Annotated in this window: 57 protein-coding genes (1 of these 57 running past the window's edge); 25 read left to right on the forward strand and 32 right to left on the reverse strand. The window is 72.0% G+C overall.

The genetic code is table 11. From position 1 onward, the window contains the following. Positions 1–278 (forward strand): transposase family protein (locus FFT21_RS03855; protein WP_137812356.1); only part of this gene is annotated, 278 nt, incomplete at its 5' end. Here FFT21_RS03855 and FFT21_RS30640 read toward each other — a convergent pair. Then, positions 260–457, reverse strand: coding sequence for a helix-turn-helix domain-containing protein (locus tag FFT21_RS30640; protein WP_137812357.1), 198 nt, complete (start codon positions 455–457; stop codon positions 260–262). The genes FFT21_RS03855 and FFT21_RS30640 overlap by 19 nt on opposite strands. A 171-nt stretch (positions 458–628) precedes the next feature. Here FFT21_RS30640 and FFT21_RS03865 point away from each other — a divergent pair, with 171 nt between their 5' ends. The 5 genes from FFT21_RS03865 to FFT21_RS03885 all read left to right on the forward strand — a co-directional run bounded on the left by FFT21_RS03865 (position 629) and on the right by FFT21_RS03885 (position 4087). Beyond that, positions 629–1150 (forward strand): hypothetical protein, encoded by a 522-nt coding sequence (locus FFT21_RS03865; protein WP_137812358.1) that lies wholly within the window; start codon positions 629–631, stop codon positions 1148–1150. 19 nt (positions 1151–1169) lie between these two features. Then, positions 1170–1772 (forward strand): DUF3558 domain-containing protein, encoded by a 603-nt coding sequence (locus FFT21_RS03870; RefSeq protein WP_225978076.1) that lies wholly within the window; start codon positions 1170–1172, stop codon positions 1770–1772. A 214-nt stretch (positions 1773–1986) separates the two neighbouring features. Beyond that, positions 1987–2301 carry a transcriptional regulator gene (locus tag FFT21_RS03875; protein WP_137812359.1) on the forward strand — a complete coding sequence of 105 codons (315 nt, stop codon included), beginning with the start codon at positions 1987–1989 and terminating at the stop codon, positions 2299–2301. Positions 2302–2324: 23 nt separating this feature from the next. Next, on the forward strand, positions 2325–3281 hold the full coding sequence (locus FFT21_RS03880) for a PPE domain-containing protein (protein WP_137812360.1): 957 nt from the start codon (positions 2325–2327) through the stop codon (positions 3279–3281). 2 nt (positions 3282–3283) lie between these two features. Continuing rightward, positions 3284–4087, forward strand: coding sequence for an ESX secretion-associated protein EspG (locus FFT21_RS03885; RefSeq protein WP_137812361.1), 804 nt, complete (start codon positions 3284–3286; stop codon positions 4085–4087). Positions 4088–4104: 17 nt separating this feature from the next. On the opposite strand, the gene FFT21_RS03890 is transcribed toward FFT21_RS03885, so the two are convergent. Then, on the reverse strand, positions 4105–5802 hold the full coding sequence (locus FFT21_RS03890; RefSeq protein WP_225978114.1) for a glycerol-3-phosphate dehydrogenase/oxidase: 1698 nt from the start codon (positions 5800–5802) through the stop codon (positions 4105–4107). Positions 5803–6345: 543 nt separating this feature from the next. On the opposite strand from FFT21_RS03890, the gene FFT21_RS03895 reads away from it, so the two are divergent. Together FFT21_RS03895 and glpK are read left to right on the forward strand one after the other, a co-directional pair. Next, positions 6346–7329 (forward strand): MIP/aquaporin family protein, encoded by a 984-nt coding sequence (locus FFT21_RS03895; RefSeq protein ID WP_137812363.1) that lies wholly within the window; start codon positions 6346–6348, stop codon positions 7327–7329. 72 nt (positions 7330–7401) lie between these two features. Further along, positions 7402–8907 (forward strand): glycerol kinase GlpK, encoded by a 1506-nt coding sequence (gene glpK / locus FFT21_RS03900; protein ID WP_137812364.1) that lies wholly within the window; start codon positions 7402–7404, stop codon positions 8905–8907. A gap of 203 nt (positions 8908–9110) precedes the next feature. On the opposite strand, the gene FFT21_RS03905 is transcribed toward glpK, so the two are convergent. From FFT21_RS03905 to FFT21_RS03915, 3 genes are all read right to left on the reverse strand, one after another. Then, entirely contained in the window at positions 9111–9749 is a 639-nt protein-coding gene (locus tag FFT21_RS03905) for a class F sortase (RefSeq protein ID WP_137812365.1), read from the reverse strand. A gap of 14 nt (positions 9750–9763) precedes the next feature. Further along, the gene (locus FFT21_RS29070) at positions 9764–9925 is read right to left on the reverse strand and encodes a GVDTG sorting domain-containing protein (protein WP_192909379.1); all 162 of its coding nucleotides are present in this window, start codon (positions 9923–9925) and stop codon (positions 9764–9766) included. An 867-nt stretch (positions 9926–10792) separates the two neighbouring features. Continuing rightward, on the reverse strand, positions 10793–12196 hold the full coding sequence (locus FFT21_RS03915; protein ID WP_137812366.1) for an NAD(P)H-quinone dehydrogenase: 1404 nt from the start codon (positions 12194–12196) through the stop codon (positions 10793–10795). A 153-nt stretch (positions 12197–12349) separates the two neighbouring features. Here FFT21_RS03915 and FFT21_RS03920 point away from each other — a divergent pair, with 153 nt between their 5' ends. Then, the gene (locus tag FFT21_RS03920) at positions 12350–12802 is read left to right on the forward strand and encodes a gamma-glutamylcyclotransferase family protein (RefSeq protein ID WP_137812367.1); all 453 of its coding nucleotides are present in this window, start codon (positions 12350–12352) and stop codon (positions 12800–12802) included. Between the two features lie 171 nt (positions 12803–12973). On the opposite strand, the gene FFT21_RS03925 is transcribed toward FFT21_RS03920, so the two are convergent. The 4 genes from FFT21_RS03925 to xylB all read right to left on the reverse strand — a co-directional run bounded on the left by FFT21_RS03925 (position 12974) and on the right by xylB (position 17743). After that, positions 12974–14266: an amidohydrolase gene (locus tag FFT21_RS03925; RefSeq protein WP_137812368.1), complete on the reverse strand. Its 1293-nt coding sequence runs from the start codon at positions 14264–14266 to the stop codon at positions 12974–12976. Beyond that, positions 14263–15459 (reverse strand): M20 family metallopeptidase, encoded by a 1197-nt coding sequence (locus FFT21_RS03930; RefSeq protein WP_137812369.1) that lies wholly within the window; start codon positions 15457–15459, stop codon positions 14263–14265. Before FFT21_RS03930 ends, FFT21_RS03925 begins: the two co-directional genes overlap by 4 nt. A gap of 290 nt (positions 15460–15749) precedes the next feature. Beyond that, complete coding sequence (locus FFT21_RS03935; protein WP_137812370.1) at positions 15750–16109, reverse strand: LuxR family transcriptional regulator; 360 nt, start codon at positions 16107–16109, stop codon at positions 15750–15752. Positions 16110–16336: 227 nt separating this feature from the next. Then, on the reverse strand, positions 16337–17743 hold the full coding sequence (gene xylB, locus FFT21_RS03940) for a xylulokinase (protein WP_137812371.1): 1407 nt from the start codon (positions 17741–17743) through the stop codon (positions 16337–16339). Between the two features lie 299 nt (positions 17744–18042). On the opposite strand from xylB, the gene FFT21_RS03945 reads away from it, so the two are divergent. Then, complete coding sequence (locus tag FFT21_RS03945; protein WP_137812372.1) at positions 18043–18798, forward strand: AfsR/SARP family transcriptional regulator; 756 nt, start codon at positions 18043–18045, stop codon at positions 18796–18798. Positions 18799–19366: 568 nt separating this feature from the next. On the opposite strand, the gene FFT21_RS03950 is transcribed toward FFT21_RS03945, so the two are convergent. After that, positions 19367–20959: an acyl-CoA mutase large subunit family protein gene (locus FFT21_RS03950; protein WP_137812373.1), complete on the reverse strand. Its 1593-nt coding sequence runs from the start codon at positions 20957–20959 to the stop codon at positions 19367–19369. 117 nt (positions 20960–21076) lie between these two features. Between FFT21_RS03950 and FFT21_RS03955 the strand changes: the two genes are divergently transcribed. From FFT21_RS03955 to FFT21_RS03970, 4 genes are all read left to right on the forward strand, one after another. After that, positions 21077–22846 (forward strand): serine/threonine-protein kinase, encoded by a 1770-nt coding sequence (locus FFT21_RS03955; protein WP_264081623.1) that lies wholly within the window; start codon positions 21077–21079, stop codon positions 22844–22846. Between the two features lie 133 nt (positions 22847–22979). After that, positions 22980–23783 (forward strand): purine-nucleoside phosphorylase, encoded by an 804-nt coding sequence (locus FFT21_RS03960; protein WP_371856722.1) that lies wholly within the window; start codon positions 22980–22982, stop codon positions 23781–23783. A 169-nt stretch (positions 23784–23952) separates the two neighbouring features. After that, a complete protein-coding gene (locus tag FFT21_RS03965; protein WP_137812374.1) occupies positions 23953–25617 on the forward strand; it encodes a phospho-sugar mutase in 1665 nt (554 codons plus the stop codon). Between the two features lie 48 nt (positions 25618–25665). Continuing rightward, complete coding sequence (locus FFT21_RS03970; protein WP_137812375.1) at positions 25666–26118, forward strand: flavodoxin family protein; 453 nt, start codon at positions 25666–25668, stop codon at positions 26116–26118. A 17-nt stretch (positions 26119–26135) separates the two neighbouring features. On the opposite strand, the gene FFT21_RS03975 is transcribed toward FFT21_RS03970, so the two are convergent. The 7 genes from FFT21_RS03975 to FFT21_RS04005 all read right to left on the reverse strand — a co-directional run bounded on the left by FFT21_RS03975 (position 26136) and on the right by FFT21_RS04005 (position 29503). Next, the gene (locus tag FFT21_RS03975) at positions 26136–26669 is read right to left on the reverse strand and encodes a GNAT family N-acetyltransferase (protein ID WP_137812376.1); all 534 of its coding nucleotides are present in this window, start codon (positions 26667–26669) and stop codon (positions 26136–26138) included. A gap of 6 nt (positions 26670–26675) precedes the next feature. Continuing rightward, a complete protein-coding gene (locus FFT21_RS03980; protein WP_137812377.1) occupies positions 26676–26996 on the reverse strand; it encodes a type II toxin-antitoxin system PemK/MazF family toxin in 321 nt (106 codons plus the stop codon). Then, positions 26993–27313 carry a hypothetical protein gene (locus tag FFT21_RS03985; RefSeq protein ID WP_137812378.1) on the reverse strand — a complete coding sequence of 107 codons (321 nt, stop codon included), beginning with the start codon at positions 27311–27313 and terminating at the stop codon, positions 26993–26995. The genes FFT21_RS03980 and FFT21_RS03985 overlap by 4 nt, the downstream gene beginning before the upstream one ends. A gap of 129 nt (positions 27314–27442) precedes the next feature. Then, positions 27443–28444 carry an aldo/keto reductase gene (locus FFT21_RS03990; RefSeq protein ID WP_137812379.1) on the reverse strand — a complete coding sequence of 334 codons (1002 nt, stop codon included), beginning with the start codon at positions 28442–28444 and terminating at the stop codon, positions 27443–27445. Beyond that, the gene (locus FFT21_RS03995) at positions 28441–28845 is read right to left on the reverse strand and encodes a MerR family transcriptional regulator (RefSeq protein WP_137812380.1); all 405 of its coding nucleotides are present in this window, start codon (positions 28843–28845) and stop codon (positions 28441–28443) included. Before FFT21_RS03995 ends, FFT21_RS03990 begins: the two co-directional genes overlap by 4 nt. Positions 28846–28903: 58 nt before the next feature. After that, entirely contained in the window at positions 28904–29287 is a 384-nt protein-coding gene (locus tag FFT21_RS04000; protein WP_137812381.1) for a type II toxin-antitoxin system death-on-curing family toxin, read from the reverse strand. 9 nt (positions 29288–29296) lie between these two features. Beyond that, positions 29297–29503 carry a ribbon-helix-helix protein, CopG family gene (locus FFT21_RS04005; protein ID WP_137812382.1) on the reverse strand — a complete coding sequence of 69 codons (207 nt, stop codon included), beginning with the start codon at positions 29501–29503 and terminating at the stop codon, positions 29297–29299. A gap of 126 nt (positions 29504–29629) precedes the next feature. Between FFT21_RS04005 and FFT21_RS04010 the strand changes: the two genes are divergently transcribed. Continuing rightward, a complete protein-coding gene (locus tag FFT21_RS04010) occupies positions 29630–30229 on the forward strand; it encodes a TetR/AcrR family transcriptional regulator (RefSeq protein WP_137812383.1) in 600 nt (199 codons plus the stop codon). A gap of 467 nt (positions 30230–30696) precedes the next feature. Here the strand turns inward: FFT21_RS04010 and upp are convergent, their stop codons facing one another. Next, positions 30697–31320 carry a uracil phosphoribosyltransferase gene (gene upp / locus FFT21_RS04015; protein WP_137812384.1) on the reverse strand — a complete coding sequence of 208 codons (624 nt, stop codon included), beginning with the start codon at positions 31318–31320 and terminating at the stop codon, positions 30697–30699. A 49-nt stretch (positions 31321–31369) separates the two neighbouring features. Beyond that, positions 31370–31870 carry a DUF2231 domain-containing protein gene (locus FFT21_RS04020; RefSeq protein WP_137812385.1) on the reverse strand — a complete coding sequence of 167 codons (501 nt, stop codon included), beginning with the start codon at positions 31868–31870 and terminating at the stop codon, positions 31370–31372. Positions 31871–32097: 227 nt separating this feature from the next. Between FFT21_RS04020 and FFT21_RS04025 the strand changes: the two genes are divergently transcribed. Genes FFT21_RS04025 through FFT21_RS04040 form a run of 4 tightly spaced genes read left to right on the forward strand, consistent with a single transcriptional unit; the run spans position 32098 to position 36109 of the window. Then, complete coding sequence (locus FFT21_RS04025; RefSeq protein WP_137812386.1) at positions 32098–32742, forward strand: DUF1707 SHOCT-like domain-containing protein; 645 nt, start codon at positions 32098–32100, stop codon at positions 32740–32742. A 53-nt stretch (positions 32743–32795) separates the two neighbouring features. Then, a complete protein-coding gene (deoC, locus tag FFT21_RS04030) occupies positions 32796–33800 on the forward strand; it encodes a deoxyribose-phosphate aldolase (RefSeq protein WP_137812387.1) in 1005 nt (334 codons plus the stop codon). A 4-nt stretch (positions 33801–33804) separates the two neighbouring features. After that, positions 33805–35247: an aldehyde dehydrogenase family protein gene (locus tag FFT21_RS04035; protein WP_137812388.1), complete on the forward strand. Its 1443-nt coding sequence runs from the start codon at positions 33805–33807 to the stop codon at positions 35245–35247. Continuing rightward, complete coding sequence (locus FFT21_RS04040; RefSeq protein ID WP_137812389.1) at positions 35240–36109, forward strand: aldehyde dehydrogenase family protein; 870 nt, start codon at positions 35240–35242, stop codon at positions 36107–36109. The genes FFT21_RS04035 and FFT21_RS04040 overlap by 8 nt, the downstream gene beginning before the upstream one ends. Positions 36110–36111: 2 nt before the next feature. Here FFT21_RS04040 and FFT21_RS04045 read toward each other — a convergent pair whose 3' ends face one another. Next, complete coding sequence (locus FFT21_RS04045) at positions 36112–36663, reverse strand: SMI1/KNR4 family protein (RefSeq protein ID WP_225978077.1); 552 nt, start codon at positions 36661–36663, stop codon at positions 36112–36114. Between the two features lie 390 nt (positions 36664–37053). Between FFT21_RS04045 and FFT21_RS04050 the strand changes: the two genes are divergently transcribed. Continuing rightward, complete coding sequence (locus FFT21_RS04050; RefSeq protein WP_137812391.1) at positions 37054–38304, forward strand: SatS C-terminal domain-containing protein; 1251 nt, start codon at positions 37054–37056, stop codon at positions 38302–38304. A 97-nt stretch (positions 38305–38401) separates the two neighbouring features. On the opposite strand, the gene FFT21_RS04055 is transcribed toward FFT21_RS04050, so the two are convergent. Beyond that, positions 38402–39490 (reverse strand): adenosine deaminase, encoded by a 1089-nt coding sequence (locus tag FFT21_RS04055; RefSeq protein WP_137812392.1) that lies wholly within the window; start codon positions 39488–39490, stop codon positions 38402–38404. Between the two features lie 428 nt (positions 39491–39918). On the opposite strand from FFT21_RS04055, the gene FFT21_RS04060 reads away from it, so the two are divergent. The 3 genes from FFT21_RS04060 (at position 39919) to FFT21_RS04070 (ending at position 44179) form a co-directional block, all read left to right on the forward strand. After that, on the forward strand, positions 39919–41067 hold the full coding sequence (locus tag FFT21_RS04060; RefSeq protein ID WP_443093354.1) for a hypothetical protein: 1149 nt from the start codon (positions 39919–39921) through the stop codon (positions 41065–41067). 108 nt (positions 41068–41175) lie between these two features. After that, the gene (locus FFT21_RS04065; RefSeq protein WP_192909380.1) at positions 41176–42501 is read left to right on the forward strand and encodes an APC family permease; all 1326 of its coding nucleotides are present in this window, start codon (positions 41176–41178) and stop codon (positions 42499–42501) included. Positions 42502–42598: 97 nt separating this feature from the next. Next, positions 42599–44179, forward strand: coding sequence for a plasmid pRiA4b ORF-3 family protein (locus FFT21_RS04070; protein ID WP_137812394.1), 1581 nt, complete (start codon positions 42599–42601; stop codon positions 44177–44179). A 386-nt stretch (positions 44180–44565) separates the two neighbouring features. On the opposite strand, the gene FFT21_RS04075 is transcribed toward FFT21_RS04070, so the two are convergent. The 6 genes from FFT21_RS04075 to FFT21_RS04100 all read right to left on the reverse strand — a co-directional run bounded on the left by FFT21_RS04075 (position 44566) and on the right by FFT21_RS04100 (position 48793). After that, positions 44566–45354, reverse strand: a complete 789-nt coding sequence (locus tag FFT21_RS04075) for an ESX secretion-associated protein EspG (protein WP_192909381.1) — start codon at positions 45352–45354, stop codon at positions 44566–44568. A gap of 56 nt (positions 45355–45410) precedes the next feature. Beyond that, positions 45411–46592, reverse strand: coding sequence for a hypothetical protein (locus FFT21_RS30225; protein ID WP_137812396.1), 1182 nt, complete (start codon positions 46590–46592; stop codon positions 45411–45413). Positions 46593–46648: 56 nt separating this feature from the next. Continuing rightward, positions 46649–47254, reverse strand: coding sequence for a DUF3558 domain-containing protein (locus FFT21_RS04085; RefSeq protein ID WP_137812397.1), 606 nt, complete (start codon positions 47252–47254; stop codon positions 46649–46651). Between the two features lie 3 nt (positions 47255–47257). After that, positions 47258–47569: a PE domain-containing protein gene (locus tag FFT21_RS04090; RefSeq protein WP_137812398.1), complete on the reverse strand. Its 312-nt coding sequence runs from the start codon at positions 47567–47569 to the stop codon at positions 47258–47260. 135 nt (positions 47570–47704) lie between these two features. Further along, the gene (locus tag FFT21_RS04095; RefSeq protein ID WP_137812399.1) at positions 47705–48010 is read right to left on the reverse strand and encodes a hypothetical protein; all 306 of its coding nucleotides are present in this window, start codon (positions 48008–48010) and stop codon (positions 47705–47707) included. A gap of 480 nt (positions 48011–48490) precedes the next feature. Continuing rightward, on the reverse strand, positions 48491–48793 hold the full coding sequence (locus FFT21_RS04100) for a hypothetical protein (protein ID WP_137812400.1): 303 nt from the start codon (positions 48791–48793) through the stop codon (positions 48491–48493). Between the two features lie 214 nt (positions 48794–49007). On the opposite strand from FFT21_RS04100, the gene FFT21_RS04105 reads away from it, so the two are divergent. After that, complete coding sequence (locus tag FFT21_RS04105) at positions 49008–49844, forward strand: helix-turn-helix domain-containing protein (protein ID WP_192909382.1); 837 nt, start codon at positions 49008–49010, stop codon at positions 49842–49844. A gap of 2 nt (positions 49845–49846) precedes the next feature. Further along, positions 49847–50029: a DUF397 domain-containing protein gene (locus FFT21_RS04110; RefSeq protein ID WP_137812402.1), complete on the forward strand. Its 183-nt coding sequence runs from the start codon at positions 49847–49849 to the stop codon at positions 50027–50029. A gap of 125 nt (positions 50030–50154) precedes the next feature. Here the strand turns inward: FFT21_RS04110 and FFT21_RS04115 are convergent, their stop codons facing one another. The 5 genes in view from FFT21_RS04115 to FFT21_RS04135 are tightly spaced (at most 6 nt apart) and all read right to left on the reverse strand, a layout consistent with a single transcriptional unit that may run on beyond the window. Further along, on the reverse strand, positions 50155–51444 hold the full coding sequence (locus FFT21_RS04115) for a thymidine phosphorylase (RefSeq protein ID WP_137812403.1): 1290 nt from the start codon (positions 51442–51444) through the stop codon (positions 50155–50157). Then, the gene (locus FFT21_RS04120) at positions 51441–51842 is read right to left on the reverse strand and encodes a cytidine deaminase (protein WP_137812684.1); all 402 of its coding nucleotides are present in this window, start codon (positions 51840–51842) and stop codon (positions 51441–51443) included. Before FFT21_RS04120 ends, FFT21_RS04115 begins: the two co-directional genes overlap by 4 nt. 6 nt (positions 51843–51848) lie before the next feature. Next, positions 51849–53126, reverse strand: a complete 1278-nt coding sequence (locus tag FFT21_RS04125; protein ID WP_137812404.1) for an ABC transporter permease — start codon at positions 53124–53126, stop codon at positions 51849–51851. Beyond that, positions 53123–54220 (reverse strand): ABC transporter permease, encoded by a 1098-nt coding sequence (locus tag FFT21_RS04130; RefSeq protein WP_137812405.1) that lies wholly within the window; start codon positions 54218–54220, stop codon positions 53123–53125. The genes FFT21_RS04125 and FFT21_RS04130 overlap by 4 nt, the downstream gene beginning before the upstream one ends. Continuing rightward, on the reverse strand, positions 54217–55445 hold the 3' portion of the coding sequence (locus FFT21_RS04135) for an ABC transporter ATP-binding protein (protein ID WP_137812406.1). 355 nt of this gene lie beyond the right edge of the window; 1229 of the gene's 1584 nt are visible here — the last part of the coding sequence; its start codon lies off the right edge, out of view; it ends in the stop codon at positions 54217–54219. The genes FFT21_RS04130 and FFT21_RS04135 overlap by 4 nt, the downstream gene beginning before the upstream one ends.

Consider the following 55445-nt stretch of genomic DNA (forward strand, 5'->3'; position numbering starts at 1 on the left):
GGGAAGATCTTCTGGCCGATGTCCCAGTCATCGCCGACCCTGCCTACCAGGGAACTCACGCAATCACGCCTCGCAAGAAACCCAAGGGTGGCGAGCTCTCTATCGGCGACAAGGCAAACAACAAGATGATCTCCTCACTGCGCTCTGCCGTCGAACGATGCATCGCCCATGTCAAGAACTGGAAGATACTTGCCACCGGCTTTCGAGGGCGCCTCGCCGAGCTTCCGAATGTCATCCGAATCGTCACCGCACTGGAGTTCTACCGACTTGGCTGGTAAGGGCTCTGAATAACGCTCTTGGCTCGCGAGAAGCCGACGCCCAGCCGATCGGCGACCTCCTGGTGCGTCAGGCCGGCCGCTTCTCTCAGCCTGTGCAGCTCAGCCGCCAACCGACGACGGCGCACAGTGGGGCTGATCGCCACGGGAGTACCTCCTGCTGAGAAGACGAGCGCGATCATCCTCTCCCCGCACCAAGGGCGCACCAAGGGGTGTTGACGCCCGGTCACCACGACGATCACTCTCTTGCGTGATGCTCATTCTGAGCACTCAGAATTAGAGTTCACTAGGCGGGCGGCGTGACCTTCCTCGCGGGTCGTCCCGGTACCCAGGCGAACCAGAGGGGGCATCGGGTGACCCACGCCGAAGAACAGCCGGACATGATCGAAATGCCCGGCGAGTGCGCCGCCGCCGCAGTGCGGTACCTCGAAGACGAGGGCTGGCCGGCCGTCGCGCACGGGTGGGCTGTGTGGACCCTGGCCGGGCGGGCCGTCGACGCCCTCGGCGTGCCGTTACCGCTGGCCGAACGCGTCCGTGCCCGGCTACGAGCCAAATGCCGGCCGACGCCGGTGATCTGCGTGCCGGGTCAGGAACGGTGGGTCTTTCTCACCGCGCCGATGGACGGGGTGGACCACGGCGTGCTCACCGAACTCGCCGCCTGCGGCATCGACCACGCGCCACCCGCCAGCAGGATCGAACTGCCGCCCACCCGCGTGCCCGGCGGCCCGCTCGCCTGGGTGGAACCGCCGTCCGGCGAACCCGCTCCGTTCATCGCGGTCGCCGGGGCAATCCTGATCGTGAGCATCGAAGCCGTCGGAGTACGGCCAGGCGCCTGCGCGGCAGACCGGAACGTCGAGGATCACGGCGAGCGATAGCTTCGCTACCGTACGGGCCATGCGGAGCTACCGGCGGCGCCCCACCGCGGTGCTGGCGCTGCTTGCCCTGCCGATCATGGCGGTCGCCGGCTGCCTGCCCGGCCCGCTGGCCCGCTCGCACCAGCGGACCTCCGTGGTGTCGCCACCGCCCACCACGACGATCTCGCTGCCCCCGCGCCCGCACGACCTGCGGCTGGACGGCATCGACCCGTGCCGAATCCTGGACCCGGACCAGCGCGCCCAGCTCAGCCTGGACAACCCGCCCAGCAGGTACCTGGACGCCGGCATGGGCGGCGCGCAGGCGTGCACCATGCGCGGCTTGGGCAGCGGGACGGTGGCCCGACTCGCCCTGGTGACCACCGAGGACGTGCGGGTGTGGCTGTCCGACAACGCCCAGGTGGACGCCCGGCCGCTGGCCGTGGCCGGGTTTCCCGCCCTGGAGGTGCGCACCCCGGGTGTGGAGACCGCGTGCAACGTCGACATCGGGGTGGCCGACGGCCAGTTCCTGGACGTGCTGTTCCGCGACGGCGGCAACGCCACTCCGCTACCGCAGGACACGCTGTGTGCCGGGGCGCGGCGGGTGGCGGAGGCGGCGATGACCGGGCTCGGCCGACAGCACTGATCATCGTGGCCGGTGAACGGCGGGTGCACGCGGCCGGGCGGGCCCGTACCACATGGCGAAATGTCCGGCGAAACCCCTCCCGGTGGTCACGCACGGTGGCTAAAGTGTCGCTGCACGTCCACCCCAGGGAGGTCATGTGCCCGCACACCCGCGTCCCAACGGTGCCGGAGACGCAGCGGTACCCGACCCGTCGCGCCTCCCCGATCCACGCACGATGCGCGTGGACCCCGCGGCGATCCCCGGCCTGCGCCGCGCGTTCGGCAACGCGCTGACCAAGCTGGACAAGCAGATCGAGCTGGCCATCACGGACATCCGGATCAAACCGTGGGCCGGCGATCCGGTCAGCGCCGAGGCCGCGCAACAGTTCAACCAGCGCTCGGTGGAGGCCGGCGACTCGGCGCTCGCCGCGCTGCAGGGCTACCAGCGCCAGCTCAAGTCCGCGATGGACGCGCTGCAGCAGGTCGACGAGCAGTACCAGGTCATCGAGGGCGACAACACCACACTGCTGCGGCGGCAGGGCGGCTGCTAGCCCGCCGAACGAGGGGGTCTGGAATGAGCGGCGATCACCGGTGGCAGGGGTACACGCACGAGGAGCTGTTCACCAAGCTGAACTCCGGCCCGGGGCCGAGCGCGTCAGCCGCGTCCGCGGAGCGCTGGCGCGGGGTGGCGGACGCGCTCGCCGAGATCGACCAGGAACTCAGCCGGGGCGTGGCCGCGTCCGGCGCGGCCTGGGAGGGCGTCGCGGCCGAGGCGGCCAGGGCCGGCATCGGCCCGCTGGCCGAGTGGGCGGCCCAGGCCAGGACCAGCGCGGACGTGATGCGGCTGTCCGCGGAGCTGCAGGCCGACTACGTGAGCAAGGCCAGGGCCGAGATGCCCCGCCCGGTCGCGGTGACCAGTGAGCAGCCGGGCGCGGTGGTACGTGGCCTGACCCACCTCTTCGGCGGGCAGACCGACTACGAGAACCAGGAGGCCGAACGCAGCGCCGCGGAGCAGCGCGCCTTCCAGGTGATGGCCGACTACGAGAGCAACACGGCCAGCAACACCAGCTCGCTCGGCCGGTTCGGCCCACCGCCGGAGGTGGTGGGTGCCGCGGCCCCGATGCACGGGGATAGCGCCGGGGCCGCGGCGCACCGGTCCGGCGGCGTCCCGGTCCGGGCCGGTGAGCCGGTGCGAGCCGGCGCGGCGGGCCCTCGGGAGACCGGACGCCGGCCGGGCCGGGAAGCGTCCCGAACCGGCCACGGTGCGGCCGAGCCGGGCCGGGCCCGGTCCCGCACCGGCCACGGTGCCGGCGGACCGGGCCAGGGCGCGTCGCGCGCCGGAGAGGGTGCCAGCGAGAGTGAACCCCACCCCACGGCGCCCGCGCCGAGAACGCCGGGCGCCGAGGGAACCGCACGGCCGGCCGCGGCGGCGCCGGATGGTCCCACGCCGGGCAACTACCTGGTACGCGCCGAGGACGGCTTCGGCAACGGCATGATGGTCTCCCCACCCGTGATCGGAGGAGACGCGTGACCATGTTCCGCACCGAGCTCGGCCCGGACCAGTTACGGGAGCCCATCACGATCTCGGCGCTGGAGTTCGACGTGCTCTGGGAGCACCTGCGGCTCGCGGTGATGCCGCTGGTGCTGCGGGTGCCCTCGCCGGGCAAGACGCACACCGAGCGGGCCGGCCTGGTACGGCGCACCTGGGAGGGGCTCTCCGCCCGCGGCCTGGGCCGCGAGGTGGCCCCGGACCCGACGCTGGTCGAGTTGCTCACCCTGCTGGACCGGCCGGAGCGGGAGGTCGACGGGCGGATCTGGCTGGGCCGCAGCGTCCGGTTGCTGGCGGCGGCCAAGGGCGAGTCCGCGGTGCTCGCCGTGCTGACCGGAGACGCGCTGACGCTGCGCTACGCCTCCGCGGAGGGGCTGCCCCGGGAGGCGCTGTCGGTGTTGCCGGCCGCCCACGCCGGGCCGGGCCACTCAGTCACCCTGCCAAGTGCGGACCTGGACGCCGCCGCGGCCGAGGCGAGCACGCCGGAGGAACTGGAGAAGGCGCTGCGCGGCCGGGGCGTGCGTGCCGACGACGCGAGGACGCTGGCCGCCATGGTCACCGACGCCGGCAACCGCGGCCAGTTCGGCGCGGCCGCCAGGGACAGGTTCGGCCGGCGGGTACGCGGCGAGCGGGTGGTCGCGTTCTTCGACACGCCCAAGGGTCGCTACGTGCAGATGCGCCGCGAGTTCCCCGGCGGCACGCCGTGGAGCACGATCTCCCCGGCCGATCCGCGGCGGCTGCACCAGCACGTGAGCGAGCTGTACGGCGAGGTCGTCCAGGCGGCCTGAGCCGAGGGGTCCGACCGTCAGCTCACCTGCTCGAGAATCTCCGGGCGGATCTCCGGCGCGGCCGCCCGGCTGGCGTCCGCCGCCTGGTCGTCCGGCTGGGTCTGCGAGTCCCGCTCGGCGTCCACCCGCGCCCGGTACACCTCGACCTCGCGGGCGATGGTCGCCTCGTCCCAGCCAAGCACCCCGCCGACCAGCCGGGCCACCGGCTCGGCGGAGTCGACCCCCCGGTGCGGGTACTCGATGGAGATCCGCATCCGCCGGGCGAGCACGTCCTCGACGTGCAGCGCGCCCTCGTAGCTGGCCGCGTAGACCACCTCTACCCGCAGGTAGTCCGGCGCGGCCGGGACCGGGCGGAGCAGCTCCGGCTCGTCCAGCGCGAGATCCAGCACCTCGTAGATCGCCGAGCCGTACCGGTCGAGCAGGTGCCGCACCCGGTAGGGGTGCAGCCCGTACCGGGCGCCGAGCTGGTCCACCTGGTTGACCAGGGCGTGGTAGCCGTCCGCGCCGAGCAGCGGCACCTTGTCCGTGATGGACGGCGCGACCCGGCCGGGCAGGTCGGCCGAGGCGGCGTCCACCGCGTCCGCCGCCATCACCCGGTAGGTCGTGTACTTACCCCCGGCGATGGCCACCAGGCCGGGGGCCACCCGGGCCACCGCGTGCTCGCGGGACAGCTTGGAGGTCTCCTCGCTCTCCCCGGCGAGCAGCGGCCGCAGCCCGGCGTACACGCCCTCGATGTCGTCGTGCGTGAGCGGGGTGGCCAGCACCGCGTTGACGTGTTCCAGGATGTAGTCGATGTCGGCCTTGGTCGCCGCCGGGTGTGCCAGGTGCAGGTTCCAGTCGGTGTCCGTGGTGCCGATGATCCAGTGGTTGCGCCACGGGATGACGAACAGCACGGACTTCTCGGTGCGCAGGATCAGCCCGGTCTCGGAGACGATCCGGTCCCTGGGCACCACGATGTGCACACCCTTGCTGGCCCGTACCCGGAACCGGCCCCGGCTGCCGGACAGCCGCTGCAGCTCGTCGGTCCACACCCCGGTGGCGTTGATCACGGCATGCGCACGGACGTCGGTTTCCTCGCCGTTCTCCGCGTCCCGCACCCGCACCCCGCACACCCGGTCCGCCTCCCGCAGGAACGCGGTCACCTGCGTGGAGCTGCGCACCACCGCGCCGTAGTGGGCGGCGGTGCGCGCCAGGGTCAGCGTGTACCTGGCGTCGTCGGCCTGCGCGTCGTAGTAGCGCACCGCGCCGATCAGCGCGTCCCGCTTCAGCGCCGGCATCATCCGCAGCGCGCCGGCCCTGGTCAGGTGCCGCTGGCCGGGCACCGAGCGGGCGCCGCCCATGGTGTCGTAGAGCAGCAGGCCGCTCGCCACGTAGGGGCGCTCCCAGAACCGGTGGGTGAGCGGATACAGGAAGCTGACCGGCTTGACCAGGTGCGGCGCCAGCCGGGTGAGGACCAGTTCCCGCTCCCGCAGCGCCTCCCGGACCAGTCCGAACTCCAACTGTTCCAGGTAGCGCAGGCCGCCGTGGAACAGCTTGCTGGACCGGCTGGAGGTGCCCGAGGCGAGGTCCCTGGCCTCCACCAGGGCGACCCGCAGGCCCCGGGTCGCGGCGTCCAGGGCGGCACCCGTGCCGACCACGCCGCCGCCCACGATCACCAGGTCGAAGGTCTCCTCAGACAGCCGCCGCCAGGAGTCCACGCGCTCCGCGACGCCCAACCGGCCGGTGGCCCGCCCGGAGTCGGCGCGCCCTTCCGCTGTCGTTCGCGGCTTGCGGTTGGCCACCGCCCCCACCCTCCCTGGCAGTCAACGGGACTACATCCGATCACTGACAACGCTACCTGCTCAGCCGTCGTCCGGGCGCCGCCGTACGCCGGCCGCACGCCCGAGAAGGCGCCTCCGCCTTCCCCGGACTGACCTCGGTCAACGAAAACTGGCGGGAGTGCTACGGCCGAAGTAGCGTCAAGTCTCACCTCCGGACGGGGCGGCGCCGCCCCACCCGGTTTCGGGGGGCGTGGTCGTACCGCCGCGGGGACTGCCTACGCCGGGAGGTCGTCGGCATGCGGTACCGCCTGCGCCCAGGTGGCGGGGCCCGCGGGTCGGGCCGGGGTGCGGCGGCTTTCGACGCCGGCACCGTTCCGCGTCGCCCAGCATCGTCCCGGCCGGCCACGAAGCGATCCGACCGTGCGGCCGCCCACGCCCGGGCGGAGCTTTCCGTGCCATGCGCCGGGGTACCCGTCTCGCGGGAAGGAGGCGCCGTCCATGTCCGAACAACGCAGGGTCGAAGGGCCATCGGGGCTGTGGGCCTCGGTGTGCCGGAGCACAGGTGGTGAGCTGCTGGCCGAGTTCTTCGGAACGATGATTCTGATCCTGCTGGGGTGCGGCTCGGTGGCGGTGGCGGTCGCCGGGCTGCCCGGCTCCGGCCGACAGAGCATGCCGTTCGGTCCGGCCAACTGGTTGATCGTCGCCTTCGGGTGGGGCCTGGCGGTGGTCTTCGGCGTCTATGCGGCCGGGGGCGTCAGCGGCGCGCACATCAATCCCGCGGTGACGCTCGCCTTCGCTGTGCGGCGCGGCTTCCCGTGGCGGAAGGTGGTGCCGTACTGGACTGCCCAACTCGCCGGGGCGCTCGCGGGCGCGGCCGTCGTCTACGCGGTCTACGCCTCCGCCATCAACGCGTACAACACCACCAACAACATCGCGTCGAGAACGCAGTCGCTGGACACGTTCGCCATCTTCGCCACGTTCCCGGCGAAGTACTTCGGCAACGGCTGGGTCGGGCCGTTCGTGGACCAGGTGGTGGGGACCGCGATCCTGCTGGCCCTGATCGCCGCGCTGATCGACCGCCGCAACCAGGCGCCGGCGGCGAACGTCGCTCCGTACCTGATCGGTTTCGTGGTGGTGGCGATCGGCCTCACCTACGGCACGAACGCCGGCTACGCCATCAACCCGGCCCGCGACCTCGGGCCGCGGCTGTTCACCTTCGCCGCGGGTTGGGGACCGATCGCCTTCCCGGGCCACTACGGCTGGTTCACCAACTACTGGTGGATCCCGATCGCCGGACCGCTGGTCGGCGGCGTGCTCGGGATTCTGCTGTACGACCTGTTCGTCGGTCTGGTGCTGGCCGCCCGGCAGGTGCCGGAGGCGGAGCCGACGCCGCCGCCCGGGCGGGTACCGGAGGCCCGTGAGGGCGAGGGGCAGGAAGGCGTCACCGCGGAGAGCGGGCGGGTGCCCGGGTCCGGCGGCTGACGTGGACCGGCACGCGACCCCCCGGCGGCGCGATCGCGGTCGCGCGAACCCGCGGGAGGAAAGGAACCGACCATGACCCAGTACGTAGCCGCGATCGATCAGGGCACCACCTCGACCCGGTGCATGGTCTTCGACCACTCCGGTGGCGTGGTGGCCGCCGACCAGATGGAGCACCGGCAGATCTTCCCGAGGGCCGGCTGGGTGGAGCACGACCCGGAGGAGGTGTGGGGCAACACCCGGGAGGTGACCGCGCGTGCGCTGGCCAAGGCGGACCTGACCGCCGGGGACATCGCCGCGGTGGGCATCACCAACCAGCGGGAGACGACGGTGGTGTGGGAACGCTCCACCGGCCGGCCGGTGCACAACGCGATCGTCTGGCAGGACACCCGCACCGACGCGATCTGCCAGGAACTCGCCGGGCGCGGTGGTGGCCAGGAGCGGTACCAGTCCACCACGGGGCTGCCGCTGGCCACCTACTTCTCCGGGCCGAAGATCCGCTGGATCCTGGACGAGGTGTCCGGGGCCCGGGACCGCGCCGAGGCCGGTGAGCTGCTGTTCGGCAACATGGACACCTGGCTGCTGTGGAACGCCACCGGCGGTCCCAACGGCGGGCAGCACATCACCGACGCCACCAATGCGTCCCGCACCCTGCTGATGAACCTGGACACGCTGTCCTGGGATGGTGACATCTGCGCCGAGATGGGCATCCCCACCGCGATGCTGCCGGAGATCCGGTCCTCCTCGGAGGAGTACGGCCGGGTCCGGGAGCGCGGCGTGCTCTCCGGCGTGCCGATCGCCGGCATCCTCGGCGACCAGCAGGCGGCCACCTTCGGTCAGGCGTGCCTGTCCGTCGGCGAGGCGAAGAACACCTACGGCACCGGCAACTTCGTGCTGCTCAACACCGGCAACGACAAGGTGATGAGCCGCAACGGGTTGCTCACCACGGTCTGCTACAAGATCGGCGACCGGCGGACGGTGTACGCGCTGGAGGGCGCCATCGCGATCACCGGGGCGCTGGTCCAGTGGCTGCGGGACAACCTGGGCCTGATCGCCTCCGCGCCCGAGGTCGAGGACCTGGCTCGCACGGTGGACGACAACGGCGGCTGCTACTTCGTGCCGGCCTTCTCCGGGCTGTTCGCCCCGTACTGGCGCTCCGACGCGCGCGGCGTGATCGCCGGCCTCACCCGGTTCGTCAACAAGGGGCACCTGGCCAGGGCGGTGCTGGAGGCGACGGCCTTCCAGACCCGCGAGGTGATCGACGCGATGAACGCCGACTCCGGGGTACCGCTGAAGTCGTTGAAGGTGGACGGCGGGATGGTCGCCAACGAATTGCTCATGCAGTTCCAGGCGGACATCCTCGGGGTGCCGGTGATCCGGCCGGTGGTCGCCGAGACCACCGCGCTGGGTTCCGCCTACGCCGCCGGGCTGGCGGTGGGGTTCTGGTCGGGCGAGGACGACATCCGGGCCAACTGGGCCAAGGACAAGCAGTGGGACCCCACCATGGACGAGGAGACCCGGGAACGCGAGTACCAGAACTGGAAGCGGGCCGTCACCCGCACCTTCGACTGGGTCCAATAACCGCCCGTTCCGGAACGGGACTGACCTGCGACGTCGAGTATGGCGGGCCCCCGCGATCGCGGGGCGGGGCGCCCCATCAGGGACAACCGCGGTGCCATGTCCCGATCGCGCCCCGGCGACGCGATCGCGGCACGCGTTCAGGAGCAGGCACAACGAGTCCGGGCGGACCGGCCGGGCCGTGCTCGCGGGCCCGGCCGGTCCGGTCATTCCATGACGGCGTAGGCGATGATGTTGTCCCGGTAGCTGGCGGCTCTCCGGTCGAACCGACCGCCGCAGGTGATCAACCGCAGCTCGGGCCCGGTTGTGTTGCCGAACACCGCCTGGGTGGGGAAGGAATCCTTGGGCACCCGCTCGACACTGCGTACCCGGAACACCACCCGGGCACCGTCCTTGCGGGTCACCAGGATCTCGTCGCCGGGGGCGAGCTGGCGCAACCGGTAGAACACCCCGGCACGCGTGTAGCCGTCCACGTGCCCGACCAGCACCGCGGGGCCGACCTCGCCCGGGGTCGGGCCGTAGGAGTACCAGCCGGCCTGCATCGGGTCGTCCAGCGGCGGAACCTGCATCGAGCCGTCCGGGTTGAGCCCGAGCGGGATCAGCGAGGAGTGCACACCGATCTTGGGGATCTCCAGGAGCACCGGCGGTGAGGGCAGCAGGCCCCTGGGCTCCTCCTGACCGGTGGGCACCGGCGCCGGCGCGGCCACGGCGGGTGCCGGGGCCGGCTCCGCGGTCACCGTGTCGAACACGTCCCTGGCCACCAGCCCGACCAGGGCCAGCAGCAAGGCCGCGACCGCCACGCCAAGGGCGCGGCGGTCGCGGTCCGAGCGCCACCACGAGCGCATGGATGCTGCCCCGGTCAGTGCGTGGCGCCCGACCGGCGGCGGCGCCACACCACGACACCGGCGGAGGCACCGAGGGCGGCGAGCGCCGCGCCGAGCACGGCCGGCCCGTCAACGGCCGCATCGGTGGTCTCCGTGGCGGTGCCGCCACCGCCGCCCGCGACCGGGCCGCGCGGCACCCGGGGCACCTGGGAGGTCGGCGGGGTCGTGGTGGTCGGCGCGGCCGGCGGAGCGGCGGGCGGGGCGGCCGGCGGGGCCGGAGCAGGTGCGGGCGGCGGGACCGGAGCCGGCTTGGGCGGCTTGCACGCCGCACACGCCGGGCAGTCGGTGCAGCTGGGCAGCCCGGGAACACCGGGACCACCGGGCCCGCCCGGACCACCGGGGCCGCCGGGCACACCACCACCCGGACCACCCGGACCGCCCGGACCGCCGGGCACACCACCACCCGGACCACCCGGACCGCCCGGACCGCCCGGACCGCCCGGACCGCCGGGCACACCACCACCCGGACCGCCCGGACCGCCGGGGGCGCCCGGACCACCCGAGCCACCCGAGCCACCCGGGCCGCCCGGAGCATCCGGCTGCCCCGGGCGGGGAGCGTGCCCCTGGCCCTGACCAATGTCACTCGGACCGGCCGCGGCATACGCGGCTGGCGACGCAATCGACGGCGACAGCGCGAAGATGGCCATGCCGGCCACCCCTGCTGCCGCGAGCAGAATCCGGCGGTTGATCACAGCGCAACCTCTCTCGAGCATCCGGACGCAGGTGGACGGTGCCGCGCGGGAAGCGCTTCGGCCGCGTTGCCGGCCACCGCCGCAGGGAAGGGTGCGTGTCGTCGCCCATCCCCCACCGTGCGTATCGGTACTGGGCGTATTGGTACGGGCACCATCCGAACACGTCGGGCCCGTCCCCGCGCCCGGAAAGGCGCCGCGACACAGGCACTCCACCGCAACGTGCGACGCCCGGTCGGGTGCCAGGGAACGCGGCCGTGAGAGAGGTTGAGCGCTGCCTACTCGGCAACTCGCGCCGCGACCGCGCCGCCGCGGCTAGTCCAGATCGTCGTGCCGCATCAGCTGGCGGCCGGCCTCGGTGATCGACCCGGACAGCGAAGGGTACACGGAGAAGGTGGTGGCCAGGTGCTCCACGGTGAGCTGGTTCTGCACCGCCAGCGCGATGGGCAGGATCAGCTCGCTCGCGGTGGGCGCGACGACCACGCCGCCGACCACCACACCGGTGGCCGGGCGGCAGAACAGCTTGACGAAGCCGCGCCGCAGGCCCTCCATCTTCGCCCTGGGGTTGGTGGCCAGCGGCAGCATGATCGTCCGCGCCGGGACCTCGCCGGAGTCGATGGCCTGCTGGGTGATGCCGACCGTGGCGATCTCCGGGTGGGTGAACACGTTCGCCGCCACGGTCTTGAGCTTGATCGGGCTGACGCCCTCGCCGAGGGCGTGCCACATGGCGATCCGGCCCTGCATCGCGGCCACCGAGGCGAGCATCATCACCCCGGTGCAGTCGCCGGCCGCGTAGATGCCGGGCACCGAGGTGCGGGACACCCGGTCCACCGGGATGAACCCGCCAGGACCGGTTTCCACGCCGACCCGTTTCAGGCCGATGTCGGAGGTGTTGGGCACCGAGCCGACGGTCATCAGCGCGTGGCTGGCCTCGATCTTCCGGCCGTCCTGCAGGTGCACCACGACGCCGTCGGCGGTGCGCTCCACCCGCTCGGCGCGGGCGTGCTTGGCCACCGTGGTGCCCCGCTCGGCGAACACGTCCTCCAGCACCGCCGCCGCGTCGGCGTCCTCGTGCGGCATCACCCGGTCCCGGCTGGACACCAGGGTCACCTTGACGCCCATCTCGGTGTAGGCGGAGGCGAACTCGGCGCCGGTGACGCCGGAGCCGATCACGGTCAGGTGCTCCGGTAGCTCGCGCAGCTCGTAGATCTGCCGCCAGGTGAGGATGCGCTCACCGTCCGGCTCGGCGCCGGGCAGGATGCGCGGGGTGGCGCCGGTGGCCACCAGCACCACGTCCGCCGACAGCACCTCCTCGGTGCCGTCCGCGGTCCGCACCGCCAGCCGGTGCTGGGCCAGCCCCGGCTGGTTGTCGCAGAACTCGGCGTGCCCGGTGACGAGCCGCACACCCTCGCGCTGCAGCCGGGCGCGGATGTCCGCGGACTGCGCCAGCGCCAGCCCCTTGACCCGGCCGTGCACCCGGGGCAGGTCCACCGCGGCCTCGGTGTTGTTGGTGCGGATGCCCAACTCGTCGGCGTTGCGGAAGTTCGATCGGGCGCCGGCGGAGGCGATGAAGGTCTTCGACGGCACGCAGTCGTAGAGCACGCAGGCGCCGCCCATCGCGGCCGCCTCGACCACGGTCACGTCGGCGCCGTGCTGCGCGGCGACCAGGGCGGACTCGTAACCTGCCGGGCCACCGCCCATGATCACGATCCGGGTCACCGCGGGTCCTCCTCCAGCACGCATGGTCATCAGTGGGGCAGCCGCAGACAACCGTACGCGCTCCCCCTCGTCCCCGTTCCGAGTGGATGGGTTTTCGCTCTACCCGCGGTGCAACCTCCCAACGGGTGATCGTGGTGTCGCTACTCTGTCCGAGTGCCGCTCTACGCCGCTTACGGGTCCAACATGGATCCAGCCCAGATGATGGAGCGAGCCCCGCACTCGCCGATGATCGGTACGGGCTGGCTGCAGGGTTGGCGGCTGACCTTCGGCGGGGAGGACGTCGGCTGGGAGGGAGCCCTCGCCACCATCGTCGAGGAGCCCAACTCGCAGGTTTTCGTCGTGCTCTACGACGTCAGCCCGTACGACGAGCCCAGCCTCGACCAGTGGGAGGGCTCGGAGCTGGGCCTGCACAAGAAGATCAGGCTGCGGGTGCAGACCCTGGAGGGCTCGGTGCTGGCCTGGCTGTACGTGCTGGACGCCTACGAGGGCGGGCTGCCGTCGGCGCGGTACCTCGGCGTGGTGGCCGACGCCGCGGAGGCGGCCGGCGCCCCCGCCGACTACGTCGAGGACCTGCGCACCCGCCCCTGCCGGGGCATCGGCCCGTAACCCGTCAGGACTCCAGGGCCCCGGCGACGCGATCGGACGCTGCGCGGCTAGGAGTTCAACACCGCGCCGGGCGGAGCCCGTCCGATCGCGGTGGCGGGGCGCCCACCAGGCACCTACCGCCGGATGCGAACCCCTGCCCGAGCCCCGGCGACGCGATCGGACGCTGCGCGGCTAGGAGTTCAACACAGCAAGGGCGGCGTGCACCATGACCCGGACGCCGACCAGCAGGGCACGCTCGTCCAACCGGAAGGTGGGCTGGTGCAGGTCGTACCTCGGCCCCTCACCGGACCACACGCCCAGCCGGCAGAACGAGCCGGGCACCTGCTCCAGGTACCAGCCGAAGTCCTCACCGCCGGAGGACTGCTCGGTGCCGGCCAGCGCGTCCTCGCCGAGCGCGGTCCGCACCGCGCCGCGCAGCAGGTGGGTGCTCTCCCGGTCGTTGACCACGGGCGGCACGCCCCGGCGGTGCTGCAGGTCGTAGGTGACGCCGGTGGGTGCGAGCAGGGCGCCGACCAGTTCCCGGATCAGCGGCTGCAGCTCGATCCAGGTGTCCCGGTCCCCGGTGCGCAGAGTGCCGCGCAGCACGCCGTCCTGGGGGATCGCGTTGGGCGCCTCGCCGGCCTGCACCGCGCCCCACACCAGCACGGTGCCCGAGCGCGGGTCGACCCGGCGGGACAGCAGCGTGGGCAGACCGGTGATCACCGTGCCCAGCGCGTGCACCAGGTCGGCGGTCAGGTGCGGCCGGGAAGTGTGCCCGCCCGGCGAGGTCAGCCACAACTCCAGCAGGTCACTGGCGGAGGTGATGGCGCCGATCCGGGTGCCGATCCGGCCGACCCGCAGGCGCGGGTCACAGTGCAGGCCGAAGATCTGCTCGACGCCGTCCAGGCCACCGGCGGCCAGCACGTCCAGCGCGCCGCCCGGCATCACTTCCTCGGCCGGCTGGAAGATCAGCCGCACCCGTCCCGGCAGTTCCGGCGCGCTGGCCAGGGCCAGTGCGGCGCCGAGCAGCACGGCGGTGTGCGCGTCGTGGCCGCAGGCGTGGCAGGCGCCGTCCACGGTGGACGTGTAGGGCAGGTCGGTGGCCTCGGTGAGCGGCAGCGCGTCGATGTCGGCGCGCAGCGCGACGCAGCGGTGCCCCCGCCCGATGTCGCACACGAGTCCGGTGCCGCCGGGCAGCACCCGCGGCCGCAACCCCGCCGAGCGCAGCAGACCGGCGATGAGCTCAGTCGTCGCCCGCTCCTGACGGGACAGTTCCGGGTGGGCGTGCAGGTGCCGACGCCAGGCGACGACCTCGGATGCGTTGGCCGCGAGCCAACCGTCCAACCAGGAGGGTCCACGACCGGCGCCGAGGTCCTCCACAGTGGACATGCTGACCCCGCGGTCGGTGATCAGCACTTCGGAATCCTCCTCGCGGGGAACGCCGTTGCCGGGCGGCACACCCGGCCTGGAGTCCAGCACGGTCATCGGGTTCCTCCGGTGGGAACGCTGCGCGCGGTGGCCCGGGCGAGCAAGCGGGCGCGCTGGTCGTCGTCGGTGGCGGCGGCCACCGCGGTCCAGGCCATGGCCAGCGCGGCGTCGAGGACCGCGCGATCGGCCGATGCCGATGCGCAGGCCGCCGCGAACTCCGCTTGGTGGTGCACCGCGTCTCCGCAGTCGATCGCGATGGTCGGATGGATGGCGGGCAACGCGCGGGTGATGTTGCCCATGTCGGTGCTGCCCGTCTTGCGGGTGCGCTCCTCTTCCGGGCTCAGCGGGTTCCTGCCAAGCTCCATGATGGCGGAGCGGTATGCCCCTGCCAGCCACACGTCCGGGGCCAGTTCGGCGTAGACGGGTGACACCTGCACGACCTCGTGGGTGCATCCGGTGGCCACCGCGCCGGCTCGGAAGCAGTCCCGGATCCGGCTCTCCAGGCGAGTCAGCGAGTCGACGTCCGCGGCGCGCAGGTAGAACACCGCCGACGTGCGTTCGGGCACGATGTTCGGCGCGTCGCCACCATGGGTCACGATACCGTGCACCATCTGCTGGGGTTCCAGGTGCTGCCTGACCAGACCGACGGCCACCTGGGCGACGGTGATCGCGTCCGCGGCGTTCACGCCCAGGTGCGGCGCGGCCGCGGCATGCGAGGCCCTGCCGGTGTAGCTGACCTCCAGGTCGGTGATGGCCAGCGAGGTGGACGCGCAGGTCTCCTCGCGCGCCGGGTGGACCATCATGGCCATCGCCACGTCGTCGAACACGCCGCGCTCCAGCAGCAGCACCTTGCCGCCGCCGCTCTCCTCGGCCGGCGTACCGATCAGCCTGACGGTGATGCCCAGTCCCTCGGCGACGTCACGCAGCGCGAGCGCGGCGCCGGTGGAGGACGCGGCGATGATGTTGTGGCCGCACGCGTGGCCGATCCCGGGCAACGCGTCGTACTCGGCACACAGCGCGACCACCAGCGGACCCGTGCCGTAGGTGGCCGTGAACGCGGTGTCCAGCCCGGCGACGCCCCGCTGCACGGTGAAACCCTCGCGCTCGACCAGGTCGGCGATCTTCGCGGCGCTGCGGTGCTCGGCGAAGGCCAGTTCCGGTTCGGCGTGGATGCTGCGGGAGAGCCCGACCAGCGCGTCCGCGTACCGCTCGACGGCCCAGCGGCATTGCGTCGTGAAGTCGGTACTCATTTGCCGTCCATCCTGCACCACGTGGGCCCCGCCACGGGGCACGGCCGGCGTACCAACCGGTCGGCCGGTTGCGACGACGCGGCGAACGGCGTGCGGAGTTTCGGTCCGGCCGTACGTCACGGGCGCGGACGAGCGGGGCGGTCGCCGGGTTCGGCGGACACCGGCGACCGACCGGACGGAGCCGGCGGGCTCAGTGCTTGTCCCCGAACGCGCGCCGCGATCGCGAGGCTTCGCCCTGGCGCGTTCCCATACTCGTCATCGCAGGGTCGGTCCGGTTCCGGAACAGGCTGTCAGCCGGAGCTGCTCTCCTGCCGCTTCTTCCTGCGGCGCCGACCGAAGATCACGCTGCCGATCAGCACCGCGGCAATGCCGATCGCCCACATCTTGTTCTTGTCCGCGGTGATGTTGCTGACCGGACTCTGCGGCGGGGGCGCGATCGACGGGCCGGGCGGCGCGGTCGCCGGGGTCGGCGTGTCCAGGCGCGGGGCCGGCACGGCGGCCGGCCGGACCGCCGCTGCCGCGGCCTGATACCCGGCGCCGGCCCGGCCGGGGCTGGCGGACGCGGCACCGGCCGCCGCGATCGGCACCGTCGCCAGCACGGCGGCGAGCAGCGCGAACAGCCCGGCGAGCAGCTTGTGTTTCGTCCGCACGCGCGCGGCTCCCTCCTGCGTCCCGGTTGGCGTCGCGCCGGCCGGGTCGACCGCGCGACCGGCCGCGGGCGACCATGATCGGCCCGCGGCTCCCGGCTACCCAGTGTGCCCTGCCGACCCCGTCCCGGTCACGCCGCCGATCCGTGGCATCCCGCATTCCGCGGGCTCGACGGGCTTTACGAGGCGACCCGAAGCGCCGTTGAGCCGGCTGAATGCGGGAGCGGGGATCACTCGCCGTGCATCTGGCGGCGGGCCTCGGCGTAGCGGGCCCGCACCTCGGCGCCGGACCGCACCGCCGCGCCGTCCGGCTCCCGCCGCTCCGTGCCGGCCGGCCAGGAGGGCGGCTCCGCCTCGCCGGAGAGCGCCCATGCCGCCTGCCGCGCCGCGCCCACGGCCACGTACTCGGCCGGCTCCGGCACGTCCACCGGCACGCCGAACAGCGCGGGCGCCACCGCGCGCACCGCCACCGAGCGGGCCGCGCCACCGACAAGCAGCACCCGGCGCACCTCGACGCCCTGCTCCCGCAGCGCGTCCAGGCCGTCGGCCAGGCCGCACAGCATGCCCTCCACCGCGGCCCTGGCCACGTTCTCCCGGCTGGTGTTGGTCCGCCGCAGGCCGGCCAGGGTGCCGGTGGCCTCCGGAAGATCCGGGGTGCGCTCGCCGTCCAGGTACGGCAGCAGCACCAGCCCGCCCGCGCCGGGCTCGGCGGCCAGCGCGAGCGCGTCCAGGCCGGCAAGGTCGGTGCCGAGCAGGCCGGCGGCGGTGGTGAGCACCCGGGCCGCGTTGAGCGTGCAGACCAGGGGCAGGAAGCGGCCGGTGGCGTCGCAGAACCCGGCGACCGCGCCGCTCGGGTCGGCGGTCGGCGCGCCGGTCACCGCGAACACCGTGCCGGAGGTGCCCAGCGACACCACCACGTCGCCGGGGCCGGCGCCCAGGCCGAGCGCGGCGGCCATGTTGTCGCCGGTGCCCGCGCCGAGCGGCACGCCGTCCCCGGTTTCCCCGGCGACCTCGGCCGGGCCGAGCACCCGGGGCAGGTCCGGCCGGTGGCCGGCGAAGGCGTCGGCGAGCAGGTCGGGCAACCACTGCCCGCGCGCCGGGGAGAAGTACCCGGTGCCGGAGGCGTCGCCGCGGTCGGTGGCCGGCTCGGTCCCGGGCGCGGCCAGCCGCCAGGTCAGCCAGTCGTGCGGGAGCAGCACGCGGGCCACCCGCTCGGCGTTGGCCGGTTCGTGCTCGGCCAGCCAGGCCAGCTTGGTCACCGTGAAGCTGGCCACCGGAACGGAACCGGTGCGCTTGGCCCACACCGCCGCGCCGTCCCGCTCGACCAGCTTGCGGGCCTGCGCCGCGGAGCGGGTGTCGTTCCACAGCAGTGCCGGCCGGACCACCTCGCCCGCCGCGTCCAGGGCGACCATCCCGTGCTGCTGGCCGGCCACCGAGACGGCCCGCACCGGCTCGCCGGCCTGCGCGCTGGCCTGCGCCATGGCCTCCTCGCATGCCGCCCACCAGGCGTTCGGGTGCACCTCGGTGCCGTCCGGGTGCGCGGCCCGGCCCTCGCCGAGCACGGCACCCGTGTTCACGTCGACCACCAGCGCCTTCGTCGACTGCGTCGACGAGTCGATCCCCATCACCGCCGCCATGGCCACACATCATCCCCCATGCCACGGCGCGGACGTGACCGGGCACACATGCGTTAACCTCCCTTCGCTTGCTGGTTGAATTCGCGCTTTTCCACGCGGCGACCACGGCGAATCCGGACCGAGATCACCCGGACAGCCCATTTTTCGCCACAATTCCGCTTTTGCTGGTAACCTCACGGCGTGGTCGGCTCGATGCTATTCGTGGTCGGCCACGCCCACATGTGCGGCATGTGACCACATGTGGCGGCGACCATCCCGGACAACATCACCAGGAGGGGGAGTTGTTGAGACTGAACCCGATGGACGGAAACAACGTCCGTTTCGGTGTTCTCGGTCGGCTGGTGGTCTGGCGAGGTCCCCGCGAGGTGGCACTGCCCTCCGGCGTGCTGCAGCGGCTGCTGGCCGTGCTGCTCACCGCCGAGGACCCGATTCCCGCGAAAACGCTGCTCGACCTGGCCTGGATGGGCAACACTCCGCCGAGCGGGCGCACCGCCATGCAGGTGGGCGTGTCCCGGCTGCGCCGGTGGCTGGCCACGGTGGCCGGTGGATCCGTCGCGGTGGTCTGCGAGCACGGCAACTACCGGCTGATCAGACCGTTAGGCAGCCTGGACGCCGAGGCGTTCGAACGGCAGTTGCAGCGTTGTGCCAGCCTGCGGGCGCCGAGCCATCGCCTGGTTGACGAACTGCTGCGGGCGCTGTCCATCTGGCGAGGACCGGCGCTGGACGGCAACCCGATCGCGGCCCATCTGCCCGCCGTGCGGCGGTGGGAACTGCAGCGCACGGCCGCGGGGAACTCGCTGGTCGAGGCGGCGCTCGCGTCCGGAAGGGCGACCGAGGCGCTGCCCTGGCTGCTCAGGCTGGCCGACGAGCACCCGATGCACGAGGCACTGCACGCCGGGCTGGCCCGGCTGCTCGCGGTCACCGGCCAGCAGGCGGCGGCGTTGTCGGTGTTGCAGGCCATCCGCAGCCGGCTGGCCGAAGAACTCGGCCTCGACCCCAGCCCGGTGCTCACCTCGGCGCTGGAGGGCGTGCTGCGCCAGTCGGTGCGCCGCTGACCCACTGAGCCGGAACGGCACAGTTGGCGGTGGCGGGACGGCGCGGCGAGCGAGCCGGCACCTTCCCGGCCTGACCAGCCCTCGGCGGCGCGATCGGGCGCGTTCCGCGGACCGGCACCGAGCCGCCGAAGCGGGGCCCCGGTCGATGCCGAGCGAGCACCTAATTAGATCGTTCCAGACCCGCCCAGAATACGTTTCCACAGTGCCTGGCGTATCGGACGAAGCCCGTGCAGACTAAGAGTCACTGGAGTCCCATCGCGAATTTCGTCCGAACACCGACGATCGTTGTAGGCCATCCGTAAGTGTTCAGTAAGTCGATTGGTCGAGTGGAACCAGCGAACGTCGGCGTCCGATTTTCCGGTCGCACAACTCACTCGGCTTCCACCCGCGAATGCGACGGCCCCGCATCGGTCGGATGCGGGGCCGCGGAGTCGTCGAAACCAAACCAAACGTCGCGCGGTTCGGTCAGAGACTGCCGTCTCCGGAGATCTCAGCGCCTGTTCCCGAACCCGCCCCGGCGCGCTCCCATGCTCGTCATCGCAGGTCAGTCACGTTCCGGAACGGGCGGTCAGAAGGTGTCCGGCGGCACGTACGTACCCCAGACGTCGCGCAGCGCGTGGCACACCTCGCCGACGGTCGCGGAGGCGGCCAGCGCCCGCTTCATCGGGTGCAGCACGTTGTCCCGGCCCTCGGCGGCCCGCCGCAGCTCGTCCAGCGCCGAGGTGACCTCCCCGGTGGACCGGGAGGCGCGGAGCTTGGCCAGCCGCTCCGCCTGCTGCTGCTCGATCGCCGGGTCCACCCGTAGCGGGTCGTACGGCTCCTCGGTGTCCAGGTTGTACCGGTTGAGGCCGACGACGATCCGCTCGCCGCTGTCGATCTCCTTCGCGGTGCCGTACGCGGTGCGCTCGATCTCGGACTTCTGGAAGCCCTGCTCGATCGCCCGGACCGCGCCGCCCCGTTCCTCGATCTTGGCCATCAGCTCCAGCGCGGTGGCCTCGACCTCGTCGGTCATGCATTCCACCGCGTACGAGCCGGCGAACGGGTCCACCGTCTTGGTCAGGTCGGTCTCGTAGCCGAGCACCTGCTGGGTACGCAGCGCCAGCCGGGCCGCCTTCTCGGTGGGCAGCGCGATCGCCTCGTCGTAGGAGTTGGTGTGCAGCGACTGGGTGCCGCCGAAGATCGCCGCCAGCGCCTGCACGGTGACCCGGATCAGGTTCACCTCGGGCTGCTGCGCGGTGAGCTGCACGCCGGCGGTCTGCGTGTGGAAGCGCAGCATCAGCGACTTGGGGTTCTGCGCGCCGAACTCGTCCTTCATCAGCCGCGCCCAGATCCGCCGGGCGGCGCGGAACTTGGCCACCTCCTCCAGCAGCGAGGTGCGGGCGACGAAGAAGAAGGCCAGCCGCGGCGCGAACTCGTCCACCGCCAGCCCGGCGCGGACCGCGGCCCGGACGTACTCCACCCCGTTGGCCAGCGTGAACGCGATCTCCTGCGCGGGGTTCGCCCCGGCCTCGGCCATGTGGTAGCCGGAGATCGAGATGGTGTTCCACCGGGGCAGGTGGTCCTTGCAGTAGGCGAAGATGTCGGTGATCAGCCGCAGCGAGTGCACCGGCGGGTAGATGTAGGTGCCTCGGGCGATGTACTCCTTGAGCACGTCGTTCTGGATCGTGCCGGTGAGCTGCCTGCCGGAGAAGCCCTGCTCCTCGGCGACGAGCTGGTAGAGCAGCAGCAGCACGCTGGCCGGCGAGTTGATCGTCATCGAGGTGGACACCTCGCCCAGCGGGATGCCGTTGAACAGCGTCCGCATGTCCTCGATGGAGTCGATCGCCACGCCGACCTTGCCGACCTCGCCGTGCGCGATCGGCTCGTCGGAGTCGTAGCCCATCTGCGTGGGCAGGTCGAAGGCCACCGAGAGGCCGGTCTGGCCCGCCTCCAGCAGCTGGTGGTAGCGGGCGTTGGACTCGGTGGCGGTGCCGAACCCGGCGTACTGCCGCATGGTCCACGGCCGCTGCGTGTACATGGTGGGGTAGACGCCGCGGGTGAACGGGTACTCGCCCGGCTCGCCGACCCGCTCGGCCAACCCCTCCGGGCCGCCTCGGACGTCGTCCGGTCCGTACACCGGCTTGACCTCGAAGCCGGATTCGGCCCGCCTCGGCTCCACCATGAGCCGCCTCCTACTCGTCAGTACACCGCCCTGGCCTGCCTGTATGGCACAAAATTGGCCGGCTCCACAACATGAGTACCACCACAGCGGCCTCCCGTGGCGGTGGACAATGGTCCGGTGCCTCCTGCCGACCTCGACCATCCGACCGGGCGACTGATCGCCGGGCGCTACCGGCTGCAGCGCGTCCTCGGTCGCGGCTCCATGGGCACCGTGTGGGCCGCGTATGACGAGGTGCTGCACCGGCGGGTGGCGGTCAAAGAGATGCGGCTGCCGCCGGGCATGCCGGAGACCGAGGCCGCGGCGCTGCGCGAGCGGACCCTGCGGGAGGCCAGGGCGATCGCCGTGCTGTCCCACCCCAACGTGGTCACCCTGCACGACGTGGTGCAGCAGGACGGCGAGCCGGTGGTGGTGATGGAGCTGGTGCCCTCCCGCAGCCTCGCCGAACTGCTGCGCACGCACGGCGCGCTGTCCGCCGCGCAGGCGGCGGCGGTGGCCGACGCGGTGGCCGCGGCACTGCAGGCGGCACACCGGTCCGGCATTACGCACCGGGACGTCAAGCCGGGAAACGTGCTGGTCGGCGCGAACGAGCAGATCAAGCTGACCGATTTCGGTATCGCCCGCAACGTCTCCGAGGTCACCATGACCACCACCGGGATCATGCTGGGCACTCCGGCGTTCATCGCGCCGGAGGTGGCCGCGGGCGGCGCGGTCTCCCCGGCGGCGGACCTGTGGGGGCTGGGCGCGACGCTGTTCGCCGCGGTCGAGGGCCACCCGCCGTACGACGCGGACGGCGATCCGCTGGCCACGGTGACGCAGGTGGTGCACGGCGAGGTGCCCCGGCCGGCCAGTACCGGCCCGCTGGCCGAGGTGATCGAGGCTTTGATGGTGAAGGACCCCAGGGCCCGCATGCCCCTGGTCGAGGTGCGCCGCCGGATCTACCCGCTGCTGCCCGAGCCGGGCACGTCCGTGTTCGCCCCGCTGGACCTGGAGGAGCCGACCGAGCTGACCCGGCCGGCCACCGCCGAGCTTCCGGCGTTCCCGCCGCCGCGCCCGGCGCCGGTGGACCCGGACGCCCCGCTGGCCGCCGACCCGGGACCGTTGCCGTTCGCGCCGAGCACGCCGTCTGGGTCGTGGGAGTCGTGGGCGCCGTCGACGTCCGCAGCGCCGCCACCGCCGGCGGCGCCGGTGCCGCGGCGGGTCCGTCGCGGGCCGGTGGCCACAACGCTGCTGGTGCTCACCGCCGCGGTGCTGTTCGCCGCGGCGGCGGGCGGCGGCTTCGCGCTGACCCGGGTGGCCGCCGGGCGGTCGCTGCTGCCGCCGCCGGCCGCGGTGCGCTACGAGGCGCCGGACGTGGCCACCACGGTGCGGCCGCTGCAGCCGCGCACCGCCGGCACGGCACCGGCCTACGGGGTGCCGGGGGGCGAGTTCACCATCAGCGTGCCGCAGGACTGGACGATGTTCGTCGAGCAGCGGGCCAACGACCCGGCCGATCCGCTGCCGCCCCGCACGCTGGTCCACTTCGTCTCGCCGGACGGCGTCATGGAGGTCACGGTCGAGAGGTTCCCGGTCTACTACCCGAACTACTCGATCAGGCGGTACCTGGACGCCCTGCGGTCCTGGTGGGCCAGGCCCGGCCACAGTTACGTGCTCACCCGGGTGGCACCCGCCGACGCGGCGAGCGGACGCGGCCCCGACCGGCAGACCGACGTGACCTACCGGACCGTGGAGACCCAGGCCAGCACCGACATGGCCCGATCGCACTTCGTCCGGTTCCTGCCGCAGCGCGTCGGGCTGTGGGTGATCGACGTGACGGTGCCCAACGACCAGGAGGAGAAGGGGCAGACCCTGTTCGACCAGATCGCCCCAACCTTCACCGCGGCCACCTGAAGACGTGCCGGGACGTGGGCCTTCCGACCGCGCGAGCGCGGGCGTGCGGCGTTCCGGGGATGCCCTAGGCTGACGGACCGTGACCGGCAGCGACCACACCGCCACCAACGACACACCGATCTCCCCGGCCGGCATCCGGCCCGACGCCGACCCGGCCGCGCTGGCCGAGGCGGCGGCCGCGGCGCTGGCCGCGCGGACCGGACTGGCCACGCACGACGTCGCCGTGGTGCTGGGGTCGGGATGGCGGCCGGCGGCCGACGTGATCGGCGACGCGGTGGCCGAGGTGCCCATGGCGGAGCTCCCCGGTTTCGCCGCGCCCGGCGTGGTCGGGCACGGCGGCACGATCCGCTCGGTGACCGTGGCCGGTCGGCGGGTCCTGGTGCTGCTCGGGCGTACCCACCTGTACGAGGGCAAGGGCGTGGCCCGGGTGGTGCACGGCGTGCGCACCGCCGCCGCGGCCGGCTGCCGGGTGGTCGTGCTGACCAACGCGGCGGGCGGGCTGCGCGACGGCATGCGGGTCGGCCAGCCGGTGTTGATCAGCGACCACCTCAACCTCACGGCCACCTCGCCGCTGGTCGGCGCGCAGTTCGTCGACCTCACCGACCTGTACTCGCCCCGGCTGCGGGCCGCCGCGCGGAAGATCGACCCCACCCTCGAGGAGGGCGTGTACGCCGGGCTGCCCGGCCCGCACTTCGAGACCCCGGCCGAGATCCGCATGCTGCGCACGCTCGGCGCCGACCTGGTGGGCATGTCCACCGTGCTGGAGGCCATCGCGGCGCGGGCGGCCGGCCTGGAGGTGTTCGGCCTGTCCCTGGTCACCAACCTGGCCGCGGGGATCACCGGTGAGCCGCTGAATCACGAGGAGGTGCTGGAGGCCGGCCGTGCGGCGGCCACCACCATGGGTGGCCTGCTCCGCGACCTCGCCGCGAAGGCATGAGCGGACCAGAGTCGAGCCGCGGCACCCGGCGTGACCGCAGCGCGCGCCAGGGCCGAGCGGCCGCCCGATCGGGGTGGCGGGGCGCCGTCGGATACGACCGGACCGGGGCTCGTGCGAAGCGCCTCGCCGGCACGAGCGCGGTCGCGGGCGCAGCCGCGGAGAGCACCGCATGAGCGGGCTCGCGCCCGACGTCCGGGACGCGGCGTTCCGGTGGATCGCCGACGACCCGGACCCGGACACCCGCGCCGAGTTGCAGGCCGTGCTGGCCGCCGCCTTGGCCGGCGACGGCACGGCCGCCGCGGACGTGCGGGACCGGATGGCCGGCGCGCTCGCCTTCGGCACCGCTGGGTTGCGCGGCCCGGTGCGGGCCGGGCCGAACGGGATGAACCGCGCCGTGGTGCTGCGGACCACCGCGGGAGTCGTGGACTGGCTGCGCGGCCACGGGCGCACCGGCGGCGTGGTGGTCGTCGGGCGGGACGCTCGGCACGGCTCGGCGGCGTTCGGCGCGGCCGCGGCCGGCGTGCTCGCCGCGGCCGGCTTCGACGTGCGGATGCTGCCTCGGCCGCTGCCGACGCCGGTGCTGGCGTTCCTGGTGCGCGAGTGGGACGCGGTGGCCGGCATCCAGATCACCGCGTCGCACAACCCGCCAGCGGACAACGGCTACAAGCTCTATCTCGACGGCGGGACGCAGATCGTGCCGCCCACCGACCGGCAGATCGAGCAGGCCATCGCGCGCGCCGGCGCGGCGGTCGCGGTGCCCACCGCCGAGTCGTGGACCACGGTGCCGGAACCGGCCGTCGAGTCCTACCTGGACCGGGTCGCCGCGCTACCCCGTGGCAGCGCGCGGGAGTTGCGTATCGCGCTCACCCCGATGCACGGCGTCGGCGGCGCCACCGCGGTGGAGGCGCTGCGCCGCGCCGGGTTCCACGACGTGCACCTGGTCGTCGCTCAGGCGGAACCCGATCCGGACTTCCCCACCGTACCGTTCCCGAACCCGGAGGAACCCGGCGCCACCGACCTGCTTCTCGACCTGGCGTCCACTGTGGACGCCGACATCGCGGTGGCGCTGGACCCGGACGCGGACCGCTGCGCGCTGGCCGTGCCGGACCGGGACGGCACCTGGCGGATGCTGCGCGGCGACGAGACCGGCGTGCTGCTCGGCGCGCACATCTTGTCCACTCTGGACCGTTCCGCGCACCCGGACCCGTTGGTGGCCACCACGATCGTGTCGTCGTCGCTGCTCCGCTCGGTTGCCGCCGCGCACCGGGTGCGCTACGACGAGACGCTCACCGGGTTCAAGTGGCTGGTGCGGGCCGGGGACGGCGCGGGAACCGGGCTGGTGTACGCCTACGAGGAGGCGATCGGGCACTGCGTCGACCCGGACGCGGTTCGGGACAAGGACGGCATTTCCGCCGCGGTCCTCGCCTGCGACCTGGCGGCGACCCGGAAGGCGGCCGGCCAGACGCTGCTGGACGCGCTGGACGAGCTGGCCGTTGCGCACGGGCTGCACCTGACCACGCAGGTCTCGCTGCGGGTCACCGAGCTGAGCCGGATTGCCTCGCTGATGGCGGAGCTGCGGGAGAACCCGCCGGACCGGCTGGGCGCCGTGCCGGTCACCGCGGAGAACCTGCTGCCCGAGGTGGACGCGCTCCGGCTGACCGGCGACGGCCTGCGGGTGATGGTGCGCCCCTCCGGCACCGAACCGAAGGTCAAGGCGTACCTGGAGGTCGTCGAGCCGGTGCCGGCCAAGGAGGAGCTGCCCGCGGTCCGCGAGCGGGCCACCGCGCGGCTGGCCGCCCTGCGCGCCGAGGTGGCGCGGCTGCTTGGCGCGTGACGCCTGCCCGGTTGCGTTCCGCCGGGCCGGCCGGCAGGCTCGCGGAACGTGCCCAGGCTGCTGATCGTCCACCACACGCCCTCGCCGGCACTGCAGGAGATGTTCGAGGCCACGGTGTCCGGCGCGACCACCGACGAGATCGAGAACGTCGAGGTGGTCCGCCGTCCAGCGCTGGCCGCGACCGCGGTCGACGTCCTGGAGGCCGACGGGTACCTGCTCGGCACCCCGGCCAACATCGGCTACATGTCCGGCGCGCTGAAGCACTTCTTCGACACGATCTACTACCCGTGCCTGGACGCCACGAAGGGCCGGCCCTACGCCCTGTACGTGCACGGCAACCAGGGCACCGAGGGCGCGGTGCGCGCCGTCGACGGGATCGCCTCCGGGCTGGAGTGGCAGAAGGTGGCCAACCCGGTCTGCGTGATGGGCCAGCCCGGCCGCGAGGACATCGAGGCCTGCTGGGAACTCGGCGCCACCGTCGCGGCCACCCTGATGGGCTGACCGCCCGCCGGGACCGGTCAGCGCGGCTCGGCCGGCGGGTCCTCGCCGCCGGCGATGGTGCGCTGCATCCAGGCCACGTCGTGCCACGCGCCGTGCTTCCAGCCGATCCGCCGGTAGACGCCGACCGGCTGGAAACCCATGGCGCGGTGCAGGCCGGCGCTCGCCTCGTTGGGCAGCGTCATGCCCGCGACCGCGGTGCGGAACCCGCGCGCCGCGAGCCGGTCGAACAGCGCGGTGTAGAGCGCGCGGCCGCCGCCGGTGCGCCGCCGCCCCCACTCCAGGTACACGCTCACCTCGCAGGCCCAGCGGTACGCCGGGCGCGACTTGAACGGGCTGCCGTAGGCGTAGCCGACGACCCGGCCGCCGTCGCAGAGCACCACCCAGGCGTGGGTGCGCCGCGCGGTGGCGATGCGCTCGGCCATCTCCGCCGGCGACGGCGGCTCGTTCTCGAAGGTGATCGCGGTGTCGGTGACGTAGGGGGCGTAGATCGCCGCGCACGCGCCGGCGTCGCGCTCGGACGCGTCCCGAACCTTCAGCGTGCTGCCGACCATGGCACCTCAGGAGGGCAGGCCCAGGGCGACGGCCAGCGCGGCGTTCAACCGGCCGATTGTTTCCGGGCTGAGGGCGCCAAGATATTCGCGGAAGTCCTCGGCCGGATAGAGCTGATGCAGGTCATCGGCCAGTACACGCCCGGCCACCGGGTCGTTGTTGCCGAGCCGCACGATGGTCGGTAGGTCTGGCTTTGACGTAGTCGTGACGCGAACTGCCAGAACGCTGTCGAGTTGGCGATTCCGCACGTTGTTGCTGACCACCACCCACGGCTTGGGCCCATATCCCAGATCCGCGCGGTACACCTGACCGCGCACGGGTGCGGTCACTCTGCGTACCTCGTGTCGATGCGCCGTGCGTAGCGAGCCCGCAGCGCACGGGCCTCGTCTCGTTCGTCACCGCCGGCGAAGGTCTTCGCGAGTTCCGCGTAGCCCTGCTCCAACGCCTGCTCCTGCAACGCTTCCGCGCCGGCGCGCAGCAGGGCCCGGACCACGGCCGCTTCGTTCCGCTCGCCAGCCGGAAGCGGCACGCCATGGCTGGCTGCCCAGTGCACGAGCGCGGCATGTTCGGCGCGCTCCGGATCGGCGAACACGCGGAGCACACCTTCCTCCGCATCGCGCAGTGTGATGGTGGTACGACGGGCCATGCATCACATTGTACCGCGCTGTGCGATGTTCCTGGCGATGCTGATATTGATGCACATGGTACGACGAGCCGGCCGGCCCGCGCCTCGCTGGTGAATGAGGCGCAGGCCGGCGTTCACGCACGTTCGCGGTCACCGGTTGAGCAGCCGGAGGCCCTGCTCGGGGTAGCGCTCGCCGGCGACGGCGCCGGCCGGCACGGCCGCCTCGACGGCGGCCAGCTCGTCGGCGGACAGCTCGATGGACACCGCCGCCACGTTCTCCTCCAGGTACGCCCGCCGCTTCGTTCCCGGAATCGGCACCACGTCCTCGCCCCGGTGCTGCACCCAGGCCAGCGCCAGCTGACCAGGCGTCACACCACGCTCCGCGGCCAGCTTGCGCAGCGCCTCCACGATCTTCAGGTTCCGCTCGAAGTTCCCCTCCGCGAAGCGAGGCTGGGCAACCCGCCGGAAGTCGCCGTCGGGCAGGTCGGCGGGCGAGGCGAACCGGCCGGTGAGGAAGCCACGGCCGAGCGGCGAGTACGGCACCAGGCCAATACCCAGCTCCCGGCAGGTCGGCACGATCTCGTCCTCGATGTCGCGCGACCACAGCGACCACTCGCTCTGCAACGCCGTGATCGGGTGCACCGCATGCGCCCGGCGAATGGTCGCGGCCCCGGCCTCGGACATACCCAGATACCGCACCTTGCCCTCGGCCACCAACTCCGCCATCGCGCCAACGGTCTCCTCGATCGGCACGTCCGGATCCACCCGGTGCTGGTAGTACAGGTCGATGTGATCCACCCCGAGCCGCCGCAGCGACGCCTCGCACGCCTGCCGCACGTACGCCGCGTCGCCGCGCACGGCGGACGCCGGACCGTTGCCGTCCCGGATCGCGCCGAACTTGGTGGCCAGCACCACCTCGTCCCGCCGGCCGGCGATGGCCCTGCCGACCAGCTCCTCGTTGGCGCCCCGCCCGTACATGTCGGCGGTGTCGAGCAGGGTGACCCCCAGGTCGAGCGCCCGGTGGATGGTGGCCACCGACTCGGCCTCGTCGGTGGGCCCGTAGAACTCGCTCATGCCCATGCAACCCAGGCCCTGGGCGCTCACCTCCAGCTCGCCGAGCCGGCGGGTGGGCAGCTTCGACGGTGCCGTCATGCGGTGGCTCCCTCGGGATAGTGGGTGAGCAGCGTGTCCATCTTGCTTTCGATCTGCTCGTAGTTCGTGATCTTGTAGTTCAGTACCTCGAGGCAGCCCTGCAGCTCGGCGATGCGCTCCAGCACGGAGGCCCGATGCTCGACGAGGATCTGCTTGCGCCGGCCGGCGCTGCCCACGCCGCGGTGCCGAAGCTGCGCGTACTCGCGCATCATCCGGATCGGCATGCCCGTGGTACGAAGCTTGGTCAGGAACTCCAGCCACTGGAGGTCCTCGTCGGAGTAGTTCCGCCGACCACCGGCGTCCCGCGCCGGCGGGTCGACCAGCCCGATCCGCTCGTAGTAGCGGAGGGTGTCGATGGAGAGCCCGCTGCGCTCGGCTGCCTGCGCAATCGAGTAAGTCACGATTCGACGGTAGAAGCTGGAGTGCGCTCCAGGTCAACCGAGCGGCCGAACCTTCGGGCTACTCGTCCTTGGCCTCGGCCCAGGTCTCCAGGTGGGAGGCCACCTCGGACAGCTCCATCTGCTCCCGGTCCACCGCCCTGACCAGCTCCAGCGCGTCGTCCTCCTCGGCGTCGACCCACCAGCCGTTGACGTCGCAGAGGGTCACCGCGGCCACCCAGCCGAGCCGCCAGTTGCCCTCGGCGAGCGGCCGGGTCCGCACCACGGACTCCAGGATGGCGGCCGCCTTCAGCCAGAGCGTGGGATAGGCCTCCATGCCGAGTACGGTCGCCCGAGGCCGGTAGGCCGCCGTGTCGAGCAGGCCGAGATCACGGACCACCAGGTCGCCACCGGCCACGGCGGTGGCCAACACGAGCAGGTCACCCGCGTCCAGGTAGGAAGTCACCGACGAGCGTCAGGCGCTGCCGAGGCGGTCGAGCAGGCCGCGGTAGCGCGGCATGATCCGCGCCAGCACCTCGCCGATCTGCTCCTCGCGGTGCTGGCGGGCCCAGCGGTCGGCCAGGGCCAGCCGGACCACTTCCTGCTTCGAGCGACCCTCGGCGGCGGCGAGCTCGGTGAGCCGCCGGTCCTCCTCCTCGGTGAGCCGCAACGTCATCGCCATGCGGCCATGGTACCAACTTGGTATCACGGCCGCCGATATGACTCTGGTCGCAACCGCCTCAGCGCGAACAACGATCACGACGTGCGCAAACGACGTTACAGAACGCCGTTGCGATAAGCTCCCCCGGTGCCGCGACCCAGGACGCACGACGAGGCACTCCGGACCCGGCTGCTGGACCGGGCCGGCGAGGTGCTCTCCGCGGAGGGGCCGCACGCGCTGAGCCTGCGCCGGCTCGCCGCGGACGTGGGCACGTCTACCACCGCGGTCTACTCGCTGTTCGGCGGCAAGCCCGCGCTGATGCGCGAGGTGTACCGGGAGGCCTTCCGGCGGTTCAGCGAGCACCTGGCCACCGTGCGGCCCACCGGCGACCCGGCGGAGGACCTGGTCCGGCTCGGCCTGGCCTACCGGAGCAGCGCGCGGGCCGATCCGCACCTGTACGCGATCATGTTCACCCGGGTGGTCCCGGAGTTCACCCCGGACGAGGAGACCGCCGCGGAGGCCCGCGCCACGTTCGAGCCGCTGCTGGACCTCGTCCGGCGGGCGGTGCGGGCCGGGGTGCTGGTCGATGCGCCGCCGGAGCGGGTGGCGCTCGCCCTGTGGGGCCTGGTGCACGGCCTGATGTCGCTGGAACTCGGTGGCAACCTGCCCGCCGGGCTGGAGGTCGCGGACAGCTTCGAGCCCGCGCTGCGGGCCGCGGTGGAGGGATGGCGCCGCACCGCCGGGTGAGCCGGCCGGTCCGCGCGGAGGGGTTCGGGGAGGCTGCCGCCGCCGCACCTCCCCGAACCCCGTGACGGCCGGCCGGGTTTCACGTTCCGGCACGACCGGGTGGGCGCCGGCCGCGTCCGGGTACGCCGTGCGCCGGACCCGACCGGCCGTCCGCGGGACCGCCGATATGGTTCAGACCATTAAGCCCGGCGGTTCCGACCACGGCAATCACCCGGTCGGCCCATCGGGGAGCGCCGGCCGACCACACCGGTCGGCCTGGGCCGACCGGACCACACCGATCGGACGGGGCGGTTCGGTGCTCGTTCCGGAACGCGCGGCGCAGCCGCGCCGGCGGGACGCGGCCCCGCGCGAATCGCGCCGTCCGCGGGGAGCCGCCCCGCCTCCCCGATCGCGGGGCTTCGCCGGGCGCGGTGCCGGAACAGGCCGGTGCTCGCGGTCGCAGGCCGGTGCGGTGCCGGAACGGGCCATCAGACCGCGCCGTACTGCCGGTCACCGGCGTCACCGAGGCCGGGCACGATGAAACCGGAGTCGTTCAGCCGCTCGTCGACGCTGGCGGTGACCACGCGGACCGGCAGCCCGGACTCCTCCAGCCGCTTGATGCCCTCCGGCGCGACCAGCGCGCACACCGCCGTCACGTCCGTCGCGCCGCGCTCGGTGAGCAGCCGGATCGTGTAGGCCATCGAGCCGCCGGTGGCCAGCATCGGGTCGAGCACGAATACCGGCCGGCCGGACAGGTCGTCCGGCAGGGACTCCATGTACGGGGTGGGCTGCAGCGTGCGCTCGTCCCGGGCCAGCCCGACGAAGCCCATCTGCGCGTCCGGGATCAGCCGGTGCGCCTGGTCCGCCATGCCCAGGCCGGCGCGCAGCACCGGCACCAGCAGCGGCGGGTTGGCGAGGCGGTGGCCGGTGGTGCGGGCGATCGGCGTGTGGATCCGCTCGGTGACCACCGGGGCGTCGCGCATCGCCTCGTAGATGAGCATCACGGTCAACTCGTGCAGCGCGGCGCGGAACTCCACGCTGTCGCTGCGCGCGTCCCGCATGGTGGTGAGTCGAGCCTTGGCCAGCGGATGGTCCACCACGAGCACCTGCATGGGCGCCAACGGTAGCCCGTGGCGGCCGCGATCCCCGCATCCAGCGGGGTCAGGTGCCGGGCGTGGGGTGCCGGACCTGGCGGACCGGCAGATCGCCCACCCCGTGCCAGGCGGCGTCCGCCCCGCTGTGGCCGATCCGCACCACCTCGACCACCGACGCCACCGACACGGCCACCCCGAGCACCGCGATCACCACCAGCACCAGGTTGCCGCCGCGCGGGCGCACCCGGGGGCTGGTGAACACCAGCAGGGCCAGCGCCACAACGGCGACGCCCATGCTGATCGGCAGCAGCGGGTCGGCCATGCTGGCGTGCGCCCGGATCAGGTCGCTCTCCGGCAGTTGCCGCTCCAGTACCTCGCCGGCCTGCTGGGTGACGTACACCGAGACGACTCCTAACACCGCGGCGGCGGCGACCGGCCAGCGCAGGGCGCGGCGGGTGCCCGGGACCAGCGCCGCGACCAGCAGGGCGACGGCGGTGACCGGCACGAGCACCACCGTCAGATGGACCACCAGCGGGTGCAGCGGCAGTCCGAACACGTCGTAGGGCATGTCCTCTCCAGTCCTGTGCGGGAAGCTGTGCCTTGTTCAAAGCTCGCGTCATCGCGGCGAGCCCGTGCTCGTTGCCGGCATCCTGCCGGCAACCCTGGTGAAGTAGCCGTTTTCCCAACCTGTCGGTTTCCTGTCGCCGGGCTACCGCTGGTCCGGCCGCCGGCGCCGGGTAACGGTGTCACCGAGGGTTCTGTGCGGGCGCCGCCGGCCGCACTACCCTTCCTGTCGTGAGCGATCAGCCCGCGGTTCCGGACCCTCGCCAGTTGCGCGCCTCGGACGCCGATCGGGAGCGCGTCGCCCAGGTGCTCCACCAGGCGATGAGCGAGGGACGCCTGTCGCTCGCCGAGCTCGAGCAACGGCTGGACGTGGTGTACGCCGCGAAGACCTACGCCGACCTGGAACCCGTCACCAGGGACCTGCCGACCGCCTCCCCGATCGCGGCCGGCCCGGACCTGGCGCCCGCCACCGCCGGGTCCCCGGCCCGGGTCAGCCGGATCGGCGGGACGCCGGGATCGAGCACCGCGATCGCGGTGATGTCCGGCGTCGAGCGGCGCGGCGACTGGGTGGTCCCGGCGCACCTCAGCGTGGTCGCGATCATGGGCGGCGCGGACCTCGACCTGCGCGCGGCCCGGTTCGCGGAGCGCGAGTGCACGATCAACGTCATCGCGATCATGGGCGGCGCGCGGATCACCGTGCCGGACGATCTCACCGTGCGGGTCGAGGGCGTCGGCGTGATGGGCGGGTTCGACCGGCGCGGCGAGGGCGGGGGCGACCCGTCCGGCCCAGTGCTCCGGGTGACCGGACTCGCCCTGATGGGCGGGGTCGAGGTACGCCGTAAGCCGCGCGACGGGCGCAAGGCCCTGGAGGGCTAGCGAACACCGGAAGTCGGCCGTGTCGGTAGCCGCCTCGCCATAGACTCCTGGGCATGGCTGCACTGTCGACGGGGACGGCGGCCGGCGAGCGGGAGACCCCCGCGCCCAGACCGTCCCCGCTGCCCCCGGACCTGGCCGACGCCACCCGTGACGAGTCGACCCTCCGCCGGTTCCTGCACGGGCTGCCCGGCGTCGACGCCGTTGGCCTGGAGCAGCGCGCCGCCGCCCTGGCCACCCGCAGTATCAAGAAGGCCGCCAAGCTGTGGGCCATCGACACGGCGATCGGCATGGTGGATCTGACCACGCTGGAGGGCGCGGACACGCCGGGCAAGGTGCGCGCGCTGGCCGCCAAGGCGCGCCGGCCCGACCCGGCCCGGCCCGAGGTGCCGAGCGTGGCCGCCGTCTGCGTCTACCCGGACCTGGTGGACACCGCCGTGGCCGAGTTGCGCGGCACCGGGATCGGCGTGGCCAGCGTGGCCACCGCGTTCCCGTCCGGCCGCTCCGGGCTGCGGGTCAAGGTCGCGGACACCGAACTCGCCGTCGAGGCCGGAGCGAGCGAGGTCGACATGGTGATCGACCGGGGCGCCTTCCTATCCGGCCGGTACGGCCGGGTGTTCGACGAGATCGTGACGATCCGGCGGGCGTGCCGGGGCGCGCACCTGAAGGTGATCCTGGAGACCGGTGAGCTGGCCACGTACGACAACGTGCGCCGGGCGAGCTGGCTGGCGCTGCTGGCCGGGGCGGACTTCGTCAAGACGTCGACCGGCAAGGTCTCCCCCGCGGCCACGCTGCCGGTCACCCATGTGATGTTGCAGGCGGTCCGCGACTGGTACGACCGCACCGGCACGCCGCGCGGGGTGAAGCCGGCCGGCGGCATCCGCACCACCAAGGACGCGATCCGCTACCTGGTCGCCGTGCACGAGGTCGCCGGGCCACGGTGGCTGTCCCCGAAGCTGTTCCGGTTCGGCGCATCCAGCCTGCTGAACGACCTGCTCATGCAGCGGCGGACGCAGCTTTCCGGACACTACAGCGGCCCCGACTACGTGGCGGTGGACTGAAGGCATGACACGGGAGCAGGTCTGGGAGTACGCGCCGGCACCGGAATCGCGGGACGTGGCGCGGCTGAAGCCGGCCTACCGGATGTTCGTCGACGGGGAGTTCGTGGACGGCACCGGCGAGCCGCTGAAGACGGTGAACCCGGCCACCGAGGAGGTGCTGGCCGAGGTCGGCACCGCGAGCCCGGCGGACGTGGACCGGGCGGTGCGCGCCGCCCGCCGCGCCCACGACCGGATGTGGGGCCGGATGCCGGGCGCGGAGCGGGCCAAGTACCTGTTCCGGATCGCGCGGCTGGTCCAGGAGCGCGCCCGCGAGCTGGCCGTGCTGGAGACGCTGGACAACGGCAAGCCGATCCGGGAGTCGCGGGACGTGGACGTGCCGCTGGTGGCGGCACACTTCTTCCACCACGCCGGGTGGGCGGACAAGCTCGCCTACGCCGGGTACGGCCCTGACCCGCGGCCGCTGGGCGTGGCCGGGCAGGTGATCCCGTGGAACTTCCCGCTGCTGATGGCAGCGTGGAAGATCGCGCCCGCGCTGGCCTGCGGTAACACGGTGGTGCTCAAGCCGGCGGAGACCACCCCGCTGTCCGCGCTGGTACTCGCGGAGATCTGCCAGCAGGCCGACCTGCCGCCCGGGGTGGTGAACATCGTGCCCGGCGCCGGCGACGTGGGCGCGGAACTGGTCAACCATCCCGGCGTCAACAAGGTGGCGTTCACCGGGTCCACCGAGGTGGGCAAGCTGATCCAGCGTGCGGTGGCCGGGACGGGCAAGAAGCTCACCCTGGAGTTGGGTGGCAAGGCGGCGAACGTGGTGTTCGACGACGCCCCGCTGGACCAGGCGGTGGAGGGCATCGTCAACGGCATCTTCTTCAACCAGGGCCACGTGTGCTGCGCCGGTTCCCGGCTGCTGGTGCAGGAGTCGGTGGCCGACGAGTTGCTGGAGACGCTGCGGCGGCGGGTGAGCACGCTGCGGGTGGGCGACCCGCTGGACAAGAACACCGACGTGGGCGCGATCAACTCGGCGGAGCAGCTCGCCAGGATCCGGGAGCTGGCCGAGTCCGGCGATGCCGAGGGCGCGCGGCGGTGGACCAGCCCGTGCCCGTTGCCGGACAAGGGTTTCTTCTTCGCGCCGACGGTGTTCTCCGAGGTGCAGCAGTCGATGCGGATCGCCCGGGAGGAGATCTTCGGCCCGGTGCTGGCGGTGCTCACCTTCCGCACTCCCGACGAGGCGGTGGCCAAGGCGAACAACACCCCGTACGGGCTGTCGGCCGGGATCTGGACGGAGAAGGGTTCCCGCATCCTGTGGATGGCGCAGCGCCTGCGGGCCGGCGTGGTATGGGCGAACACGTTCAACCGGTTCGACCCGAGCGCGCCGTTCGGCGGCTACCGGGAGTCGGGTTTCGGCCGGGAGGGCGGCCGCGCGGGACTGGAGGCGTACCTAGATGTCTGAGCAGCGGGTGGCGGTGGCCAAGACGTACAAGCTGTACGTGGGCGGGGCGTTTTCGCGGTCCGAGTCGGGGCGGTCGTACCCGGTGACCGGGGCGCGCGGCGAGTTCCTGGCGCACGCCGCCCAGGCGTCCCGCAAGGACGCCAGGGACGCGGTTTCCGCCGCGCGCAAGGCGTTTCCGGGCTGGTCCGGGGCGACCGCCTACAACCGCGGCCAGGTGCTCTACCGGGTGGCCGAGCTGATGGAGGGGCGCCGCGACCAGTTCCTCGCCGAGGTGTCGGCGGCGGAGGGCACCAACGGCAGGCGGGTCCAGTCCCTTGTGGACGCCGCGATCGACCGCTGGGTGTGGTACGCCGGGTGGACGGACAAGATCGCGACGGTACTCGGGTCGGCGAATCCCGTTGCCGGGCCGTACTTCTGCTTCTCCGTACCGGAGCCGACCGGGGTGGTGGCGATCCTCGCGCCGCAGTCGTCCTCGCTGCTCGGCCTGGTCAGCGTGCTCGCGCCGGTGCTGGCCGCGGGCAACACCGCGGTGGTGGTGGCCAGCCAGGACCGCCCGCTGCCCGCGGTGACCCTGGCCGAGGTGCTGGCCACCTCGGACGTGCCCGGCGGGGTGGTCAACCTGCTCACCGGCCGCACCGCGGAACTGTCCCCGTGGCTGGCCTCGCACGCCGACGTGAACGCGATCGACCTGACCGGGGCACCGGCGCCGCTGCGCACCGAACTGGAGCGCACCGCGGCCGGCACGGTGAAGCGGGTGCTCCGCGCCCCGGCCAGCGAGCCGGACTGGACCAGAACGCCGGACATCACCCGGCTTCGGGCGTTCGTGGAAACCAAGACGGTGTGGCACCCGATGGGCGCCTGAAACTAGCGGATGCGCCAGTCCAGGCGGCCGTCGGTGGTGACCGCGGGCTGGCAGTGGCCGACCGGGGAGCCGTGTTCCAGCGCCGTGGCGACCTCGGCAAGCATCGCGTCCACGCTGGTCCACTCCGGACCGTTGAGCTGGCACACCTCGTGGTCCCACTCCAGCACACAGCCGCGCAGCGGGCCGGGCCGCAGGTCGATCACCAGGTCGTCGCCGAGACCGTCGAAGGCGAACGGTACCCACGCCGGGTGGTAGCTGCGCGCGGCGGAGCCGGCCTCGACGTCGCAGTCCGGCCGTTCCCAGGTGTCCAGCCACAGCTTGCGGTGCTTGCGCCAGGCCTCCAGCGCCTCGCGTGGCCCGTACGGTGTGTAGAAGGGCGGGATCACCTCGGCGAACTCCGCGGTGCTCACACCCCCGCACACCGACCACCACGTGAACAGCTCGTCCGGGATCTGGACGCCGAGTTCGTGCTCCAGGTCGAGCACGTCCTCCGGTAACGCCATGGTGCGTAACGCCGCACCGGTGGTGGGGGCATGCACGGAGAGCCAGCGCACGATCTGGCTCCATTGTTCGGCGACACCCACGGCCACCATGATCGAGTGCGATCTTTGAAAGCGGTACCGCTCATCGGAGGACGGGCGCCGAAATAATCGATACACCATGCCGGCAACGTCGGATCGACACCGTATCGGCGCGGTGTCGATGTGGTACCAAAGCGTCTGCCGCACACCGAAATTCCGGGAAAACCACCAGCTCGGGCCGGGTCATCGGGGAAAGCGTTCACGGATCGCACGATGCAATAATCGATGCGCAATTTGCACTTCCGTCGGTTCACCCGGCGGTGGTGCGGCGGGGGCCGGCCGATGCGTTGATCGGTCGCCCCGTAGGCTGCGCCCGTCGGCACGGAAGCCGCGCTCGACGGGTGGCACGACCGAGGAGGTCGGATGGCGCAGGACATCGTCCCGATCCAGCTCGGGCTGCCACAGGGCGACGTGGTCACCCTGTGGGCACCGAGGTGGCGGGAGGACGGCGAGGAGTGGGAGGCCTTCCTCGGCCACGAGGAGGACCTCTACGGGTTCCCGGACGCCGCGCACCTGGCCGCGTTCATCCGCACCGTGGACGACCACGACCTGGCCGACCACCCGGCGTGGCACGTGGTGCCGGGGCTCTCCGCCGCGGAGTTGGTCCCGGACGAGGACCACCAGTTCGACCTGGTCGGGCTGCCCGAGCTGGTCGCCGAGGACCCGGACACCTGGACCGTCGGCGAGCTGGCCGACGTGGTGGAGATGGTGCGCTCGCTGGCCGACGTGTGCGAGCTGGAGAAGGTCCACGAGATCCTGGACTCCGCCACCGGCTTCGACCTGCTTCCCCAGGGCCTGCTGCCGTTCACCGGCCGGGAGGGTCGGAAGCTGTGGACGGAGCTGGCCGAGGTGGTCGCCGAGCGGTGGGACGAGGTGCTCGACGCCGTCGACGCCGTGGTCGCCGTGCCCGAGGTGGACGCCGACGCGCTGGACACCGCGCAGGACGAGCTGGCGGAGTTCCTGGCGGAGGCCGGGTCCGCGGCCGCGGTGGAGCCGGTGGACGCCGACGCCGAGGACCTCGAGGAGGCGTCCGAAGAGGACACCGAGGAGGACGAGCCGACCGGCTTCTGGGCCGAGGTGGGCATCGACCCGATCAAGATCATCACCGACACCGGCGAGTACTACACGCTGCGCTGCTACGTCGAGGACGAGCCGGTGTTCCTGGGCAGCAAGGGCCGGATCGACGTGTTCGGCTCGCCGAGGGGGCTGGCCCGGTTCCTCGCCGGGGACAGGCTGGACGGCTACGAGATCGCGGACCTGCCGACCTGGCCGGACGTGGCCACCAAGGCCAACGCCGGTGAGCTGGACGTCGAGGTCGACACGGCCAACACCTATGTGCTGACCGGCATCGCGGACGACATCGCCGAGGGTCCCGAGGCCATCGACCCGACCCAGCTCGACCTGGCCGTGGAGTTGCTCACCGACGCCGCGGACTGGGCCGGCGACGACACCGCGCACGACGCGCTCGCCCCGTCGGAGCGGTTGGGCTGGCTGGTGTCGTTCGTGCTGCGGCCGGACCCGACCCGGCTGGCGCCCAGCGCGCCGTTCGACGCCGAGCAGCTCGCCTGGCGCGACCTGGTCACCGCCTTCGAGGAGCGGCTGCGCGTCCACTGACGACCTTCCCCGCATTCAGCGGCCTGAACGGGCGCTCGTGAGGCGCACGAACCGCCGTTCAGCCCGCTGAATGCGGGAATGGGCGAGGCGGAGACGGTCAGGCCATCAGGGCGGCGTAGCCGGGCTTGATCTGCTCGTTGATCAGGGCCAGCCGGTCGTCGAAGCCGATGAAGGCCGACTTCATCGCGTTGACGGTGAACCACTGCAGGTCCGCCCAGCCGTAGCCGAACGCGTCCACCAGCGCGGCCATCTCGGTGGCCATCGAGCAGTGGCTCATCAGCCGGTTGTCGGTGTTCACCGTGACCCGGAAGCGCAGCCTGGCGAGCAGGCCGATGGGGTGCTCGGCGACCGAGGACGCCGCGCCGGTCTGCAGGTTGGACGACGGGCACATCTCCAGCGGGATGCGGCGGTCGCGCACGTAGCTGGCCAGCCGCCCCAGGTTGACCGTGCCGTCCTCGGCCACCTTGATGTCGTCCACGATGCGCACGCCGTGACCGAGCCGCTCGGCGCCGCAGTGCTGGATGGCCTCCCAGATCGACGGCAGCCCGAACGCCTCGCCGGCGTGGATGGTGAAGTGCGCGTTCTGCTGGCGCAGGTACTCGAAGGCGTCCAGGTTCCGGGTGGGCGGGTACCCGGCCTCCGGACCGGCGATGTCGAACCCGACCACGCCGACGTCCCGGTACCGCACCGCGAGCTCGGCGATCTCCAGGGAGCGGGCGTTCTGCCGCATCGCGCACAGCAGCGTGCCGATCCGGATGCGCCGGCCGGCCTCGGCGGCCCGCCGCTCCCCCAGCCGGAATCCCTCCTGCACCGCCTCGACGATCTGCTCCAGCGCCATGCCGCGCTCCTGGAACAACTCCGGGGCGTAGCGCACCTCGGCGTACACCACGCCGTCGGCGGCCAGGTCTTCGACCGCCTCGGCGGCCACCCGGACCAGGGCGGCCTCGTCCTGCATCACGGCGCAGGTGTGCGCGAAGGTCTCCAGGTACCGCTCGAGCGAGCCGGAGTCGGCGGCGTCGCGGAACCAAGCGCCGAGCCGGTCCACGTCGGTGGTGGGCAGGTCGCGGTAGCCGGCCGCGTCGGCCAACTCGATCACCGTCGCGGGGCGCAGCCCGCCGTCGAGGTGGTCGTGCAGCAGGACCTTGGGCGCGCGACGGATGTTCTCCAGGGTGACCGGGCTCGACATGGCACCACGTTACCGTGGCAGGGTGTTTCGACGATCGAAGTAAGACAGCGGTTAGTCGGCCGGGTTCACTGCCACGCGCAGTAAAGATCACAGTTCACCCGATCGGATGCACTACCGCCGGCATATCCCCCCGCCTCTGACGAATCGTGATCAATATCGGTGGTCGGTCGACACCTTGCCACTCGAACGGGCTAGATCGTCACGGTCCGACATCAAGGTCACGAAACAATCGTTTACCCGGTGGCAACATTCGCGCGAGCGTGCGTCACCCATTCGGCCTAGCGCCGGGCACAAACGCGTCAAGAAGTCCAGGGGGCGCTGCTGGAGTACACCCGGAAGTGGCTAGGCTGCGTGCCGTCTGCCGTCCCCCTCGACGAAGGCTCCCCGCCGTGAACGACAGCACCCACTCCACGATGTCTTTCGACCGCATGCGCAACATGCTGATGCGCGCGGCCGAGATCCGTGAGAGCGAGCAGCAGCAGATCTTCGACGCCCTGGACGAGATCCACGCGAGGTTGTCGCCGCTGGAGTCGCTGGGCTCGGTCCGCAAGCGGTTGGCCGAACTGCCCGACCGCAACGAGGTGAGCGTCCTGGCCGAACGCCTGGACGAGGCGCTGGCCAGGCTGGAGTCCCAGGACGGTGCGATCGCCGGGCTCAACCAGCTCGTCGACGGGCTGGTGGACCGCCTGGCCAGGCCGTTCGCGCAGCTCGACGGCCGGCTGGACGGCGTATCCGGGCGGTTCGAGGGTGTCGCCGGCCGGATGGACGGCCTGGAGGACAAGCTCGGCCACATCCACCAGCGGCTGAACGAACTCGAGCAGCACCTGGACAAGCAGGACGGCCGGCTGGAGAGCCTGCCGAGCGCGGTGCACGGCCCGCTACGCGAGCGGCTGGACGCGCTCGAGACCGCTTTGCGGGCTCGGCTGACCGAGATGGACGAGGGCGTGCACGAGCACCTCGACGGCACCCGGGAGGCGCTGCACCGGTCGATCGCGGAGACCAGCAACACGCTGGGCAACGCGGTCACCGAGGCCCGCGACTCGGTACAGGCGCGGATCGACGCCGCCCGCGAGGCCACCAACGGCAAGCTGGACACCACCAACGACAGCCTGCACGGCAAGCTGGACGACCTGCTGTCCCGGCCCGCGGTGGACCCGACCGACCGGCTGGAGGCGCTCGCCCAGCGGCTGGAGCAGGTCACCTCGCGGCTGGACGAGATGGCCGGCCGGCTGGACACCGTGGAGAGCGGGGTCGGGAGCCGGATCAGCCAGCTCGCCGGCGCGGTCGACCAGGGCCTGCAGCGCGTGCACCGCACCGTGGAGCAGCGGCCCGACGTCGACTCGCTGGCCTCGCTGGTGCGCGACGCGAACGAGGAGTCGGAGCGGCGGCACGCCGGCCAACTGGACGAGGCCATGGCGACCTTCGCGGAGCTGATCCTCGGTGGCGGCCCGCCCGCCGCCCCGCAGCCGCCGCCGGCCCTGCCCCGCCCGCAGCGCCGGGCCAGCCGCAAGCCCGGCGGTAAGGCCGACAAGGGCATGGACCTCGACGACCTCGACCTCGGCGCCGAAGGCGCCTGACCACCCCGTACCCGCTCCTCGCGACCGATCGAGACCGTGCCGGCGCATGCGCTGCACCCGGGCCCGTCGCGCGATATCGTCGCCCGGTCGTGGGATGGTGCGGTGGTGATGGCTGACCGGTCGCGTCGCGACCCGGTGTCGCGAGCCCACAAGGAACTGTCCGGGGCGGACGGCTTGGCCCGGCGGCTGGGCACCGGCGACGCGGTGGTGATCGGGCTGGGCTCGATGATCGGCGCCGGCGTGTTCGCCGCGTTCGGTCCCGCGGCGAAGGCGGCGGGCACCGGGCTGCTGATCGGCCTGCTGCTGGCGGCGGTCATCGCCTACTGCAACGCCGTCGCCTCCGCGCAACTGGCCGCGCAGTATCCGACCTCCGGCGGCACCTACGTCTACGGCCGCGAGCGGCTCGGGAACTGGTGGGGGTTCACCGCCGGGTGGGGGTTCGTGGTCGGCAAGACGGCGTCCTCTGCGGCGATGGCGCTGACCTTCGCCGCCTACGTCGTGCCCGGTCCATGGTGGGCGCAGCGCCTCGTGGCCGTCGTCGCCGTGCTCGCACTGGCGGCGCTGAACTACCGCGGGGTGACCAGGACCGCCGTGGTGACCCGCGTGCTGGTGGCCATCAGTCTGACCGCCCTGGCCGTGGTGGTGGTCGGCATCGCGGTGGGTGGTCAGGCCAGCCCGGCGAACCTGGGAGGCTGGCCGGCGGTCGGCTCCGTTGGCGCCTACGGCGTCCTGCAGGCCGCCGGGCTGCTGTTCTTCGCGTTCGCCGGCTACGCCCGCATCGCCACCATGGGCGAGGAGGTCCGCGACCCGGAGCGGACCATTCCGCGCGCGATCCCGCTCGCCCTGTTCCTCACCGTCGTTGTCTACGTCGTCGTGGGCACCGCCGCCCTGCTGGCGGCCGGCCCGCACCAACTCGCCTCCGCCGTGGCACCGCTGGCCACGGCGGTGCAGGCCGCCGGAGCCGGCGTCCTCGCCCCGGTGGTCCGCCTCGGAGCCGCGCTGGCCGCGCTCGGCGCCCTGCTGGCGTTGATCGCCGGGATCGGCCGCACCATCCTGGCCATGGCCCGCCACCACGACCTGCCGGGCTGGCTCGCCGCCGTGCACCCCCGGTTCCGGGTGCCGCACCACGCCGAGGTCGCCCTTGCCGTGCTGGTCAGCGTTCTGGTGCTCACCGTGGACCTGCGCGGAGTCATCGGGTTCTCGTCCTTCGGCGTGCTGGTCTACTACGCCATCGCCAACGCCGCCGCGTTCACCCAACCCGCCGACCGCCGCCGCTGGCCCCGCTGGCTCAACCTGCTCGGCGGCACCGGCTGCCTGGTCCTCGTCGCCACCCTGCCCTGGGAGTCCGTCGTCGCCGGCCTGGTCATGTTCGCCATCGGCCTGTGCGGACGCCAGCTGATCCGCCACCGCACCACAGGGTCCACATCCGACTGACAAGGCGGGTGGCAACGCGCCGCATGGTGAATACCGGTCGCGTCGGCCACCGGCGGGCACTTGTATTCCGGAACACGGCGGGTGACAGACTGTGCCCATGCCAGTCAGCCGCGGCCGCAAGCGCAAGAAGGACAACGGCAGGACGGCGGTGCAGCGACAGAACGCGCCCGCGCTGTACCCGGTGCCGGACGACGATTGCTCCTGCCCGATCTGCACCGGCGAGGTCGAGGACCCCGGCGAGCTGGTCGACGCACTGGCGGCCGACGCCGGCGATCTCGTGGAGATCGAGGACCCGATCGAGGCGGAGGTCATGGGGGCCCTGCTGCTGTCGTCCGGCGAGCTCCTCGGTCCGGAGTTCGAGGAGGCGCTGGTCGGCGGGTTACTGCCGGGCCTCGAGGCGCGGGCCGGTACCGAGGCGCTGGCGCTGCTGCTGGCCCTTGGCGCGGTGGCCGAGGGCGAGGTGCACCAGGCCGCGACCGCGGCGGCCGGACGGCTGGTCGCGGCCGGCACCACGCGGCCGGCCTGGGCGGCCGAGCTGGACGAGCCGGTGACCGTCGGAGAGTGCTGGCACGTCGGCGACCCGCTCGGCATCGCCTCGGTGCTGGCGGGAACGTTCCGGCGGGCCGGACGCTCGCACGGATTCCTGGTGACCGTGGACCACCTCGACTGCGGCGCCGCGAGCGAGATCGCCCTCCTGGACGGAAACGACCTTGCCGGCGCGTTGGACGACATGTGCGCGGGCGCCCGGCGCGACGGCGTCGACCTGGTGAGGACGTCGCTGGACCCGGCCGATTTCCGCGGTCGCGTGGAGAAGGCACTGGCGACCCGGGCCGACCACGACCGTGACGAGCTTGAATCCGATCCGGGCGGGGTCGGCCTGCCGGATGCGGACACCGACGATGACGGCGAGCCGCCATACGAGGTCATGGCGACGTTGCTGCGGTCCCGGCTGAGGACCCTGCCCCAACCGCCGCGGGAGAGCACGGTCTCCGACCATGCGGCCTCTCTGCCAGCGAAGATGTTGGCGCAGCTTGTCCCGAGGCTGGGAGCCAGCCCGTTCGACATGCCACCCGGCCGGCGGCGACGCACCGAGAAACTCCTACCCAAACGGAAGAAGGCGGACGGCCCGGCACCGATCTACCAGATCAAGGTGAGCCTGCGGGGCGCGAAGCCGCCGATCTGGCGGCGGCTGGAGGTGCCCGCCAACATCAGCCTGGCCAGGTTGCACCGGGTGATCCAGGCCGCCTTCGGCTGGACGGACAGCCACCTGCACGCCTTCGAGACACCGTACGGCGACTTCGGCATCGCCGACCCGGCGATCGGCCACCGCGCCGAAGCCCCCGTGTCGCTTGAACAGGTCGCGCCGGCGGAGAAGAGCAAGATCCGCTACACGTACGACTTCGGCGACGACTGGGAGCACGAGATCGTGGTGGAGAAAATCCTGGCCCGGGAGTCGAAGACGAGCTACCCCCGGTGTACCGGAGGGCGGCGCGCGGCTCCACCGGAAGACTGCGGTGGTATCTACGGCTACGCCGAACTCCTGGAGGTCCTGGCGGATCCCGACGACCCCGAGCACGACGACCGGCTGGAATGGCTGGGAATCGACACCGCCGCCGAGTTCGACCCCGCCGCATTCGACGTCCAGGAGGTGAACCGGCGCCTCTCCGCCCTGCGATAACCACCGCCTCAACCGCAAACGCCGGGTAGCTGCGATACGCGCTCAGGCGAGCGGCTTGACCGGCAGGCCGACGCCCGTGGCGTCGCGGAACAGTGCGGCGTCGAGGGTCCACAGCGTGGTCCCAAACCGCTGGGTAAGGCGGATGTAGGCCGAGTCGGTGGAATGCCGACGCCGCAGCTTCGCGGTGATCTCGGCTATGTCCTGGCCGTCCTGGGGTGGTGGACAGGTTCAGCGCAACCTCGCGTGCCAGATTCTCCACGCCTGACGGCAGCCGCGGCGCGACCAATGTTGGAGCTCGCGTTGGCGACGCAGTCATCCATGTTCGGCGAAATCACCTGTCTCACGTGCCGCGGAACAGTTGAGTCATGGTTCGTCTCGCGCGTCGCTCAGAAGTGCACGGTGGCCAGCAGGGATTCGAGCTGGGAGCGGAACAACTGTGGGGTCGCCGGGGCGATGGTGACCCAGAGCTGGCCGTTCTGGCTCGGCTGCTGCCACATCGCCCACCGGCCGGATTCGGTGTCGATGTAGGTCACCGGATACTGGCTCTTGCGGCGCCGGCCGAGCCGGTCACGCGCCGCCGCGTAGATCCGGCCGCCGCCGCGGCGCGGCTGCCGGACCAGACGCATGACCGCTGACAGCTCGGTTTCCAGCCGATCGGACTGGCCGCCTTCCAGCCATCCGGATTCGGCATCGCGTGCTGCCGCGTCGGCGGACAGCGTGGCACGGTAGGCATCCAACGGGACGGTGCGGGAATGACCGCGGCCGGGCGGCACGGCCGGAAGCAGACCGATCATCGCGTCCACGAGCTTGGTCGGTTCGATCGCGTGGACGTGGACGGCCTCGTCGTCCAGCACGGCGAGCACCGCGCCGGCGCGACCGTCCACGGCCGCGACAGCACCCACACTGACCCGATTGTGGTAGCCGACCCAGCCATGCAGCTCAAGCGGTGGCCGGGCGAGCAGCGACATGGTGTCGAGCAGCGCACCGTCCACAGTGGTGCCCCAGGCGAGCCCGGCGCGGGCCAGCTCGTCGAACGCCCGCCGTTCCAGCGCCGGATAGTCCTCCGGCCTCACCTCGGGCGTGGTGATGTGCAGGACATGGTGCTGTTCCTCGATACCGTGGCGTTGCCGCACCACGTCCCAGGCCAGCCGGGAAACCTGGAAACTGCCCCGCAACAAACCTTCCCCCGTATTCGGTTGTGGCTGGAATCTTCTCCGGTCACCTCAGCCGATCACCGGCGGCGCGGTCCGCGGCAGATCACCCACGATCTCGTTGGCGTGCATCTCGTCCACCAGATACGCCGCCGACCGGTGCTCGCGGTCCTCTTCCCTGCGACCACCGGCACCGCCCATGGCACCCATGCCGGGTCCACCGGCCGCACCCGACCGGCCCGCCGCGACGCCACCCTGCCTGGCTGCGATGCCTTCCTGGGCGGCACCCACGCCGGACATGACCCCTCGGCCACGAACGCCGTCAGAACCGGAGCCGCCACCGGAGAAACCACCCGCGCCACGAGCCCCATATCCGGTGCCGCCACCGACTCGGCCGCCGCTCGCCCCGTCGCCTCCCAGGCCGCCCGGTCCAAAACCACCGCCAACAAATGGCGCACCTGGACCGAAACCACCACCGACGGGACCGCTGCCAGGGCCGACCGGCGCACCACCGTAGGGGTAACCGGACCCGGGCACCGGCCCGCCAGCCACCGGCACCGGCGGCGGCGCATAACCCTGCGCCCCCGTACTGCCGCCGCCGCTGCTGGGCGGCGGGCCGATGATGGGCGAACCGCCGCCGTTCCAGCCGCCGCCCGAGTAAGTGGTGCCGCCAGGCTGCGAGCCACCCTGGTAGCCGCCGTACCCGCCGCCGGAACCCGAGGCTCCGCCACCACCCACCGCAGGCCCCGTGCCGCCCGGCCCTCCGCCGGCATACACCCGGCTGCCGCCAGACACCGAAACATCACCAGCGCCGAACGCGCACTGGGAAACGTCGGCGCCGAGCCGTAGTTCTTCGACGTGGCCTCCGCGTACTGCTTGTACGCCGCCTGGTTCGCCTTGTCGATGTCGCTGTTCTGCTCCAAGGCGTCGTCGTGGGCCGTGTTGAACGGATCGATCGGCTCGTACCACGGCGGGTCCGGGACGTACACATGGTCCTTGATCGCCGCCTGCGCCGCACCGAAATGCCCGGCCTGGGTGCTCAACGTCGACGCCGACTCCTTGGCGATCGTCTGACCCTGCCCCAGCGCATCGATCAGCGGCTTGAACGCGCCCTCCATCTGCGACGCCGCGTTACCGCTGTACGTCGCCCGGATCGTACTCAACGCGCTAACCAGGTCCCGCTGATGCTGCTCGTAATCGCTGGCGATCTTCTCGAGAACCTGCACCTTCTCATGCAACTGGCCTGACCCCGGCACGTCCACGTGGAACTGCTGGTACAGGCTCCCCTTGTTCGCCGTACACACATACGGACCCACGATCAACCCCCCGCCCTCTTCAAGTTCTCAATCGCCGCAACGACAAGCGCGTCCGACACCGTGCACATGTCCCGGTAGTGCGCATACGACGGCTGACTTGCCGTGACATACACACCGAAGATGCCATGATCAGACACCGCCACGGTCGTTTCACAGTCGCCACTTTGGGGGCCGTTGAAGCCCTGTGCACTATGCACTGCCGGGTAGCCACCCACCAAGCCCGCACGCTCGAAGTAGGGAAAAGAGGAACCCGAGTTGTACAAGCCGTTTACGCCGGTCAGCTTGGGGAAAGTGTGCAACGCTGCGCTTGCCAGGTTCCCATCGTCGGGGTCCCAGTTACATGCCGGGCCGACCTCCGTGTCAGTTCTTTCGAGCTTTCGGATCTTGCCCATGTACGGAGCCAACTGCGCCGCAGTGAGCGCGCTGCATGGATCAGTCCGGAGTTTGCTCGCGTCCAAGGGGCTGGTGATGGCTGGGATGCTGCTGGTCGACTCCGACACCGACGACGGCGCTGGGGACGGTGGGCCCGACTCGGGCCTCGACGAGCACCCAGCCAGGGCCAGCAACACAATGCCGCACGCGGCAGGAACGAATGGGGCAAGTCGCACGTGTCACACCCTCGGCGTGTTGTTCTGCTCGACATGCAGGTAGCGGTCCCGGGCGGCCTTGACCCGGTTGATCAGGTCCTGTAACTCGTTCTGCCTGGCCAAGTTCCACTGACGGTGCTGGTCAATCACCGAGTTCATGGTGAGAGCGAAGGCTTCGCTGTAGTCGTCATGTCCCGGAGGTTGGACATACAGGCGCTGCGCCGTGACGGTGAGCGTCCTGTTCAGGTTGGCTCTTGTGTCCTCCAGGGCCTTGATGAAGCGGTCGACGTCGGCCATGTCGATGCTGTAGCCGTTACCCAGGTCGAGCTGAGTCACCGCGATCCTCCCCGAGCCGTGATCTCGGGGCGATGGTAGCGACCCCACCCGTCGCCGTGGGCGGAACCGACCGAACCGCCTTGTGATGCCGGCCGCCGATGCTCGCCAACCACCCAGATGGACCAACAGGGTTTACTACGGGATGAACGGCGGCGGGTTGCCAGCGCGCTTGCTCAGCGCCGCGATAATTTCTGCGTCAAACAACGCGGCCGGATCGGCGGACGGATACACCTCACTCACGGACACATCGAACCACCGCTGCGCCGCCCCTCGCGCCACCAGAATCGTGGTCCGAGTCGGCGGAGGAACCAACACCGCGTCACCGGGGCGGGAGCCGTAGGTGTAGACCCTGGCTCCGGGAGGCCAGTCGACACTTCGGGCGCCGTCCATCCTGGCGATGATCAGTCCGCACACGTCGGCGGAGCCAAAGTCGTTGGTCATCGACCATTCCTCTCGGTCTTGATGGATCAGTAGGACATTCGAAGGTGATGCCTGCCGGCGACGGCCTGCTGGGCTGCCTCGGCGGCCAGCCGGTCGCGTCATTCCCAGACTGACAGGGCACCTTCGCCGAATCCCGCGTGTTGCGGTTTTGCGTGGAGCGTCAGGCACACGAGGGTCACGCCGAGCATGAGCACGGCGAGGACGACGACGGGGACAACGAACACGGACATTCCTTCGGAGAAGAGAGGGGCAGGCAAGCAGGCGGCGTAGCCACTGGCTGTCCACAATGGACGTCTCCGTCGCGTGGTAGCGGAGTGGCGAGAACGTCGAGGGTGTCCCCGGCGGTCATCTCCCACTGGCCGTCGTCCCAACGAACCGGGAAGGCGAAGATCGCCCACCGCTCCCGCGGCATCACCGTGCCGTACCGCTGGCCACGGCGGACTCGCGCGTACGGCCGCGGCCAGTGCTCCGGAGGCTCGATCACGACGCGCGGGCCTCGGACCAGTTGACGCCGTACCGCTGCTGCTTGGCGTATTCCTCGATCAGCGCCAGGCACCGCTCGCACTTCGGCATCCGCTCCCAGCTATAGCCGTGCGGGTAGCGCAGGCACGGCTGGCCACAGATCGCGAAGTACGCCAGGCCGGCCGGACCGGACCAGCCGTACTCGCCGGCGAGGACATAGTGCTGCCCGTTCCACACCCCCGGCATCCACCGACTCTCCGGCAGACGCGACCGCAACTCCTCCTCGGTGGCGCGCGGCGGCACCCGGAACGGAACGTGCACAGCGAAACCTCCCCCGCTGGAACGGAGGGGCCGAACCGGTCCGGTCCACAGCCCGACCCCTCCGGGCTGGCGGCTGCGCGGTCCACATGACGCGCGCAAACTTGCACACAGAGACTGACCGCGGCCTAAACGATCTAGCAAGCTTGCACACTCGTAAGGATGCAATGATCATCTGATCGGGCTACCGAGTGATCGGCTGGCTACGATGCGCCGCATGGCCAGGCCACCCACGCTCGCGGCCCGCCGTCTGGGCCGCGAGCTGAACCGACTTCGCAACGAAGCGGGCTTGAGCATCGACGAGGCCGCCGCGCGGACCGGGCTGTCGACGTCCAAAATCAGCCGAAGCGAGAATGCGCTGGTCCGTGTCGCCAGTGACGATGCCCGCACCATGTGCGAGGCGTACGGCGCGGACACCGCCACCGTGGAACGGCTTGCGGCGCTGGCGCGCGCGTCACGAAAGCGCGGCTGGTGGGTGCCCTACAAGGTCGATGACCACCTGGCCGCGTTTCTCGAACTCGAAGACGAAGCGGTCAGTGAGAGCGCGTGGACCATCGACATCGTGACCGGGCTACTGCAGACCGAGGACTACGCGCACGCGCTGGTCCGGGCTGGGAACCCGCACATGTCGGCCGAGGACGTGAAGGCGCGGGTCGAGCTCAGGATGCGCCGGCAGGAGCGGCGGCTCAACGACATCATGCTGTGGGCGGTGATCGGCGAACCGGCGCTCATGTATCCGGTAGGCGGGGCCGCAGTCATGCGCCACCAGCTCGAACATCTACTCGACGCCGCCGAGCGGCCGAACGTCGTGGTGCAGATTCTGCCGTTCAGCGCAGGCGCGACCGTGGCGATGGGCTCGCCTTTCCACCTGTTCGACCTCGGCCAGCGCGGTCCGGTCACCGCTCACGTCGACTACCACACAGGCTCGGTCTATGTGGAAGACAAGGACGAGGTGGAACAATACAACCGCACGTTCCAGCACCTGACTGCCTCGGCGCTCAGTGCGGCGGACTCAAGGCAACGCATCGTCCGAGCTGTCGAGGAAATGAGGTAACCATGTGGCAGTGGCGCAAGAGCAGCCGCAGCACCGCCAACGGCGGCTGCGTCGAGGTGGCATGGCCAGCCGGTCGGACCGCCATCCGCGACTCGAAGAACCCCGATGGCGGCTACATCACGGTGGCGCGAGAGCAGTTCGCCGCCCTCGTCGGGATGGCCAAGAACGGCAAGCTCGACATCTGACGGCCGGCGAACAAGGTCAGGCCCCCGGATGGTGAGGTATCCGGGGTCCTGTGCTGTGGGCAGGGAATTCATGGCGATCGGTCGCCCGGGCATGCTGCGCTGGAACAGTCGTCCGGAGTGGACGGTCAGTGGGAGCGCAGAGTGTCCAGCACGAGTGGACCGGACGGTGGGGCGGCGTCCGCGATCTCGATGGCGCCGTCCAGTGCGGCGAGGGCGGCCGGCACGGTGTCCGGGGCGTCGGTGCGCAGTTCCAGCAGCGGCTGGCCGGCGGTGACCCGCTCCCCGGGCTTGGCCAGGCAGAGCACGCCGGCGGCGTGCTGCACCGGGTCTTCCTTGCGGGCCCGGCCGGCGCCCAGCCGCCAGGCGGCCACGCCGACCGCGTAGGCGTCCAGCTGGGCCAGCACGCCGTCGTCGGCGGCGGGCACCACCTGGGTGTGGCCGGCACGCGGCAGCGGGGCCTGCGGGTCGCCGCCCTGGGCGCGGATCATCCGGCACCACGTCTCGTACGCCGCGCCGGAGGCGAGCACGGCGGCCGGGTCGGCGGCCGGCAGGCCGGCGAGTGCCAGCATCTCCTCGGCCAGGGTGACGGTCAGCTCGACCACGTCGGCGGGGCCGCCGCCGCGCAGCACGTCCACCGCCTCTTCCACCTCGACGGCGTTGCCGACCGCGCGGCCCAGCGGTGTCGACATGTCGGTGAGCAGGGCAGTGACCGCGAGGCCGTGCTCCGCGCCGATGCCGACCAGTGCCTCGGCCAGCCGGGTGGCGTCCTCGCGGGTCTTCATGAACGCGCCCGAGCCGACCTTGACGTCCAGCACCAACGCGTCCGCGCCCTCGGCGATCTTCTTGCTCATGATCGAACTGGCGATCAGTGGCACCGACTCCACGGTGCCGGTGACGTCGCGCAGCGCGTACAGCTTGCGGTCGGCGGGGGCCAGGTCGTCGGTGGGCGCGCAGACCACCGCGCCGACCTCGGCGAGCTGGGCGCGGATCTCGTCGAGTGACAGGCGCGCGCGCCAGCCGGGGATGGACTCCAGCTTGTCCAGCGTGCCGCCGGTGTGCCCGAGGCCCCGGCCGGACAGTTGCGGCACGGCCGCGCCGCAGGTGGCGACCAGCGGGGCCAGCGGTAATGTGATCTTGTCGCCGACCCCGCCGGTGGAGTGCTTGTCCACGGTCGGCCGGTCCACGTCGAGCCGCAGCCGCTGCCCGGAGTCGATCATGGCGCGGGTCCACCGGGCGGTCTCCGTCGTATCCATGCCGTTGAGCAGGATCGCCATGGCCAGCGCGGCCATCTGCTCGTCGGCGACCACGCCGCGGGTATAGGCGCCGACCACCCAGTCGATCTGCTCGCCGGTCAGCCGCAGCCCATCCCGCTTGGTTCGGATCACGTCCATCGCGGACATCGCCTCCCGGCTCATCCATTGCTCCCTGGCAGGTCGGCGGGTCCGAAGGCGTCGGGCAGCACGTCGCCCAGCGGCGCCGGGCCGTGCGGGGTGTCCACCAGGCAGTCCACGCCGCCGAACTCGTAGAGCACCTGCCGGCACCGGCCGCACGGCATGAGCAGGTGGCCGTCTCCGTCCCGGCAGGCGACCGCGATCAGCCGGCCGCCGCCGGTCATCCTGAGCTGGCCGACCAGGGTGCACTCGGCGCAGAGGCCGAGCCCGTACGAGGCGTTCTCCACGTTGCAGCCGAGCACCATCCGGCCGCCCTCGACCAGCCCGGCGGCGCCCACCCGCAGCCCGGAGTACGGGCAGTAGGCGTGCCGGGCCGCGTTGACGGCGGCGGCGCGCAGCGCGGTCCAGTCCACGGTGTCCACGGTCACCTAGTCTCCCGCACCGCGGCGGTAGATCATGCCGTCCGCGGCGGGTGGTCGCAGCCGCTGCGAGGCCACCGCGAGCACCACCAGGGTGACGATGTGCGGCAGGTAGGTGGTCAGTTCGGTGGGCAGTTCGTCGACCGCCCAGTACAGCGCGTACAGCAGCCCGGCGGCGACCAGTGAGACGGCCGCGGCCAGCCAGCGGCGCCGGAGGAGGTGCACCACGACCAGCACGACCAGCAGCAGCACCGCGCCGTAGACCAGGGCCAGCACCGACCTCCCTCCGGTACCCAGCCGCAGGTCGTCGGCGTAGCCGAAGAGCAGCGAGCCGCCGAGCAGGCCGCCGGGCCGCCAGTTACCGAAGATCATCGCGGCCAGGCCGATGTAGCCGCGGCCGGTGGTCTGACCCTCCAGGTAGCCGGGCTGGCCCGGGTTGAGCACCAGGGCGGCGCCGCCGACGCCGGCCAGCGCGCCGGAGGCGATGACCGCGAGGTACTTGTACCGGTAGACGTTGACGCCCAGCGACTCCGCGGCGACCGGGTTCTCCCCGCAGGAGCGCAGCCGCAGCCCGAACCGGGTGCCCCAGAGCACGTAGTAGCTGGCCGGCACGAGCAGCAGGCCGAGCAGTGTCAGCGGGGACATGCCGGTGAGCACGCCGCGCAGCAGCCCGGCCACGTCCGAGACGCCGACCCGCTGGGCGTGTTCCAGCCTGCCCAGCCAGTCGGACACGCCGGCCACCGAGTAGGTGTCGAACTTCGGCACCGGCGGCGACTCGCGGGGGTTGTGCGACACCGGCTGGAACAGCAGGGTGGCCAGGTACTTGGTGAGCCCGGCGCCGAGCAGGTTGATCGCCACGCCGGAGACGATGTGGTTGACCCCGAAGGTCACCGTGGCGACCGCGTGGATCAGGCCGCCGAGCGCGCCGAACACCGCCGCGCCGAGCAGCCCGGCCCACGGCCCCCACTGGTATCCCGCCCAGGCGGCGCCCCAGGTACCCATGATCATCATGCCCTCGAGGCCAATGTTGATCACACCGGAGCGTTCCGCCCACAGCCCGCCGAGCCCGGCCAGCAGGATCGGCAGCGCCAGGCGCAGCGCGGTCTGCGCGGTCTCGGACGCGGTGAGCTGCGGAACGTTGGTCAGGTACGAGGTGGTGGACAGCACCACCACCGCGCCGACCACCCACAGCGGGCCGGATGCCCATGGCGGCAGCCGGCGACGCGGCGGGGCCGAGCGCGGCACGGTCAGCGGCGCGGAGGACGGGTTGGTGGCGGTCGCGGTCATGACTCCCCTCCCGCGGTGGCCACCGCCGGTTCCGCGGCGGTTCCCACCTCGCGGCCGACCCGGCGCTGCGCGCTGGTCAACTCGATCCGGCGGACCACCTCGTAGGCGACCACCACGGACAGCACGATCGCGCCCTGCATGATGGTCACGATCTCGCGGGGCACGCCGACGTTGTCCAGCGCCAGCGCGGATTTGTCCAAAAAGGACCACAGCAGCGCACCGAACGCGATGCCGCCGGGGTGGTTGCGACCCAGTAGCGCGACCGCGATGCCGGTGAACCCGTAGCCGGACGGGGAGATCACCGTGTAGGTGTGGTCCCTGCCGAGCAGTTCCGGCATGGCGACCAGGCCGGCCACCGCGCCGGAGAGCACCATCGCGGTGAGCACCATCCGCTTCGCGTTCACGCCGCCGGCGGCCGCGGCGGTCGGCGACTCGCCAGACGCCTTGAGTTCGAAGCCGAACCGGGTGCGGTTCATCATCACCCAGTACCCGGCTCCCAGCGCGGCGGCCAGGAACACCAGGCCGAACACCGTGCCGGCGGAGCCGAACGGGATGCCCGGCACCCAGCCGGACGGCGGGATCATCGCGGTCCCGATGTTGTTGCCGCGCAGCACGCCGAAGGTGTCCGGCCGGATCAGGTAGGCCAGGATGCCGCCGGCCACCGCGTTGAGCATGATCGTCGAGATGACCTCGTTGACTCCCCTGGTCACCTTGAGTACCGCGGGAATGGCCGCGTACAGCGCTCCGGCGAGCGCGGCGACCACCAGAATCGCCACGGCGTGCAGGACGGGTGGCAGGGCGACGGTGCCGCCGACGATGGCGCCGGCCACCGCGCCCACCCGGTACTGGCCCTCCACGCCGATGTTGAACAGCCTCATCTGGAACCCGATGGCCACCGCCAGCCCGGCCAGGTAGTAGACGCCGGCGGTGTTGACGATGTTGACCAGGGTGGCGCCGTCCGCGGCCTGGCCGACCATCGCGGTCACCGCGGTGATCGGGTTGCCGTGCGAGATGAGCACCGCCAGCCCGCACAGCAGCACGGAGAAGGCCAGCGCCAGGGCCGGCGGCAGCAACCTGCGGACCAGCGCGGTCATGCGGGTTCACCCCCGTCCGTGGTGGCACCGGTCATGGCCGCGCCCAGTTCCTCGGGGGTGACGGTGGCCGGGTCGGCGTCGGCGACCAGCCGGCCGCGGAGCATGACCTTGATGGTGTCGGACAGGCCGATCAACTCGTCCAGGTCGGCGGAGACCAGCAGCACGGCCAGGCCGTCCGCGCGGGCCTGCCGGATCCGGTCCCAGATCAGCGCCTGGGCGCCGACGTCCACGCCCCGGGTCGGGTGGGAGGCGATGAGCAGCACCGGGTCGCCGGACAGTTCCCGGCCGACGACCAGCTTCTGCTGGTTGCCGCCGGACAGCGCGGCGGCCGGCACGTCGATGCTCGGGGTGCGCACGTCGAACTGCTCGATGATGCGCCGGGTGTCCGCCCTGGCGCCGTCAACGTCCAGCCACTGTCCATTCGAGACCGGTCGGCGGGTCTGGTAGCCGAGGATGCGGTTGGCCCACAGCGGTTGGCTGGCCAGCAGCCCGTGCCGGTTGCGGTCCTCCGGGACGTAGCCGATGCCGGCCTCGCGCCGGTGGAGCGTGCCCAGCCGGCTCAGGTCGTGCTCGACGCCGTCGGCGGTGGTGAGCAGGACCCGGCCGGCGTCGGCGCGGCGCATGCCCATGATCGTCTCGACCAACTCGGTCTGCCCGTTGCCCTCCACCCCGGCGATGCCGAGCACCTCGCCGGCGTGCACCACCAGGTCAATGTCCGCCAGCACGGCCCGGCCCGACTCAGCGGACAGCCGCAATCCCTCGACGGTGAGCACCGGGCGGTCGGTGACGGTGGACTCCCGGGTCTCCGGGCTGGGCAGATCGCTGCCGACCATCATCTCGGCGAGTTGCCGGGTGCTCGTGGCGCGCGGGTCCACCGTGCCGACGGTGGTGCCGCGCCGGATCACCGTGACGGTGTCCGCGATCGCCCGCACCTCGTCCAGCTTGTGCGAGATGAAGACGAAGGTGAAGCCCTGCTCGCGCATGCCGCGCAGGGTGGCGAACAGCTCGTCCACCTCCTGCGGCACCAGCACCGCGGTCGGCTCGTCCAGAATGATGATCTTCGCGCCGCGGTATAGCACCTTGAGGATCTCCACCCGCTGCCGGTCGGCCACGCCCAGCCGCTCGAGGCGCACGTCCGGGTCGACGTGCAGGCCGGTGCGCTCGGCCAGTTCGGCGACCGCGCGGCGGGCGCCGGCGCCGATGCCGTGTTGGTACTCGGCGCCGA

The organism is Gandjariella thermophila (assembly GCF_005405885.1).
Classification (GTDB): domain Bacteria; phylum Actinomycetota; class Actinomycetes; order Mycobacteriales; family Pseudonocardiaceae; genus Gandjariella; species Gandjariella thermophila.

Bases quoted from the DNA above. Each gene is read 5' to 3' on its own strand.
- FFT21_RS04110 (WP_137812402.1), top strand. From the start codon at position 49,847: ATGTGGCAGTGGCGCAAGAGCAGCCGCAGCACCGCCAACGGCGGCTGC.
- FFT21_RS04040 (WP_137812389.1), top strand. From the start codon at position 35,240: ATGTCTGAGCAGCGGGTGGCGGTGGCCAAGACGTACAAGCTGTACGTG.
- FFT21_RS03880 (WP_137812360.1), top strand. From the start codon at position 2,325: ATGAGCGGCGATCACCGGTGGCAGGGGTACACGCACGAGGAGCTGTTC.
- FFT21_RS03965 (WP_137812374.1), top strand. From the start codon at position 23,953: ATGAGCGGGCTCGCGCCCGACGTCCGGGACGCGGCGTTCCGGTGGATC.
- FFT21_RS03985 (WP_137812378.1), bottom strand. From the start codon at position 27,313: ATGGCCCGTCGTACCACCATCACACTGCGCGATGCGGAGGAAGGTGTG.
- FFT21_RS04115 (WP_137812403.1), bottom strand. From the start codon at position 51,444: ATGAGCCGGGAGGCGATGTCCGCGATGGACGTGATCCGAACCAAGCGG.
- FFT21_RS03875 (WP_137812359.1), top strand. From the start codon at position 1,987: ATGCGCGTGGACCCCGCGGCGATCCCCGGCCTGCGCCGCGCGTTCGGC.
- FFT21_RS04105 (WP_192909382.1), top strand. From the start codon at position 49,008: ATGGCCAGGCCACCCACGCTCGCGGCCCGCCGTCTGGGCCGCGAGCTG.
- FFT21_RS04035 (WP_137812388.1), top strand. From the start codon at position 33,805: ATGACACGGGAGCAGGTCTGGGAGTACGCGCCGGCACCGGAATCGCGG.
- upp (WP_137812384.1), bottom strand. From the start codon at position 31,320: ATGCAGGTGCTCGTGGTGGACCATCCGCTGGCCAAGGCTCGACTCACC.
- FFT21_RS04005 (WP_137812382.1), bottom strand. From the start codon at position 29,503: ATGGCGATGACGTTGCGGCTCACCGAGGAGGAGGACCGGCGGCTCACC.
- FFT21_RS03870 (WP_225978076.1), top strand. From the start codon at position 1,170: ATGCGGAGCTACCGGCGGCGCCCCACCGCGGTGCTGGCGCTGCTTGCC.
- xylB (WP_137812371.1), bottom strand. From the start codon at position 17,743: ATGGCGGCGGTGATGGGGATCGACTCGTCGACGCAGTCGACGAAGGCG.
- FFT21_RS03905 (WP_137812365.1), bottom strand. From the start codon at position 9,749: ATGCGCTCGTGGTGGCGCTCGGACCGCGACCGCCGCGCCCTTGGCGTG.
- FFT21_RS03895 (WP_137812363.1), top strand. From the start codon at position 6,346: ATGTCCGAACAACGCAGGGTCGAAGGGCCATCGGGGCTGTGGGCCTCG.
- FFT21_RS04125 (WP_137812404.1), bottom strand. From the start codon at position 53,126: ATGACCGCGACCGCCACCAACCCGTCCTCCGCGCCGCTGACCGTGCCG.
- FFT21_RS04070 (WP_137812394.1), top strand. From the start codon at position 42,599: ATGCCAGTCAGCCGCGGCCGCAAGCGCAAGAAGGACAACGGCAGGACG.
- FFT21_RS04055 (WP_137812392.1), bottom strand. From the start codon at position 39,490: ATGTCGAGCCCGGTCACCCTGGAGAACATCCGTCGCGCGCCCAAGGTC.
- glpK (WP_137812364.1), top strand. From the start codon at position 7,402: ATGACCCAGTACGTAGCCGCGATCGATCAGGGCACCACCTCGACCCGG.
- FFT21_RS03930 (WP_137812369.1), bottom strand. From the start codon at position 15,459: ATGAGTACCGACTTCACGACGCAATGCCGCTGGGCCGTCGAGCGGTAC.
- FFT21_RS03975 (WP_137812376.1), bottom strand. From the start codon at position 26,669: ATGGTCGGCAGCACGCTGAAGGTTCGGGACGCGTCCGAGCGCGACGCC.
- FFT21_RS04130 (WP_137812405.1), bottom strand. From the start codon at position 54,220: ATGACCGCGCTGGTCCGCAGGTTGCTGCCGCCGGCCCTGGCGCTGGCC.
- FFT21_RS03950 (WP_137812373.1), bottom strand. From the start codon at position 20,959: ATGGTGGAGCCGAGGCGGGCCGAATCCGGCTTCGAGGTCAAGCCGGTG.
- deoC (WP_137812387.1), top strand. From the start codon at position 32,796: ATGGCTGCACTGTCGACGGGGACGGCGGCCGGCGAGCGGGAGACCCCC.
- FFT21_RS04065 (WP_192909380.1), top strand. From the start codon at position 41,176: ATGGCTGACCGGTCGCGTCGCGACCCGGTGTCGCGAGCCCACAAGGAA.
- FFT21_RS03925 (WP_137812368.1), bottom strand. From the start codon at position 14,266: ATGACCGTGCTGGACTCCAGGCCGGGTGTGCCGCCCGGCAACGGCGTT.
- FFT21_RS04095 (WP_137812399.1), bottom strand. From the start codon at position 48,010: ATGACCAACGACTTTGGCTCCGCCGACGTGTGCGGACTGATCATCGCC.
- FFT21_RS03990 (WP_137812379.1), bottom strand. From the start codon at position 28,444: ATGACGGCACCGTCGAAGCTGCCCACCCGCCGGCTCGGCGAGCTGGAG.
- FFT21_RS04050 (WP_137812391.1), top strand. From the start codon at position 37,054: ATGGCGCAGGACATCGTCCCGATCCAGCTCGGGCTGCCACAGGGCGAC.
- FFT21_RS03885 (WP_137812361.1), top strand. From the start codon at position 3,284: ATGTTCCGCACCGAGCTCGGCCCGGACCAGTTACGGGAGCCCATCACG.
- FFT21_RS30640 (WP_137812357.1), bottom strand. From the start codon at position 457: ATGATCGCGCTCGTCTTCTCAGCAGGAGGTACTCCCGTGGCGATCAGC.
- FFT21_RS04060 (WP_443093354.1), top strand. From the start codon at position 39,919: ATGCGCAACATGCTGATGCGCGCGGCCGAGATCCGTGAGAGCGAGCAG.
- FFT21_RS04020 (WP_137812385.1), bottom strand. From the start codon at position 31,870: ATGCCCTACGACGTGTTCGGACTGCCGCTGCACCCGCTGGTGGTCCAT.
- FFT21_RS03945 (WP_137812372.1), top strand. From the start codon at position 18,043: ATGGACGGAAACAACGTCCGTTTCGGTGTTCTCGGTCGGCTGGTGGTC.